Origin of the sequence: Pseudomonas sp. 31-12, assembly GCF_003151075.1 — a bacterium.
GTDB lineage: Bacteria > Pseudomonadota > Gammaproteobacteria > Pseudomonadales > Pseudomonadaceae > Aquipseudomonas.
The window spans coordinates 4,972,151-5,029,821 of record NZ_CP029482.1; the positions used below are offsets into that span (position 1 = coordinate 4,972,151).

Annotated in this window: 48 protein-coding genes (2 of these 48 running past the window's edge); 13 read left to right on the forward strand and 35 right to left on the reverse strand. The window is 57.9% G+C overall.

Features of this window, described 5'->3' with window-relative positions; all coding sequences use genetic code 11:
* From rffA to mtnA, 16 genes are all read right to left on the reverse strand, one after another.
* Positions 1 to 428: the 5' portion of a dTDP-4-amino-4,6-dideoxygalactose transaminase gene (gene rffA, locus DJ564_RS23460; protein WP_109633717.1), read on the reverse strand. 718 nt of this gene lie to the left of the window's left edge; only the first 428 of its 1,146 coding nucleotides appear in the window; its start codon is at positions 426 to 428; its stop codon lies beyond the left edge, outside the window.
* Positions 425 to 985 (reverse strand): acyltransferase, encoded by a 561-nt coding sequence (locus tag DJ564_RS23465; protein WP_109633719.1) that lies wholly within the window; start codon positions 983 to 985, stop codon positions 425 to 427. Before DJ564_RS23465 ends, rffA begins: the two co-directional genes overlap by 4 nt.
* Before the next feature lie 38 nt (positions 986 to 1,023).
* A complete protein-coding gene (gene rfbA, locus DJ564_RS23470; RefSeq protein WP_109633720.1) occupies positions 1,024 to 1,902 on the reverse strand; it encodes a glucose-1-phosphate thymidylyltransferase RfbA in 879 nt (292 codons plus the stop codon).
* A 261-nt stretch (positions 1,903 to 2,163) separates the two neighbouring features.
* Positions 2,164 to 3,198 carry an LPS O-antigen chain length determinant protein WzzB gene (locus tag DJ564_RS23475; protein ID WP_109633722.1) on the reverse strand — a complete coding sequence of 345 codons (1,035 nt, stop codon included), beginning with the start codon at positions 3,196 to 3,198 and terminating at the stop codon, positions 2,164 to 2,166.
* Between the two features lie 289 nt (positions 3,199 to 3,487).
* Positions 3,488 to 4,564, reverse strand: coding sequence for a dTDP-glucose 4,6-dehydratase (gene rfbB / locus DJ564_RS23480; protein WP_109633723.1), 1,077 nt, complete (start codon positions 4,562 to 4,564; stop codon positions 3,488 to 3,490).
* A gap of 228 nt (positions 4,565 to 4,792) precedes the next feature.
* Entirely contained in the window at positions 4,793 to 5,032 is a 240-nt protein-coding gene (locus DJ564_RS23485; protein WP_109633725.1) for a LapA family protein, read from the reverse strand.
* Positions 5,033 to 5,059: 27 nt separating this feature from the next.
* Positions 5,060 to 5,362 (reverse strand): integration host factor subunit beta, encoded by a 303-nt coding sequence (gene ihfB, locus DJ564_RS23490; RefSeq protein WP_109633726.1) that lies wholly within the window; start codon positions 5,360 to 5,362, stop codon positions 5,060 to 5,062.
* A gap of 143 nt (positions 5,363 to 5,505) precedes the next feature.
* On the reverse strand, positions 5,506 to 5,784 hold the full coding sequence (locus DJ564_RS23495) for a hypothetical protein (protein WP_010461678.1): 279 nt from the start codon (positions 5,782 to 5,784) through the stop codon (positions 5,506 to 5,508).
* 217 nt (positions 5,785 to 6,001) lie between these two features.
* Entirely contained in the window at positions 6,002 to 7,693 is a 1,692-nt protein-coding gene (gene rpsA, locus DJ564_RS23500; protein ID WP_008148721.1) for a 30S ribosomal protein S1, read from the reverse strand.
* Between the two features lie 119 nt (positions 7,694 to 7,812).
* A complete protein-coding gene (gene cmk / locus DJ564_RS23505; RefSeq protein WP_077047283.1) occupies positions 7,813 to 8,502 on the reverse strand; it encodes a (d)CMP kinase in 690 nt (229 codons plus the stop codon).
* Positions 8,499 to 10,706 (reverse strand): bifunctional prephenate dehydrogenase/3-phosphoshikimate 1-carboxyvinyltransferase, encoded by a 2,208-nt coding sequence (locus DJ564_RS23510; protein WP_256597529.1) that lies wholly within the window; start codon positions 10,704 to 10,706, stop codon positions 8,499 to 8,501. Before DJ564_RS23510 ends, cmk begins: the two co-directional genes overlap by 4 nt.
* A 28-nt stretch (positions 10,707 to 10,734) precedes the next feature.
* Positions 10,735 to 11,847, reverse strand: a complete 1,113-nt coding sequence (hisC, locus tag DJ564_RS23515; RefSeq protein WP_109633729.1) for a histidinol-phosphate transaminase — start codon at positions 11,845 to 11,847, stop codon at positions 10,735 to 10,737.
* 10 nt (positions 11,848 to 11,857) lie between these two features.
* A complete protein-coding gene (gene pheA, locus DJ564_RS23520) occupies positions 11,858 to 12,952 on the reverse strand; it encodes a prephenate dehydratase (protein WP_016770924.1) in 1,095 nt (364 codons plus the stop codon).
* Positions 12,952 to 14,037: a 3-phosphoserine/phosphohydroxythreonine transaminase gene (gene serC / locus DJ564_RS23525; RefSeq protein ID WP_109633731.1), complete on the reverse strand. Its 1,086-nt coding sequence runs from the start codon at positions 14,035 to 14,037 to the stop codon at positions 12,952 to 12,954. The genes pheA and serC overlap by 1 nt, the downstream gene beginning before the upstream one ends.
* Before the next feature lie 229 nt (positions 14,038 to 14,266).
* Positions 14,267 to 16,921 (reverse strand): DNA gyrase subunit A, encoded by a 2,655-nt coding sequence (gene gyrA, locus DJ564_RS23530; protein WP_109633732.1) that lies wholly within the window; start codon positions 16,919 to 16,921, stop codon positions 14,267 to 14,269.
* 426 nt (positions 16,922 to 17,347) lie between these two features.
* The gene (gene mtnA / locus DJ564_RS23535) at positions 17,348 to 18,424 is read right to left on the reverse strand and encodes an S-methyl-5-thioribose-1-phosphate isomerase (RefSeq protein WP_109633734.1); all 1,077 of its coding nucleotides are present in this window, start codon (positions 18,422 to 18,424) and stop codon (positions 17,348 to 17,350) included.
* Positions 18,425 to 18,532: 108 nt separating this feature from the next.
* On the opposite strand from mtnA, the gene DJ564_RS23540 reads away from it, so the two are divergent.
* The 5 genes from DJ564_RS23540 to DJ564_RS23560 all read left to right on the forward strand — a co-directional run bounded on the left by DJ564_RS23540 (position 18,533) and on the right by DJ564_RS23560 (position 23,531).
* Positions 18,533 to 19,867 carry a TRZ/ATZ family hydrolase gene (locus DJ564_RS23540; RefSeq protein WP_109633736.1) on the forward strand — a complete coding sequence of 445 codons (1,335 nt, stop codon included), beginning with the start codon at positions 18,533 to 18,535 and terminating at the stop codon, positions 19,865 to 19,867.
* 58 nt (positions 19,868 to 19,925) lie between these two features.
* Complete coding sequence (ubiG, locus tag DJ564_RS23545) at positions 19,926 to 20,624, forward strand: bifunctional 2-polyprenyl-6-hydroxyphenol methylase/3-demethylubiquinol 3-O-methyltransferase UbiG (RefSeq protein WP_109633737.1); 699 nt, start codon at positions 19,926 to 19,928, stop codon at positions 20,622 to 20,624.
* Positions 20,625 to 20,628: 4 nt separating this feature from the next.
* Positions 20,629 to 21,300, forward strand: a complete 672-nt coding sequence (gene mupP, locus DJ564_RS23550) for an N-acetylmuramic acid 6-phosphate phosphatase MupP (RefSeq protein WP_109633739.1) — start codon at positions 20,629 to 20,631, stop codon at positions 21,298 to 21,300.
* Positions 21,301 to 21,489: 189 nt separating this feature from the next.
* Entirely contained in the window at positions 21,490 to 22,230 is a 741-nt protein-coding gene (locus DJ564_RS23555) for a YciK family oxidoreductase (RefSeq protein WP_109633741.1), read from the forward strand.
* Between the two features lie 374 nt (positions 22,231 to 22,604).
* Positions 22,605 to 23,531, forward strand: a complete 927-nt coding sequence (locus DJ564_RS23560; RefSeq protein WP_109633743.1) for a GGDEF domain-containing protein — start codon at positions 22,605 to 22,607, stop codon at positions 23,529 to 23,531.
* Between the two features lie 142 nt (positions 23,532 to 23,673).
* On the opposite strand, the gene DJ564_RS23565 is transcribed toward DJ564_RS23560, so the two are convergent.
* The 7 genes from DJ564_RS23565 to DJ564_RS23595 all read right to left on the reverse strand — a co-directional run bounded on the left by DJ564_RS23565 (position 23,674) and on the right by DJ564_RS23595 (position 31,624).
* Positions 23,674 to 24,435 (reverse strand): TenA family transcriptional regulator, encoded by a 762-nt coding sequence (locus DJ564_RS23565; protein ID WP_371921988.1) that lies wholly within the window; start codon positions 24,433 to 24,435, stop codon positions 23,674 to 23,676.
* Between the two features lie 78 nt (positions 24,436 to 24,513).
* Positions 24,514 to 26,973 (reverse strand): EAL domain-containing protein, encoded by a 2,460-nt coding sequence (locus tag DJ564_RS23570; RefSeq protein ID WP_109633746.1) that lies wholly within the window; start codon positions 26,971 to 26,973, stop codon positions 24,514 to 24,516.
* Positions 26,974 to 27,108: 135 nt separating this feature from the next.
* Positions 27,109 to 28,926 (reverse strand): ABC transporter ATP-binding protein, encoded by a 1,818-nt coding sequence (locus DJ564_RS23575; protein WP_109633747.1) that lies wholly within the window; start codon positions 28,924 to 28,926, stop codon positions 27,109 to 27,111.
* The gene (locus DJ564_RS23580) at positions 28,919 to 29,521 is read right to left on the reverse strand and encodes a DsbA family protein (protein WP_178082354.1); all 603 of its coding nucleotides are present in this window, start codon (positions 29,519 to 29,521) and stop codon (positions 28,919 to 28,921) included. The genes DJ564_RS23575 and DJ564_RS23580 overlap by 8 nt, the downstream gene beginning before the upstream one ends.
* A gap of 39 nt (positions 29,522 to 29,560) precedes the next feature.
* Positions 29,561 to 30,502 carry a rhodanese-related sulfurtransferase gene (locus DJ564_RS23585; RefSeq protein WP_109633750.1) on the reverse strand — a complete coding sequence of 314 codons (942 nt, stop codon included), beginning with the start codon at positions 30,500 to 30,502 and terminating at the stop codon, positions 29,561 to 29,563.
* A 285-nt stretch (positions 30,503 to 30,787) separates the two neighbouring features.
* Positions 30,788 to 31,087 carry a BolA family transcriptional regulator gene (locus tag DJ564_RS23590; RefSeq protein ID WP_017340055.1) on the reverse strand — a complete coding sequence of 100 codons (300 nt, stop codon included), beginning with the start codon at positions 31,085 to 31,087 and terminating at the stop codon, positions 30,788 to 30,790.
* A 12-nt stretch (positions 31,088 to 31,099) separates the two neighbouring features.
* Positions 31,100 to 31,624, reverse strand: coding sequence for a DUF2059 domain-containing protein (locus DJ564_RS23595; protein WP_109633752.1), 525 nt, complete (start codon positions 31,622 to 31,624; stop codon positions 31,100 to 31,102).
* 191 nt (positions 31,625 to 31,815) lie between these two features.
* On the opposite strand from DJ564_RS23595, the gene DJ564_RS23600 reads away from it, so the two are divergent.
* Positions 31,816 to 33,210, forward strand: a complete 1,395-nt coding sequence (locus tag DJ564_RS23600) for a class II fumarate hydratase (RefSeq protein WP_109633754.1) — start codon at positions 31,816 to 31,818, stop codon at positions 33,208 to 33,210.
* Positions 33,211 to 33,339: 129 nt separating this feature from the next.
* Here DJ564_RS23600 and DJ564_RS23605 read toward each other — a convergent pair whose 3' ends face one another.
* The gene (locus DJ564_RS23605; protein WP_109633756.1) at positions 33,340 to 34,299 is read right to left on the reverse strand and encodes a DMT family transporter; all 960 of its coding nucleotides are present in this window, start codon (positions 34,297 to 34,299) and stop codon (positions 33,340 to 33,342) included.
* A gap of 210 nt (positions 34,300 to 34,509) precedes the next feature.
* Here DJ564_RS23605 and DJ564_RS23610 point away from each other — a divergent pair, with 210 nt between their 5' ends.
* Positions 34,510 to 34,704: a DUF6316 family protein gene (locus DJ564_RS23610; protein WP_109636176.1), complete on the forward strand. Its 195-nt coding sequence runs from the start codon at positions 34,510 to 34,512 to the stop codon at positions 34,702 to 34,704.
* 138 nt (positions 34,705 to 34,842) lie between these two features.
* Here the strand turns inward: DJ564_RS23610 and DJ564_RS23615 are convergent, their stop codons facing one another.
* Positions 34,843 to 36,027: a thiolase family protein gene (locus DJ564_RS23615; protein WP_109633758.1), complete on the reverse strand. Its 1,185-nt coding sequence runs from the start codon at positions 36,025 to 36,027 to the stop codon at positions 34,843 to 34,845.
* A 102-nt stretch (positions 36,028 to 36,129) separates the two neighbouring features.
* Positions 36,130 to 37,653 carry a polyphosphate:AMP phosphotransferase gene (gene pap / locus DJ564_RS23620; protein WP_109633760.1) on the reverse strand — a complete coding sequence of 508 codons (1,524 nt, stop codon included), beginning with the start codon at positions 37,651 to 37,653 and terminating at the stop codon, positions 36,130 to 36,132.
* Positions 37,654 to 37,828: 175 nt separating this feature from the next.
* Between pap and mnmC the strand changes: the two genes are divergently transcribed.
* Positions 37,829 to 39,811 (forward strand): bifunctional tRNA (5-methylaminomethyl-2-thiouridine)(34)-methyltransferase MnmD/FAD-dependent 5-carboxymethylaminomethyl-2-thiouridine(34) oxidoreductase MnmC, encoded by a 1,983-nt coding sequence (gene mnmC, locus DJ564_RS23625; protein ID WP_109633762.1) that lies wholly within the window; start codon positions 37,829 to 37,831, stop codon positions 39,809 to 39,811.
* 5 nt (positions 39,812 to 39,816) lie between these two features.
* Here the strand turns inward: mnmC and DJ564_RS23630 are convergent, their stop codons facing one another.
* A complete protein-coding gene (locus tag DJ564_RS23630) occupies positions 39,817 to 44,646 on the reverse strand; it encodes an NEL-type E3 ubiquitin ligase domain-containing protein (RefSeq protein WP_109633764.1) in 4,830 nt (1,609 codons plus the stop codon).
* A gap of 295 nt (positions 44,647 to 44,941) precedes the next feature.
* Between DJ564_RS23630 and DJ564_RS23635 the strand changes: the two genes are divergently transcribed.
* The 4 genes from DJ564_RS23635 to DJ564_RS23650 all read left to right on the forward strand — a co-directional run bounded on the left by DJ564_RS23635 (position 44,942) and on the right by DJ564_RS23650 (position 50,252).
* Complete coding sequence (locus DJ564_RS23635) at positions 44,942 to 46,714, forward strand: N-acetylglutaminylglutamine amidotransferase (RefSeq protein WP_109633766.1); 1,773 nt, start codon at positions 44,942 to 44,944, stop codon at positions 46,712 to 46,714.
* A 3-nt stretch (positions 46,715 to 46,717) separates the two neighbouring features.
* A complete protein-coding gene (ngg, locus tag DJ564_RS23640; RefSeq protein ID WP_109633767.1) occupies positions 46,718 to 48,466 on the forward strand; it encodes an N-acetylglutaminylglutamine synthetase in 1,749 nt (582 codons plus the stop codon).
* A gap of 160 nt (positions 48,467 to 48,626) precedes the next feature.
* Entirely contained in the window at positions 48,627 to 49,817 is a 1,191-nt protein-coding gene (locus tag DJ564_RS23645; RefSeq protein WP_109633769.1) for an osmoprotectant NAGGN system M42 family peptidase, read from the forward strand.
* Positions 49,818 to 50,024: 207 nt separating this feature from the next.
* On the forward strand, positions 50,025 to 50,252 hold the full coding sequence (locus DJ564_RS23650; protein WP_010461751.1) for a YheU family protein: 228 nt from the start codon (positions 50,025 to 50,027) through the stop codon (positions 50,250 to 50,252).
* Positions 50,253 to 50,257: 5 nt separating this feature from the next.
* On the opposite strand, the gene csrA is transcribed toward DJ564_RS23650, so the two are convergent.
* The 3 genes from csrA to DJ564_RS23665 all read right to left on the reverse strand — a co-directional run bounded on the left by csrA (position 50,258) and on the right by DJ564_RS23665 (position 51,800).
* A complete protein-coding gene (csrA, locus tag DJ564_RS23655) occupies positions 50,258 to 50,443 on the reverse strand; it encodes a carbon storage regulator CsrA (RefSeq protein WP_109633771.1) in 186 nt (61 codons plus the stop codon).
* A gap of 144 nt (positions 50,444 to 50,587) precedes the next feature.
* Entirely contained in the window at positions 50,588 to 50,920 is a 333-nt protein-coding gene (locus DJ564_RS23660; protein WP_109633773.1) for a YnfA family protein, read from the reverse strand.
* A 64-nt stretch (positions 50,921 to 50,984) separates the two neighbouring features.
* Complete coding sequence (locus tag DJ564_RS23665; RefSeq protein ID WP_109633774.1) at positions 50,985 to 51,800, reverse strand: SDR family oxidoreductase; 816 nt, start codon at positions 51,798 to 51,800, stop codon at positions 50,985 to 50,987.
* 281 nt (positions 51,801 to 52,081) lie between these two features.
* Between DJ564_RS23665 and DJ564_RS23670 the strand changes: the two genes are divergently transcribed.
* Complete coding sequence (locus DJ564_RS23670; protein WP_169858239.1) at positions 52,082 to 52,240, forward strand: DUF3309 family protein; 159 nt, start codon at positions 52,082 to 52,084, stop codon at positions 52,238 to 52,240.
* Between the two features lie 57 nt (positions 52,241 to 52,297).
* Here DJ564_RS23670 and DJ564_RS23675 read toward each other — a convergent pair whose 3' ends face one another.
* From DJ564_RS23675 to DJ564_RS23695, 5 genes are all read right to left on the reverse strand, one after another.
* On the reverse strand, positions 52,298 to 54,391 hold the full coding sequence (locus DJ564_RS23675; RefSeq protein WP_109633776.1) for an LTA synthase family protein: 2,094 nt from the start codon (positions 54,389 to 54,391) through the stop codon (positions 52,298 to 52,300).
* A 269-nt stretch (positions 54,392 to 54,660) separates the two neighbouring features.
* Positions 54,661 to 55,266, reverse strand: a complete 606-nt coding sequence (locus DJ564_RS23680; protein WP_109633777.1) for an START domain-containing protein — start codon at positions 55,264 to 55,266, stop codon at positions 54,661 to 54,663.
* Positions 55,267 to 55,307: 41 nt separating this feature from the next.
* Positions 55,308 to 55,562, reverse strand: a complete 255-nt coding sequence (locus tag DJ564_RS23685; RefSeq protein ID WP_109633779.1) for a YkgJ family cysteine cluster protein — start codon at positions 55,560 to 55,562, stop codon at positions 55,308 to 55,310.
* A 166-nt stretch (positions 55,563 to 55,728) separates the two neighbouring features.
* Complete coding sequence (locus tag DJ564_RS23690) at positions 55,729 to 56,217, reverse strand: translation initiation factor 2 (protein WP_109633780.1); 489 nt, start codon at positions 56,215 to 56,217, stop codon at positions 55,729 to 55,731.
* Between the two features lie 89 nt (positions 56,218 to 56,306).
* Positions 56,307 to 57,671, reverse strand: the 3' portion of a protein-coding gene (locus DJ564_RS23695) for a PLP-dependent aminotransferase family protein (protein WP_109633782.1). Its footprint extends 75 nt past the window's final position; only the last 1,365 of its 1,440 coding nucleotides appear in the window; its start codon lies off the right edge, out of view — the gene reads right to left on this strand; the stop codon is at positions 56,307 to 56,309.

Below are 57,671 nucleotides of genomic sequence, written 5' to 3' on the forward strand. Positions count from 1 at the left end.
GCAATGGACATAATTGTATCCATTTCGCATGCAACACCAGCATAATGAACAGGAACAATGGCCTTCGTCTTATCAGTTACTGCGGCTTCGATAAGCGATTCATCAATGTTCATCGTGTCAGCACGGACATCGACAAATACTATCTTCGCGCCACGCAATACAAAGGCGTTAGCGGTGCTGACGAATGTATAGCTGGGCATTATGACTTCATCGCCAGGCTGTATATCAATCAGCAATGCAGCCATCTCCAGCGCCTGAGTACAGGACGGTGTCAGCAGTGCTTTCTTGCAGTTCAGCTTTTCCTCGAACCAACTCTGGCAACGTAGCGTGAACTCCCCATCACCCGACATCTTCCCGCTTCGCATAGCAGAGATGACGTGCTGGTCTTCATTGCCGGTGTAAGGTGGTTTATTGAATGGAATTGTCATTTTAACTCACCCAAAAATTTTTTTTCTAAATCCAGAAGATCCTGTTTGCGCTCTTTCACACGAACAGCGGGTACACCCACGTAGATCCCCCACGGATCTGTACTTTTAGTCACGAGCGCCATAGCACCGATTGAACAGCCTTCTTTAATTGTGGTTCCTGGCATTATCGTAGCGCCGGCCCCGACTATTACATGACGTTCAAGCTGAACCTTCGCGAATTTCTCATCTTTATATTTCTTAGGAATCAACGAATTAGTCAGCGTCGCACCGCTGTAGTCATCCGACTGAGCGAATATTTTTACACCGTAGGCCAATGTACAAAAGTCCGCAAACTCAATCCCAGGTTCACCTCCTGCCACGAGGCACATTGGCGTAATATGATTATATTTGCCAAATATCACCCGCCCCGACACCACACAGAAATCGTCGATCCTTGTGTAATCACCAAGCTCTATCAACTCAGGGTTATAAATACTTGCTTTATCACTAATTCTGACTTCTTTTCCAAGTTTCCGAAAACCTAGTTTTTCCAGCTGTGCCGTGCTCAAGTACGCCATAGATCACCCGAAAGGAATCAACTTAAACTTTCAAAAAATCACTGCCCATTATGCTCTTCTACCAAGCTAAGCAGGTATTGGCCATAGCTATTCTTTTTCAACTCGTTAGCCGTTACAGCTAGCTGAGCAGCGCTTAACCACTTATTCTTGAACGCAATTTCTTCCAGGCAAGCGATTTTGAAACCTTGTCGTTTTTCTATCGTTTCAACGAAATGAGAAGCTTCGAGCAAACTTTCATGGGTACCTGTATCCAACCATGCAAATCCTCGCCCGAGAAGTTCAACATGCAAATCACCGCGCTCCAGATACGCTTGGTTGATCGATGTGATCTCCAACTCACCGCGCGCGGAAGGTTTAACTTGTTTAGCTAACTCGACAACATCGTTATCATAAAAATACAAGCCAGTTACCGCAAAATTCGACTTAGGCTTCAGTGGCTTCTCTTCAATCGAGATCGCTTTTTTATACTCATCAAACTGAACCACACCGAATCGTTCCGGATCTTTCACTTGGTAACCGAATACTGTGGCTCCACTTTTCCGTTTCGAGACGGCCTGTAGCATCGTCGTAAAACCTTGCCCATAAAAAATATTATCACCAAGCACCAAACACACAGGCTCCTTGCCAATAAACTCTTCACCAATAAGAAACGCCTGCGCCAGACCATCAGGCTGCGGTTGTACCGCATAGCTCAGGCTGACACCAAACTGAGCACCATCGGCAAGCAGACGCTTGAAGCCAGCCAGATCTTCTGGCGTGGTGATGATGAGAATGTCTCGAATACCCGCCAGCATGAGTACAGAAAGCGGGTAAAAAATCATGGGTTTGTCGTAAATGGGCAACAGCTGCTTGGATACCCCTTTTGTCAGTGGGTACAAACGAGTTCCCGAGCCGCCCGCCAGAATGATGCCTTTCATTTTTACCCTCTCGCCTGATCCTAGGCGCCTCACAGCCATGGTTAAAATATCGATTTACCGGGCGTGATTATACATTTTTTAGACCTTTTTTGTCAGGAAACCGATGTTAAACAGCCTCCCTGACGAACTCTTCACCCACAAAAAACGTCAAAACCAACGAAACTACAGGGCCAATTCGCTGCATATAGAAACCCCGCATCACGATTAACAAATAGAGAAGAGCAGACTATATTCCACCCCCTCCATTTATTTATAACGCTCTTATTTGTTATCTTGATCCCGCAAAAGGGAATGTCGAATCAGCGCGATTACCACTCCCGACATCAACCCCAAGATCAGCCCGACCAAGATAATAAGAGGGATTTTTGGCTTCACAGGCGAACCGGAAACCTCTACAGAGCCGTCCATCCTGAATGTTTTGGCAGTCTGAAACCGTCCCGACAATTGCATATAAAAATTATAGTCAGTTTCCAGAGCACGCAACTTCTCAATGAAAGGGTCTTCGGACTTCCTGGATTTTAAATTCTCAATTTCAGCTTCAAGCGCTTTCGTACCGCGCATATAGGTAAGTTCATCATCCATTTTCCCCGCAATATTCAGCGAGGATTTTGAGCCACCACTAACAATAGGGGGCTTTTCCAAACCAATAGCTTTTGCGACAACCAAAGCCTCATTCAGTTTGACAAGGGAATCTTCACTTTCCTTGCGCCCTACTTCCCGACGAGAAACAATTTCTTGATTAAGGTTTCGGGCTTCCACACTAAATTCACTGGAGATATTTTTATTTATCTCCTGCAGCGCTAATTCTTGTGCCCTCTCGGTATATTGCCCCACCCACTTTGCAGCTTGACTGGAATCAGCGTCGAGAATGGCAATCGAATATCGGTCCGCCGCATCCTTGCCCACAACTGAAATCAACAAATTCTTAGACAATTTTTCATACAGCAATCCTTTGGGATCGCTATCTTTTCCTAATGCAGGAAGGTAGGTATCTTTGAAAAACTCCCGACGAAGAGACTCAGCTTGCAGATTTTTAAGAAAGACAAGATAAACATCTTTAACAGCTAAGGGCGGTTTTTTACGACCGTAATTAAGATCCTCTATATCATTCTGCGTAGGCGGCATAATGAAGGCTTTTGCTTCATAGATGGGCTCGGAAAGAAATGCATAAGTTGCAGCAATAATTGTTCCCAGCAAAGCCATACATAGAATTATAATCTTTTGTCGCCAAAACGTAGAAACGAGGGCATGCACATCGAGCCCTTCAGCAACAGAATCCTTGGAATCAATCTGCATATCCTGGAACCCTTGAAATAGAATAAATTACAATCTTTCGAAAAACAAACCAGCCAGGGCTTGTGATGCAGCCGACCGACACCTTACCGATGACAGGTAAAGCGCGGCTATGTTAGCACTTCAACGGAAGTCGACAGATTCCTCAGCAACAGACCTAAAACGCTATCCTTGAATTTTATCCCGGTCATTTGTTCAATAATCCTCTGAGCATAGGTCTATTCCGCGTTCCCAACTGGCCAATACTGAGAGAGATTTTACGTCGAACGCTGCGCATTCGCTGCGACATGCTTTATGCCTTGTTAGAACGGTCTGTGTAATTCTGATCAATCCATTGCTGGTAGCTGCCGCTTTTGACGTGTGCCACCCATTCAGTATTAGCCAAATACCATTCGACGGTTTTGCGCATACCGGTTTCGAAGTTTTCTTCCGGCGTCCAACCCAATTCACGCTGTATTTTACTCGCATCAATTGCGTACCGCTGGTCGTGGCCTGGGCGATCCTGGACATTGATGATCAAGCTTGAATGCGGGAGATATGTCGAGTCAGGACGTAACTCATCAAGCAATGCACAGAGAGCATGCACTACTTCAATGTTTTGCTTTTCGTTGTGGCCACCGATGTTGTAAGTCTCGCCGATAACGCCCTCGGTCACGACTTGGTACAACGCGCGAGCATGATCTTCGACGTAGAGCCAATCACGAACTTGATCACCTTTGCCGTAAATCGGCAGTGGCTTGCCTTCCAACGCATTCAGAATGATTAGCGGAATCAACTTCTCAGGGAAATGATAGGGACCATAGTTGTTGGAACAGTTGGTAACCAAGATCGGCAGGCCGTAAGTGCGACTCCAAGCGCGAACCAGGTGATCGGAGCTGGCCTTGCTCGCAGAATACGGCGAGCTTGGCTGATACGGAGTGGTTTCGGTGAAGAGCTCTTCCGGACCTTCGAGGTCGCCGTAGACTTCGTCAGTCGAAATATGGTGAAAACGGAAATTGGCCTTGCCCTCCTCACCCAGAGCATCCCAGTAGTGGCGCACAGCTTCCAAGAGGGTGTAAGTGCCAATGATATTGGTCTGGATAAACTCAGAAGGACCAGAGATCGAGCGATCAACATGAGACTCTGCGGCCAGGTGCATGACGGCATCAGGTTGGTGTTCACGTAGCACGCGGTCAATCTGATCACGATCACAGATGTCGACACGCTCAAACATATAACGCGAGCTCTGGCTAACTTCGGCCAAAGACTCAAGATTGCCGGCGTAAGTCAGCTTGTCGACGTTAACGACAGAGTCGGTGGTGTTGTAGATGATATGACGGATGACTGCCGAGCCGATAAATCCGGCGCCGCCGGTAACTAGAATTTTCAAACGAAACCATACCTTAGAATTGCTGACAGGGCTGCCAACCGAGCACCGTCAAATCCATAAATGCAAAAGCCATCAAGCTCGCCGAAGCTTCTGATAGAGCCAGCCTGAACCGATTCGGAAACATCCCCTGTCGGTCAAACGCAGCATTCTACAGCTTAATGAACGTTTTACTAACGGATATGGACAAGCTGCTACGCAATTCCAACGCGCGTCATACGTCAGAATCATTCAGACAAGACGCTTACGCGAGGATCTGAACGACCGCCCTAGTAACCAGCTCAGAACCGGCCCGATCGTCATACCGATCAATAGCGCAATAACAACAACCAAGGACACACGAAGCTGCGGCCCCTCCCAACCAAGAAACAGAAGGGAAACTGATTGCTGATTCTCTAGAACAAACGCCAGAATCGCCAAAACGAGCAACAACACAAACAAGACGAGCAGTACGCGCTTCATATTACGCATAAGCAACTCCTTGAATTACGGCAACCGTCAAAGCGCATCCTCCTCGTCCTCGTCCTCGTTCACACGATCGCGCAGTTCTTTACCTGGCTTGAAATGCGGCACAAACTTGCCATCCAGGCTAACCGACTGACCGGTCTTAGGATTACGCCCCACCCGCGGCGCACGGTAGTGCAAAGAGAAACTGCCAAAACCACGGATCTCGATACGATCGCCGGTGGCCAGGCATTGAGACATCTGCTCGAGCATGGTCTTGATGGCCAGCTCCACATCCTTGGATGAGAGCAGCCCTTGATGGGTGACAATTCGTTCGATCAACTCCGACTTCGTCATATTTTTCCCTTCTTTTTCAAGCAGCTAGGAAAAGCGCTTCAAAGGTTTTAGCATGCCCGAAGGAATTTGAACAGCCCAGGGTTTCACATATCTTTACCAACAATCCCCTTCCTCATTTCAGCAAACCTCAACACCAATCAGCCTCATCGACAGATAACCAGCATGGTGCGCGTCAGGTATCCCGCAGGATTAAAGCCAAAAGGGAATTCATCCTCATCCTTGGCGTCATCAGACCTTGCGATAACCTTATATCCCGCCGCCTTACACTCTTTATCCGCTCGCTTACGACACTTCTCCCATCCAGAACCCAATCCTGAACAATCTATCTCTACGCCACTGACTCCGCGCACAGCATGGGTCTTGGCATTCGTGCCACAACCCGTCAGTGCCAATACTGCCATTGCGACAATGAGCTTGTTCATTCACTTCCTTATGGCAGGCGCCCTGCCCGGCTTTCGTTCGCTTGAGCTAAAGACTAGCTGCAAATAAGCGATTGATCCGATTAAAGAAAGAGACAGTTCAGAAGGGTCATTGGTTTCAACTGCTGACAACCCGGCATGATCCCATCGACAGGCTCACCAAATCCCAGGCACAAAAAAGGGCGACCGAAGTCGCCCTTTTTCTATGGTCTGACAGAACTTAGTTCTGTTTTTCCATTTGTGCACGCAACAGGTCGCCCAGAGTGGTAGGACCAGCAGCGATGCTATCCGAAGGCTTGTCTTTCAAGCTTTGGATGGCTTCTTTCTCTTCAGCATCGTCTTTCGACTTGATGGAGAGCTGGATTACACGGCTCTTGCGGTCAACGCTGATGATCTTGGCTTCTACTTCCTGGCCTTCTTTCAGAACGTTGCGCGCGTCTTCAACGCGGTCACGGCTGATTTCGGAGGCTTTCAGAGTCGCTTCGATATCGTCGGCCAGAGTGATGATGGCGCCTTTAGCGTCAACTTCTTTCACGATGCCTTTAACGATTGCGCCTTTGTCGTTCTCTTGAACGTACTCGGAGAACGGATCGCTTTCCAGTTGCTTGATACCCAGGGAGATGCGCTCGCGCTCTGGGTCAACCGACAGGATAACGGTGTCCAGCTCGTCGCCCTTCTTGAAGCGGCGAACGGCTTCTTCGCCCACTTCGTTCCAGGAGATGTCGGACAGGTGAACCAGACCGTCGATGCCGCCGTCCAGACCAATGAAGATACCGAAATCGGTGATCGACTTGATGGTGCCGGAGATTTTATCGCCCTTGTTGAACTGGCCAGAGAAATCTTCCCATGGGTTAGATTTGCACTGCTTGATGCCGAGGGAGATACGACGACGCTCTTCGTCGATGTCCAGAACCATAACTTCCACTTCGTCGCCGACTTGTACGACTTTCGAAGGGTGGATGTTCTTGTTGGTCCAGTCCATTTCGGAAACGTGTACCAGGCCTTCAACGCCTTCTTCCAGCTCAGCGAAGCAGCCGTAGTCGGTCAGGTTGGTTACACGAGCGGTAACGCGGGTGCTTTCTGGGTAACGGGCTTTGATAGCAACCCATGGATCTTCGCCCAGCTGCTTCAGGCCCAGGGAAACACGATTGCGTTCGCGATCGTACTTCAGAACCTTGACATCGATCTCGTCGCCAACGTTGACGATTTCGGAAGGATGCTTGATACGCTTCCAAGCCATGTCGGTAATGTGCAGCAGGCCATCGACGCCACCCAGATCGACGAATGCGCCGTAATCGGTGAGGTTCTTGACGATACCTTTGACTTGTTGGCCTTCCTGCAGGGATTCCAGCAGAGCTTCACGCTCGGCGGAGTTCTCGGCTTCGAGGACGCTACGACGGGAAACGACAACGTTGTTGCGTTTCTGGTCAAGCTTGATGACCTTGAATTCCAGCTCTTTGCCTTCCAGGTGCGTGGTGTCGCGCACTGGACGGACGTCAACCAGAGAACCTGGCAGGAACGCACGGATGCCGTTAACGTCGACAGTGAAGCCGCCTTTAACCTTACCGTTGATAACGCCCTTGACCACTTCTTCGGCTGCGAAGGCTGCTTCCAGAACAATCCAGCATTCAGCGCGCTTGGCTTTTTCACGGGACAGCTTGGTTTCGCCAAAGCCGTCTTCAACCGAGTCCAGAGCAACGTGAACTTCGTCACCGACGTTGATAGTCAGTTCGCCAGCATCGTTGTAGAACTGCTCAAGCGGGATGAGTGCTTCAGACTTCAGGCCAGCGTGAACGGTTACCCAGCGAGCTTGGTAATCGATATCAACGATAACACCGGTGATGATGGAGCCTGCCTGAAGGTTCAGGGTTTTTAGGCTTTCTTCAAAGAGTTCCGCAAAGCTTTCGCTCATTTTAATTCCTGTGAATGAGGGCGAAGGATACGCCCATCTCCACACCCCAGACGGTGTGGGTTAGTTTCATTTAGAAGAAGCGCCACAGGACTATGACTGGTCCCCTGCGGCCTTCTTGGTCACCCGGCGATATCGCGAATGGCGATCTCGCTCATGATGCGTTCCAGCACCTGATCGATGGATAATTCCGTGGAATCCAGCTGTATGGCGTCAGCCGCCGGCTTGAGCGGGGCTACCGCTCGCTGGGTGTCACGCTCATCGCGTGCACGGATCTCATCTAGCAGACTCGACAGACTAACACCATCGACTTTGCCCTTCAACTGCAAGTATCGACGGCGCGCACGCTCCTCGGCACTGGCAGTGAGGAATATCTTCAGCGGCGCGTCCGGAAAAACCACCGTGCCCATGTCCCGGCCATCGGCCACCAGACCCGGTGCTTCCTGAAAGGCACGCTGGCGCTGCAGCAGCGCCTCACGCACGGCGGGCAATGCAGCGACCTGGGAAGCACCCGAACCGACACTCTCGGTACGGATGACATCGCTGACTTCGTCACCCTCCAGAATAATGCGTTGCAGCTGACCGTCGGTCGCCGCGATGAACTGCACATCCAGATGAGCGGCAAGTTTTTTCAGCAGCTCTTCATTGGTCAAGTCAACGCCGTGGTTATGCGCAGCGAACGCCAACAGACGGTAGAGCGCACCGGAGTCCAGCAGATTCCAGCCCAGACGCTTGGCCAGTATCCCGGCGACCGTGCCTTTGCCAGAGCCGCTTGGCCCATCGATGGTGATGACCGGCGCGATGTTTTTCACGACTGAGCCTCTTGTGCAACACGGATGCCGACCTGCGCACACAGCGCGAGGAAGTTCGGAAATGAGGTTGCGACGTTGGCACAGTCATGGATGCGAATCGGTGCCGTAGCGCGCAGCGAAGCCACGCTGAAGGCCATGGCAATGCGGTGATCGCCGTGCCCGTGCACTTCGCCGCCGCCGATCAGGCCGCCGTCGATGATGATGCCGTCCGGGGTCGGCTCGCATTTGACGCCAAGTGCCAGCAAGCCATCGGCCATGACCTGGATACGATCCGACTCTTTAACCCGCAGCTCTTCGGCGCCACGCAGAATGGTGCGCCCTTCTGCACAGGCTGCGGCCACGAACAGCACCGGGAATTCGTCAATGGCCAGCGGAACCAGCGCTTCAGGAATCTCGATACCTTTGAGTTTAGCTGCACGCACGCGCAGGTCAGCTACCGGTTCGCCGCCGACTTCACGCTGGTTCTCCAGAGTGATATCAGCGCCCATCAGGCGCAGGATGTCGATCACGCCGGTACGGGTCGGGTTGATGCCGACGTGCTCAAGCACCAGCTCCGAACCTTCGGCGATCGACGCAGCGACCAGGAAGAATGCGGACGAGGAGATATCGCCCGGCACTTCAATATGGGTAGCGGTCAACTTGTGGCCTGATTCGACCGAAGCGGTAGCACCGTTGACACTGACCGGGTAGCCGAAGCCACGCAGCATACGCTCGGTGTGATCGCGGGTCGGAGCCGGCTCGGTGACCGTGGTCTTGCCTTCGGCGTACAGGCCGGCCAGCAGCAGGCAGGATTTAACCTGGGCACTGGCCATTGGCATGGTGTAAGTCAGGCCTTTGAGCTTGTTGCCACCACGAATGGTCATCGGTGGACGACCTTCGGCGGCGGTCTCGATCACCGCACCCATTTCACGCAGCGGATTGGCCACGCGATTCATCGGGCGCTTGGACAGCGAAGCATCGCCTGTCAGCGTGCTGTCGAAGTCCTGCGCAGCCAGCAGGCCCGACAGCAGACGCATCGAGGTGCCGGAGTTGCCCAGATAGATCGGGCCTGGCGCAGGCTTCAAGCCATGCAGGCCGACGCCGTGAATGGTCACGCGACCGTGGTGCGGACCTTCAATCACGACGCCCATGTCGCGGAAGGCTTGCAAGGTCGCCAGGGCGTCTTCGCCCTCAAGGAAACCTTCCACTTCGGTGACGCCGTCGGCCAGGGAGCCGAGCATGATCGAACGGTGGGAAATCGATTTATCGCCCGGTACACGAATCCGCCCAGTCAGGCGGCCACCAGGTTGTGCCAGGAAAATCAGGTCGTTGGAGTTCATAGCGTCCACATAAGCCCGGCGGGCCAGGATTTTACTGAAATGTTCGCGGGCAACCCGGGCGCGTGTGAACACGCCCAGCAATTGATGCCCATCCCCTGCATCGACCGCGTCGCGCAAGGCGTCGAGGTCGCTGCGAAATGTATCGAGTGTGCGCAAGACAGCTTCGCGGTTGGCGAGGAAGATGTCGTGCCACATGACCGGGTCACTTCCCGCGATTCTTGTGAAATCGCGGAAACCGCCGGCAGCGTAACGGAAGATCTCTAGGTTTTCATTGCGTTTGGCCAGTGAATCGACCAGACCGAACGCCAACAAGTGCGGCAAATGGCTGGTCGCCGCCAACACTTCGTCGTGACGCTCGACCTGCATGTGCTCGACATCGGCGCCCAATTCGCGCCACAAACGGTCGACCACGGCCAGCGCGGCCGGATCGGTTTGATCCAGCGGCGTCAAAATCACTTTATGGCGACGGAACAGTTCGGCATTGGAGGCTTCCACCCCACTCTGCTCGGAACCGGCAATCGGATGCCCCGGCACGAAACGCGCCGGCATGCCGTCAAACGCTTCGGTCGCGGCACGCACGACATTGCCTTTGGCGCTGCCGACGTCGGTCAGAATCGCCTGCCCAAGGTCCATGCCCGCCAAACGGCCGAGCATTTTTTCCATGGCGAGGATCGGTACGGCGAGCTGAATCACATCCGCACCCTGGCAAGCAACGGCCAGGTCTTCTTCGCAACGATCCACCACGCCCAATTCAACCGCGAGTTTGCGCGACTGCGGGTCGAGATCGACTCCGACCACTTCGCGACACAGGCCACTTTCGCGCAAACCCTTGGCAAACGAACCGCCGATCAACCCCAGACCGACCACCACCAGGCGACCGATCATAGGGGCAGCAGATTGCAGTGCAGTGACATCAACCACGAGCCAGAACCTTGGTCAGCGCCTCGAGGAAGCGGCTGTTTTCAGTTGGCAAACCGATGGTGATGCGCAGGTGGTTCGGCATGCCGTAGTTGGCGACCGGACGCACGATCACGCCTTCGCGCAGCAACCCCTGGAAGATCGGCGCAGCCACTTGCCCCATATCGACGCAGATGAAGTTGCCTTTGGACGGAATCCAGCTCAGCCCCAACTCACGGAAACCCGCTTCCAGTTGCTGCATGCCAGACTCGTTGAGGCGACGGCTTTCAGCCAGGTAATCGGCGTCTTGCAGCGCAGCGCACGCAGCGGCCAGGGCCAGGCTGTTGACGTTGAACGGCTGACGCACGCGGTTCAGCACATCGGCAACCACGGCGGTGGACAAGCCGTAACCGACCCGCAACGCCGCCAGGCCATAAGCCTTGGAGAACGTGCGCGAAACCAGCAGATTCGGGTACGCCGCCAGGAAGTCCAGGCCATCCGGCAAGTCGCTGCCTTCGGCGTATTCGATGTAGGCCTCGTCCAGCACCACCAGTACGTGTTCCGGAACGTCCTGCAGGAATTCGTCCAGCGCCTCGACATCGAACCAGGTCCCGGTCGGGTTGTTCGGGTTGGCGATGAACACCACGCGGGTGTCGGCATCGATCGCAGCCAGCATGGCGGGCAGATCATGGCCCCAGTCTTTGGCCGGGATCACTTTGGCCGTAGCGCCAACGGCTTGTGTGACGATCGGATAGACCGCAAACGCATGCTCACTGAACACCGCGTTCAGGCCTGGCGCCAGATAGGCACGCGCGACCAGCTCCAGAATGTCGTTGGAACCGTTGCCCAGCGTCACCTGATTCAGATCGACACGGCACTGTTCAGCCAGCAGGGTCTTGAGCGCAAAACCGTTGCCGTCCGGATAGCGGGTCAGCTCGGCCAGTTCGTTGCGAATGGCCGCCAGCGCCTTTGGACTGGCGCCCAACGGGTTTTCATTGCTGGCCAGCTTGATGATCTTCGCTGGATCGATATTCAGCTCGCGCGCCAGTTCGTCCACGGGTTTGCCCGGAACGTAAGGCGAAAGTTGTTGCACGCCCGGCTGTGCCAGAGCGAGGAAGTCACCACTCATTTGCTACCCCTTAGAGAACTGCTTTCGGGTAGGAACCCAGCACTTTGAGTGCTACTGCTTCCTGACTGATCTTTTCCAATACGCCCTTGATCAACGGATCACGGTGGTGGCCGACGAAGTCGATGAAGAACACGTAGGTCCATTTACCGCTGCGCGAAGGACGCGTCTCGATCCGCGTCAGGTCGATGCCGTTGTCGTGGAACGGCACCAGCAACTCATGAAGCGCACCCGGCTTGTTGCTCATGGAGACGATGATCGAGGTCTTGTCGTCGCCAGTCGGCGGTACTTCCTGGTTGCCGATCATCAGGAATCGCGTGGAGTTGTCCGGGCGATCCTCGATTTTCTCGGCCAGACGGGTCAAGCCGTACAAGCCTGCCGCCATGTCGCCGGCAATCGCCGCCGAGTTCCACTCGCCCTTGACCCGCTTGGCCGCTTCGGCGTTGCTGGAAACCGCCACGCGCTCTACGTTCGGGTAGTGTGCGTCCAGCCACTTGCGGCACTGGGCCAGCGACTGGGCGTGGGAGTAGATGCGGCTGATGCTGTCAGTCTTGGTATTTTCACCGACCAGCAAGTGATGGTGAATCCGCAACTCGACTTCGCCACAGATGACCATGTCGTGTTCGAGGAAGCTGTCGAGGGTGTGGTTGACCGCACCTTCGGTGGAGTTTTCCACCGGGACCACGCCAAAATTCACCGCACCGGCCGCCACTTCACGGAACACTTCATCGATCGCTGCCATCGGCTTGCTGATCACGGCGTGACCGAAGTGCTTCATGGCGGCGGCCTGGGTGAAGGTGCCTTCAGGGCCGAGGTAAGCCACTTTCAGCGGCTGCTCGAGGGCCAGACACGAGGACATGATCTCGCGAAACAATCGCGCCATCTCTTCGTTGCCCAGCGGCCCCTGATTGCGCTCCATCACGCGCTTGAGCACCTGAGCCTCACGCTCAGGACGATAGAACACCGGCACTTCGCCTTCGGCCAGCGAGGCCATCTTTACTCGCGCAACTTCCTGGGCGCAGCGTGCACGCTCGCTGATCAGCTCCAGGACTTTGGTGTCCAGGGCATCAATGCGAACGCGCAGTGCCTTGAGTTCTTGCTCAGACATTAACCGTGTTCCTTCTCGAACTCTGCCATGTACGAAACCAGTGCGTTGACCGCAACGATATCGACGGCGTTATAGATGGAGGCACGCATGCCGCCCACGGAGCGGTGACCCTTGAGGTTCAACAGGCCACGCTCGTCGGCACCGGCCAGGAATGGCTTGTCGAGACGGTCGTCAGCCAGGCGGAACGGCACGTTCATCCACGAGCGGTCGGACCTGTTGATCGGGTTGCTGTACAAGCCGCTGGCATCAATGAAGTCGTACAGCGTGCGCTGCTTCACTTCGTTGAGCTTGCCGATGGCTTCAACACCACCCTGCTCTTTCAGCCACTCGAATACCAGACCCGACAAGTACCAGGCCAGGGTTGGCGGAGTGTTGTACATCGAGCCGTTGTCGGCCGCGACCTTGTAGTTGAGCATGGTCGGGCACAGGGAACGGGCATGACCCAACAGGTCTTCGCGAATGATGTTCACGACGATGCCGCTCGGGCCAATGTTTTTCTGGGCACCGGCGTAGATCATGCCGAACCGTGAAACATCGATTGGACGCGAGAGGATGTCCGAAGACATGTCGGCCACCAGCGGAACGTCGCCGGTTTCCGGGACCCAGTTGAATTCCAGGCCGCCAATGGTTTCGTTCGGTGCGTAGTGAACATAGGCCGCGTCTTTCGACAGGCTCCACTCGTTCTGACCAGGAATTGCGAAATAGTCGTAAGGCTTGGCAGTAGCGGCAACGTTGACGCGGCCGTAGCGCGAGGCTTCTTCGATGGCTTTCTGCGACCAGATACCGGTGTCGATATAGTCAGCCGTGCCGTTTTCCGGCAACAGGTTCAGCGGAATCTGGGCAAATTGCTGGCTGGCGCCACCTTGCAGAAACAGCACTTTATAGTTCGAAGGGATATTCAGCAGATCACGCAGATCCTGCTCGGCCTTGGTGGCGATGGACACGAACTCATCACTGCGATGGCTCATTTCCATGACCGAGAGGCCCTTGCCGTGCCAATCAAGGAGTTCACCCTGGGCGCGCTGCAGGACAGCTTCGGGAAGTGCCGCAGGACCGGCACAGAAGTTATAGGCTCTCTTGCTCACATCCAATCTCGCTCTGATTTGGTGGGTCACGCAAACGTATCAGTCGACACCAGACCCAATGTGGGAGCAGGCTTGCTCGCGAAAGCGGTGTAACAGGCGACATCTGTGCTGAATGTCAGTCCGTCTTCGCGAGCAAGCCCGCTCCCACAAGGGATCTCCATGGGCGTCGATATTTCATCAGGGACAAATAACAAGGGGGCGAATTTTCATCCGCCCCCTGTTTGTCCACTTACTCTTGTGGCTCTTCGTCAGCAGCGGCGTCGAGTTGCTGATCTTCAACCACGTCGTCGATCACGACTTCGCCGTCGAACACCGCACCCTCTTCACCTTCAAGCTCTTCGCCTTCGACTTCCGATGGCTCCTGAACCCGCTCCAGACCTACCAGCGTTTCATCGCTGGCCAGTTTGATCAGGGTCACGCCCTGGGTGTTACGACCCAGGCTGGAGACTTCGTCGACTCGGGTACGAACCAGGGTGCCCTGGTCGGAGATCAGCATGATCTCCTCGCCGTCGAGCACCTGGACCGCGCCGACCAGACGGCCGTTACGGTCGTTGCTGACCATGGCGATAACGCCCTGACCGCCACGCTTGTACTCAGGGAACTCGGTGATCGCCGTGCGCTTGCCGAAACCACGGGCCGAAGCGGTGAGGATCTGGCTGCCTTCTTCAGGGATCAGCATGGAAATCAGCTTCTGGCCTTCCGGCAGACGCATCCCGCGCACACCACGAGCGGTACGGCCCATCGCGCGAACGTCGGTTTCCTTGAAGCGAGTGACCTTGCCGCCGTCAGAGAACAGCATGACTTCGCGGCTGCCATCTGTAATGGAAGCTGAAATCAGTACGTCACCTTCGTCCAGCTCCAGCGCGATCAGGCCGACGCTGCGTTGACGGCTGAAGGATTCCAGCGGGGTCTTCTTCACGGTGCCTTTGGCGGTAGCCATGAAGATGAAGTGACCTTCGGTGTACTCTTCGACCGGCAACATGGTGGTGATGTATTCATCACTGTCCAGCGGCAGCAGGTTGACCAGCGGACGGCCACGGGCCGCACGGGACGCTTCCGGAATTTCGTAGGTTTTCAGCCAGTACACTTTGCCTTTGCTGGAGAACAGCAGCAGCGTGGTGTGGCTGTTGGCGACCAGCAGGTGAGCGATGTAGTCCTCATCCTTCACGCCAGTCGCCGATTTGCCTTTACCGCCACGACGCTGAGCCTGGTACGCAGCCAAAGGCTGGGTCTTGGCGTAGCCACCGTGGGAGATGGTCACGACGCGCTCTTCTTCCGGGATCATGTCACCCAGGGTCAGGTCGAGACGGGCATCGAGAATCTCGGTGCGGCGCACGTCGCCGTACTCGGCGCGGATCACTTCCAGCTCTTCGCGGATCACTTCCATCAGGCGCGTGGCGCTGCTGAGGATGCGGATCAGCTCGCCGATCTGGTTGAGGATCTCTTGATACTCGGCCAGCAGCTTTTCATGTTCCAGACCGGTCAGACGGTGCAGACGCAGTTCCAGAATGGCTTGTGCCTGTTCCGGCGACAGGAAGTACTTGCCTTCGCGCAGACCGTATTGCGGGTCCAGGGTCTCTGGACGGCACGAATCAGCACCGGCACGTTCAACCATCGCGACCACGGCGGAGGATTCCCACGCGGTCTTGATCAGCGCTTCCTTGGCTTCCGACGGCGTCGGCGAAGCCTTGATCAGGGCGATGACCGGGTCGATGTTCGACAGGGCAACCGCTTGACCTTCCAGGATGTGACCACGTTCGCGGGCTTTACGCAGTTCGAACACGGTACGACGGGTAACCACTTCGCGACGGTGACGAACGAAGGCTTCCAGCAGGTCCTTGAGGTTCAGGATCCGTGGACGGCCGTCGATCAGCGCAACGATGTTGATACCGAACACGGCTTGCAGCTGGGTCTGGGCGTAGAGGTTGTTGAGGATCACCTCAGGCACTTCGCCGCGACGCAGTTCGATCACGACGCGCATACCGTCCTTGTCGGACTCGTCGCGCAGTTCGGTGATGCCTTCGAGCTTCTTCTCTTTTACCAGCTCGGCGATCTTCTCGATCAGACGGGCCTTGTTCAGCTGGTAAGGGAGTTCGGTGATGACGATCTGCTGACGGCCACCGACCTTGTCGATGTCTTCGATCATCGAGCGGGCGCGCATGTAAATGCGCCCGCGACCAGTGCGATAGGCTTCGATGATGCCGGCGCGACCGTTGATGATCGCGGCGGTCGGGAAGTCCGGACCGGGGATGTATTGCATCAGCTCATCGATGGTCAACTCTGGGTTGTCGATGAGCGCCAGGCAACCGTCGATGACTTCGCCGAGGTTGTGCGGCGGAATGTTGGTCGCCATGCCCACGGCGATACCGCTGGAGCCGTTGACCAACAGGTTGGGAATTCGGGTCGGCATGACCGCCGGGATCATTTCGGTGCCGTCGTAGTTCGGCACCCAGTCCACGGTTTCTTTGTGCAGGTCAGCCAGCAGTTCGTGCGCCAGCTTGGTCATGCGCACTTCGGTGTATCGCATGGCGGCGGCGTTGTCGCCGTCCACGGAACCGAAGTTGCCCTGACCGTCTACCAGCAGGTAGCGCAGCGAAAATGGCTGCGCCATCCGAACGATGGTGTCGTACACCGCGGTATCACCGTGCGGGTGATACTTACCGATTACGTCACCGACAACACGGGCAGATTTCTTGTACGGCTTGTTGAAGTCGTTGCCCAGCTCGCTCATCGCGAACAGCACACGCCGGTGCACGGGCTTCAAGCCATCGCGCGCATCCGGCAGGGCGCGCCCGACGATTACGCTCATCGCGTAGTCGAGGTAGGACTGCTTCAGCTCGTCTTCGATATTGACCGGGAGGATTTCTTTGGCCAGTTCGCCCATGAGAAGCTCGATTCCTTTTTCTGGTGAAACTTCGTCACATCCATATGGGACGAACGAAGCTCGCCGCTGCAGGCTGAGTGCCATGCACCGACTTACGACAAATCAACAAGTTGAACCATGGATTTGCGCAGTAAAGACAACCCCGTGGGACTGCCTCGGAAAACGCCGGATGTTATCACAAGAGCCGCCACGCACCTATCCCCCAGACGCGCATGGAGTGTAGTTAGTTGACTGGTGGCAGGCTGAAAGGGGACGAGAGAGGCTTAGAGCCGCTCCGAATGCAGAATCGACAGCTGAATTGCGGATGTTTATTGACTTTTAGGGTCCTCATCGCCAGCAGGCTGGCTCCCACAGGATCGGTGTCGATCATAAATCCTGTGGGAGCCAGCCTGCTGGCGATGTCGATTTACAAGGCGCCGGACGCTCTCAATGCAGACGCTTGCGGCACATCAACTGCGCCATTTTCGCGGTGTCGGGGCGTTCGACGATGCCTTTTTCGGTAACGATCGCATCGATCAGGTCCGCCGGGGTCACGTCGAATACCGGGTTGAACGCATCAACCTCCGCCCCCACCCGCTTGCCGCCGACTTCCAGCAATTCGCGACCCTCACGCTCTTCGATAGGAATCTCGTCGCCGCTGGCCAGGTTCATGTCGATGGTCGAACTCGGTGCCACCACCATGAAGCGCACGCCGTGGTGCATGGCGTTGACCGCCAGCTGATACGTGCCGATCTTGTTGGCCACGTCACCATTGGCGGTGATCCGGTCGGCGCCGACGATCACCCAGGTCACGCCCTTGGTTTTCATGATGTGCGCGGCGGCCGAGTCGGCGTTGACGGTCACGGGAATGCCTTCATTGGCCAATTCCCACGCGGTCAATCGCGAACCTTGCAGCCACGGGCGGGTTTCATCGGCGTAGACGCGTTCGACCATACCTTCGATAAAGGCCCCGCGAATCACCCCCAACGCCGTGCCGAAGCCGCCAGTGGCCAGTGCGCCAGTATTGCAGTGGGTCAGGATTGCCTGGGCATTGCCCTGGTGTTTGCGGATCAGGTCCACACCGAGTTGCGCCATGGTCAGGTTCGCTTCGCGATCGCTTTCATGAATGGCGATGGCTTCCGCTTCAAGCACCGACAACGGATCGGCGTGATGCTTCAAGCGCTCTAGCCGATCACGCATGCGACCCAAGGCCCAGAACAGATTGACTGCGGTCGGACGGGAGTCGGCGAGCAGCGCGAAATCTTCTTCCAGCGCCGCCTGCCAGTCGCCCCCCTCCGCAAACCTTGTACGGGCTGCCAACACCACGCCATACGCGGCGCTGATGCCGATGGCCGGCGCACCACGCACCACCATCGAGCGAATGGCCTCGGCCACGCCCGCGGCGCCGGTGTAGGCGATCCACGTTTCCTCGAACGGCAAAATACGCTGATCCAGCAGGTACAGGGCGCCATCACGCCAATCGATGGCCTTCACCTTCTCCGCAGCCAACAGTCGATCGCGCATCCCACACCCCGCACTCATGAACAAAAGCCGCCGATTATAGCGATCCCCCCGCGAAGACGCTCGGGTATACTTCGCCATCCTTTACAAAAGCACTGGAACCGACCCTCGATGCCGAACACTGCCGCTGCGCTCGACCTGTTATTGCTGCCGACCTGGCTGGTACCCGTCGAACCCGCTGGTGTTGTCCTCAAAGAGCACGGCCTGGGCATCCGCGACGGTCGTATCGTGTTTATCGGCCCAAGGTCGGCTGCGCTGAAGCTTAACGCAACCGAAGTGCGCGAGTTACCGGACATGTTGCTCAGCCCCGGCTTGATCAATGCCCATGGGCATGCGGCGATGACACTGTTCCGGGGCCTGGCCGACGACCTGCCACTGATGACCTGGCTGGAAAACCACATCTGGCCCGCCGAGGCCAAGTGGGTCGACGAAGACTTTGTACGCGATGGCACTGACCTGGCCATCGCCGAGCAGATAAAAGGTGGCATCACCTGCTTCTCTGACATGTATTTCTTCCCGAAGGTTGCCAGCGAACGCGTGCATAACAGTGGCATTCGTGCACAAATCGCCATTCCGATCCTCGACTTCCCGATTCCAGGGGCCAGCTCGGCGGACGAGGCCATTCGTCAGGGCGTCGAACTGTTCGGCGATCTCAAGCACCACGAGCGCATTAAAGTCACCTTCGGCCCTCATGCGCCTTACACCGTGGGCGACGAAAATCTGGAGAAAATCCGGGTGATCGCCGAAGAGCTGGACGCCTCGATTCACATGCACGTCCATGAAACCGCATTCGAAGTACAGCAAGCGGTCGAGCAGCGTGGTGAACGCCCGCTGGCTCGACTCGGGCGCCTGGGCTTGCTCGGCCCGCGTTTCCAGGCCGTGCACATGACCCAGATCAGCGATGAAGACTTGGTGCTGCTGGTAGAAAGCAACACCAATGTGATTCATTGCCCGGAGTCCAACCTCAAGCTGGCGAGCGGTTTCTGCCCGGTCGAGCGCCTGTGGCAGGCCGGCGTCAATGTCGCGATCGGAACCGATGGCGCGGCCAGCAACAATGACCTCGATTTGCTTGGCGAAACCCGCACTGCCGCGTTGCTGGCCAAGGCTGTCGCCGGCTCCGCTACCGCGCTGGACGCCCATCGTGCGCTGCGCATGGCCACACTCAACGGCGCCCGTGCGCTGGGGATCGAGACTGAAGTCGGCTCGCTGGAAGTCGGCAAAGCCGCGGACATCGTCGCGTTCGACCTTTCAGGCCTGGCTCAGCAACCGGTCTACGATCCGGTTTCGCAGCTTATATACGCCACCGGCCGGGACTGCGTGAAACACCTGTGGGTCGCCGGCAAGCAACTGCTCGACGACCGTCGCCTGACCCGCCTGGACGAAGAGCAGCTCTGCGCCACCGCCAAGGCCTGGGGCCAGCGCATCAGTGGCCACACCGAATTGTAAGCACCCCGGCCTGAACATCGGGGCAACAGGATTTTTCAAGTTTTAGAGGACTTAAACCATGAGTAACGTCGACTACGCCGAAATCGCCAAATTCGAAGCCCTGGCCCATCGTTGGTGGGACCGCGAAAGCGAGTTCAAACCGCTGCACGACATCAACCCGCTGCGGGTCAACTGGATTGACGAACGGGTCAATCTGGCCGGCAAGAAAGTCCTCGATGTGGGCTGCGGTGGCGGCATCCTCAGCGAAGCCATGGCCCAGCGCGGCGCTACCGTCATGGGTATCGACATGGGCGAAGCGCCGCTGGCGGTCGCGCAATTGCATCAGCTGGAATCCGGCGTGAGCGTCGAATACCGGCAGATCACCGCCGAAGCGCTGGCCGAAGAAATGCCCGAGCAGTTCGACGTGGTCACCTGCCTGGAAATGCTGGAGCACGTGCCGGATCCATCCTCGGTGATCCGCGCCTGCTTCAAAATGGTCAAACCGGGCGGCCAGGTGTTCTTCTCCACCATCAACCGCAATCCGAAGGCGTACTTGTTCGCCATCGTCGGCGCCGAATACATCATGAAGCTACTGCCGCGCGGCACCCACGACTTCAAGAAATTCATCCGCCCTTCCGAGCTGGGCGCCTGGAGCCGCATGGCTGGCCTGACCGTCAAGGACATCATCGGGTTGACGTACAACCCGCTGACCAAGCACTACAAACTGGCGGCCGATGTCGACGTCAATTACATGATCCAGACCCTGCGCGAGGAGTAAGCCGATGCGTATCAGAGCAGTCCTTTTCGACATGGACGGCACCCTGCTCGACACAGCGCCGGACTTCATTGCCATCTGTCAGGCGATGCGCGCTGATCGCGGCTTGCCGCCGGTTAATGACAAACACATCCGCGACGAGATTTCCGGCGGCGCCAAGGCGATGGTCGCCGTGACCTTCTCCATGGACCCGGAATCCCCGGGCTTTGAAGAGCTGCGCCTGGAGTTCCTTGAGCGTTATCTCAAGGATTGCGCGGTCCACAGCAAACTGTTCGACGGCATGGGCGAATTGCTGGCCGACATCGAGAAGGCCAACCTCATCTGGGGTGTGGTGACCAACAAACCTGTGCGCTTCGCCGAGCCGATCATGCAACGGCTGGGGTTGGCTGAGCGCTCGGCGCTGCTGATCTGCCCGGATCATGTAAAGAACAGCAAGCCGGACCCGGAGCCGTTGATACTGGCGTGCAAGATGCTCGAGCTGGACCCGGCCAGCGTGCTGTTTGTGGGCGATGATCTGCGCGATATCGAGTCTGGCCGCGATGCCGGCACCAAAACGGCTGCCGTGACCTACGGGTACATTCACCCGGACGACAACCCTCGGCACTGGGGGGCGGATGTGGTGGTTGATCATCCGCTGGAGTTGCGCAAGGTGTTGGATAGCGCCCTCTGTAGCTGCTGAGTACCGCAGATTTAGTGGCGAGGGAGCTTGCTCCCGCTGGGGTGCGAAGCGCCCCCTCCACCTACAACCGCATTCTGTCAGGCACACCGTATCTGCTGAAATTACGACTGCTTCGCAGTCGAGCGGGAGCAAGCTCCCTCGCCACAGGTTCGGTCTCCGCCTTATTGTTGAATTGTTGTGAGGTTTCTTATGTTTGATTATTCCGCCCGCCCTGAATTGCTCAAGGACCGGGTCATCCTGGTCACCGGCGCAGGGCGCGGCATTGGCGCTGCGGCGGCGAAAACCTACGCCGCCTATGGTGCAACCGTACTGCTGCTGGGCAAGACCGAAGCCAACCTGACTCAGGTCTATGACGAAATCGAAGCCGCCGGGCACCCGCAACCCGCCGTGATCCCGTTCAACCTGGAAACCGCGCTGCCTCACCAGTACGACGAGTTGGCCGCGATGATCGAAACCGAGTTCGGCCACCTCGACGGTTTGCTGCACAACGCATCGATCATTGGACCGCGTACACCGATCGAGCAACTGTCCGGCGAAAACTTCATGCGCGTCATGCAAGTCAACGTCAACGCCATGTTCATGCTCACCAGCACCCTGCTCCCGCTGCTGAAGCTGTCCCAGGACGCTTCGGTGGTGTTCACCTCCAGCAGCGTCGGTCGCAAGGGCCGCGCGTACTGGGGCGCTTATGGGGTGTCCAAGTTCGCCACCGAAGGCCTGATGCAAACCCTGGCCGACGAAGTCGACACCGTCGCGCCGGTGCGGTCCAACAGCATCAACCCGGGCGCCACCCGCACCAGCATGCGTGCCCAGGCTTACCCAGGCGAAAATCCGCTGAACAATCCGACGCCCGAGGAGATCATGCCGGTCTACCTCTATTTGATGGGTCCGGACAGCACCGGCATCAACGGCCAGGCTTTCAACGCCCAATAACAACCGCATGTCGCTTTTCGTGTCGTGCCGAATTCCCGGCGCGGCACTTAAAGCGCCTCGCAAATACAGCGACCTTAGTCAAATCACCGTCGCTTGCCAATTCAAAAAACTCGTTTAGATCTCCCAAGATATTGATTTTGAACGTTTATTATTTAAAGGAACTCATTGGCATGACTTTCGCTCTAAATTTGCTCAGACACGCCGTGTGAAAGCAATCGGGCAGACACCTCAGTCGATAGGTTACTAATATTCGGCAAAGCGGACTAAACTTGCGCCAAATGTCCTACGGGACTGATGGACCAGTATGGCGCGCAGCCCAAAGCCGCTCTCACCCAGCCTGTAAGACAGCCTTACTGCTTAGGGGCTCACGCCATATGAAATCACCATCCCAGACCAACGCAATTGACTTCGACAGCGCCAAATTGCAACGCCTGGGCTTTGGTCAGCAACCTCCCATTCTGGAGCGGCCATTCAGCCTTGCACAATTGCGCCAGCAACTTGGCCAACAGCTGCAAACCAGTCTTGAACCACAACGCATTCTCGGACTTTTCTTCCGAGAAATTCAGCGCCTGGTGCCGCTGGATGCGCTGACTTATCAGCACCCGGCCAGCGATTTGCGTCTGGAGCTCGGCCAGCGCGGCCATCATTCCGTCAGCTATAGCCTCAGTCATGAAGGCGAGAACCTCGGCGAACTGGTGTTCCGCCGTAATCAGCGATTCAGCGAGTACGAACAGGGCAACCTGGAATCGTTGCTGTCCACTCTGCTGTTCCCGATGCGTAACGCCCTGCTCTACCGGGCCGCGACGCAAAGTGCATTGCGCGACCCCTTGACCGACACCGGCAATCGCATCGCCATGGATCAGACCTTGCAGCGTGAAATCGAGATGTCGCGACGTCACTTGATGCCGTTGTCGCTGCTGATGCTGGACATCGATCACTTCAAGAACGTTAACGATAACTACGGTCACAGTGCGGGCGATGACGTACTCAAGGCTGTCGCCGCCGCGATCAAGAACCAGCTGCGCAATGTGGACATGGTGTTCCGGTTTGGCGGCGAGGAGTTTCTGATCCTGCTGTCCAACACCAGCCGGGAAGCCGCTGCCATGGTCGGTGAACGACTGCGGTTTGCGGCGCAGGCGCAGAATTACAAGGCCGACGGCAATATGGTCGAGCTGACGGTCAGCCTGGGTTGTTCGACCCTGCTGCCCGGTGAGTCTGCCGAGAGCTTGTTGCGCAGGGCCGATAGCGCGCTGTATGTCGCCAAGCGCGAAGGGCGTAACCGGCTGGCCATGGCGGGTTAAAACTTTTAGCTGCGCCACATAACCAATGTGGGAGCGGGCTTGCTCGCGAATACTGACTGACATTCAACGATGATGTTGACTGACAATCCGCATTCGCGAGCAAGCCCGCTCCCACATTTTTTTGGCTGGAATTGCCTATGGATCAGCTTTCGGCCAATGCCATGCGCTCACGCGCGACCGGAGCCTTTTCCGAGTGCTCCAACTGCATACAACGCTCCAGAAACAGGTGCATGTAGTCGTAGCTCTTGCACACAGCCTCGCGCAATTCCACTTGCAGGGATTTGCTCGGGTTCATGCCCGCCAGCGTGCAGATGATTTCCAGCGCTTCCCAGGGATGGGCATCGTCGTACTGGGCATGCATCTTCAACCATTTCATGGCCCGCTTGCGCTCTTCCTCCGGGAACGCTGCCGCGTAGACACCATTGGAACAGACCAGCGCCGACCACTCCCCGGTCGCGCCTTCAATGGCGTAGTTGGTTGCGGCGATAGCGACGATCAACGAATCCGCCGAACTGGTGTGCCAGCACCAGTGGCTCAACGCGTGCAATTCGGGAGCAACGTGTTGCGCTTGCAGATCTTCCAGGCTGACACCATGGGCTCGACTCCAGTTTACCCAGTAATCGGCATGGTTCAGTTCGACACGAATATTGCGCATCAACCAACGACGCGCCATGTCTTCACCTGGGTGGCGAGCAAAACGAGTCTTGGTCAGGTTTTGTGCCATGTATAACGCGAACTGTTCAACGACCGGCCAGCCACCAATAAGGTACTGACGCATGGTTTTTGCGCTGAGTTTATTGTCTCGCATGCGCTGATACAGTTCGTGTTCGACAACCCGGCGCTTACTCTCGCTGCAATCCTTGATGAGCTGTTGTGCCCATACCGGGTAACTTGCGGCTTCCATGAGTGGTCCGGTTCGGTTGAATGTGTCGATCACTGTCGGGCTCCTTTTGATTGTGATTGTTAGGATCAGCAAGAGATTTCAACGGAACGTGCCAGGCGCCTTGAATAACAAAGGTTGAGGCCTGGCAGGACGACTTTGCAAACTATCGCAGGTAAACAGATGCGGGCGTTCAATGACATACCCTTGAGCGAAATCGACCCCGATCTCCAGCAATGCCTGCTCGATCTGGGGTGTTTCTACAAACTCGGCAATCGTGCGCTTACCCATGACATGGCCGATGTGATTGATCACTTCTACCATGGCGCGGTTAATCGGGTCGTCCAGCATATCCTTTACGAAACTTCCATCGATCTTCAAGAAGTCTACAGGTAAATGTTTCAAGTAGGCGAACGAGGACATCCCGGCGCAGAAGTCATCCAATGAAAAGTGGCAACCTAAACCTTTGAGTTCATTGATAAATCTAATTGCACTTCCCAAATTTGAAATTGCGCTGGTTTCTGTAATTTCAAAACAAATCATTTCAGGTGGAATGGACCAAGTAACAAACTGTTCCCTCAGGAAGTCCAGAAACGCGTCATCTCCTATAGTAGTGCCTGACAGATTAATCGCACACATGGCCAAAGGACCTTCGCGCTCTTCGGCTATACATTGAGCAATGATCTTGAAGACGTTCTGCACTACCCAACGATCAAGTGCGGTCATCAGGCCATAACGTTCGGCAGCCGGAATAAAACTGTCGGGCAATATCATGCGCCCGGCTTCATCATGTAGACGCAACAGGATTTCTATATGTCCGCCGCCGCGTTCAGTATGGCCAAGGGGAGCAATTTCCTGGGAGTAGAGGCAAAAGCGGTCTTCCTCCAGCGCCATGTGCAGGCGCTGTACCCACGCCATCTCACCGAAACGCAGGGACAGTTCCGAATCATCGGCGTTGTACACCTGAACCCGGTTACGGCCCTTTTCCTTGGCCATGTAACAGGCCATATCGGCAGCACGCAGCGAAGCTTCGAGGGTGGTCGGGGTTTGCGCGATATGCACCATCCCGATGCTCACCGTGGTGACGAAAGGCCGGCCTTTCCAGACAAAGTGCAGGTTTTGCACGGTATGGCGCAGGCTCTCGGCAATTTTCTCGGCGACGTCCGGCGGACAGTTTTCCAGCAGAATCCCGAACTCGTCACCGCCCAGCCGGGCCAGGGTGTCGCCTTCGCGCAGGCCCGATTGCAACAGCGCGCAGATATGCCGCAGCAGTTCGTCACCCGCCGCATGGCCACAGGTGTCGTTGACCAGTTTGAACTGGTCCAGATCGAGGAACATCAAGGCGTGGCGCCCGGCGTATCGCGTCAGGTTGTGCAGCGCCTGCTCCAGGCGATATTCGAACTCGCGACGATTGGCCAGCCCGGTCAAGGCGTCATGGGTCGCCTGCCAGGACAGGTTGGCGATGTACTGCCGCTCCTGAGTCATGTCATGCAACACCAGCACCGCGCCACTGACCTTGTCGGCGTTGCGGATTGGCGCCCCGACCAGGGTGACCGAGACGGTGCTGCCATCCAGGCGCTGGATCAGCTTGGAATGCTCGCTGCCGCCGCTGAGCTGACCGCTCAAGATGTGCTCGATCAAGGTAAAACCATCGGCCTGAGCGTTGTCATCCAGCAGATTGAACAAGGCCGCCAGCGGCAAGCCGATGGCCTGCTCGCCTTTCCAGTGGGTCAACGCTTCGGCCGCCGGGTTCATATAGGCGATTGCACCGTCGACATCCGTGGTGATCACCCCGTCACCAATCGATTGCAGGGTGATCTGCGCCCGGTCTTTCTCCAGCTGCAAGGCCTCGGCAAAGGCATGGCGCTGCTTGAGAAGCTTGTGTGTGCGCATCAAGGCCAATGCAATCAGGCCCAGGGCCGTGGCCAGGTTCGTCACCAGCAGCAGGCGCAGAATCAAGCGCGAGCCCTCGCCCAAGGCATCGCTGAAGGCTTTGGCGGCAGGCGTCACACCATCGTTGATCGCAAATATCTGCTCCTTCCAGCGCTTGATGTCGGCGTCCGACGCCTGATTTTCGGTAATGCGCTGGTGCATCTCTTGCGCGACGTCATCGAGTTGCACCAGGTACGCGTCACCCACCGTCCAGCGGTCGATGGCTTTTTCCAGGTAACTGAAATGCCTGAAATTGAGGTACAGCCAGATTACGCTGGAGACGTCGTCGGGGTGATTGCCACCCTTGAGAATCGCCACCCGTGCGGCTTCGATATTCGGTGGCTGGTGATCCAGCGCCACGCGCAACTCGTGGCCACCCTGCGGTACGGCAATGGCGTTCTGGTACTTGAGGAAAATGGCCCCATCGCGACTGTCCGCGTAGAGATTGAGGTAATAGATGGCGTCTTTCTGGCCCTTCGACCACAGGCTCTCCCCGGCCACATAGCCGCGGACTGCCGAAAGCACATAGAGACTGACCCCGCCCAACAGCGCTTGAAATAGCACTACGGCAATAAATGGCCAGACGATGCCCAACAACCTGGGGGTTCCGAGAGTCCGCTTTTGCTTCATGAGGTCCCTTGCATTAGCACTGCCAGATCATCATCCAACGTGATCGCTACAGCTAGACTAGGGTGCGTATTCGATCCCGGCAAGCCAGTGGCCATATTTTGCGTACTCTTGCCGTCAACCTGGCGCGAACTGTCACTAATGCTGCTGCAAATGGCCATAAAGCTTGGCGTATAAACCACCTTCGGCAATCAGCTGCTGATGGTCGCCATCCTCGGCAATTTGCCCGCCGTCGAACACCAGCACCCGATCGGCCTGTTTAACCGCCGACAACCGATGCGCAATGATCAGCGTGGTGCGGTTGCTCAGGAACCGCGCCAGCGCCTGGTGCAGGTTGTATTCGGTGGCCGCGTCCAGCGCCGAGGTGGCCTCATCGAGGATCACGACCTTGGGTTCGGCCAGCACCATTCGCGCAATCGCCAGCCGTTGCCGCTGGCCACCGGACAACCGCACGCCAGAGCGTCCGACGATGCTGTCCAGACCATCAGGCAACTCTCGAACAGTTTGGTTCAGCTGGGCAATTTCCAGGGCCTGCCAGCAGGCTTCGTCGCTGCGCACACGGCCCATCGTCAGGTTGGCGCGCACAGTGTCGTTGAACAGCGCGGGGTGTTGCAGGACCACGGCGACGTTTTCGCGCACGGTCTCCAGGCCGATCTCTTGCTGGGTCGAGCCACCGAAGCGGATGGTCCCGGCAAGGGGCGTGTACAACCCCAACAGCAACTGCACCAAGGTGCTTTTACCGCCACCGCTGGCACCGACGATTGCCACTTTTTCACCGGGGGCGATGGACAGATCCATCTGGTTCAACACCAACTCATCGCCGTATCCGAAACTCAGGCCCTGGACTTCGATGCCCACGGTGTCCCGTCCCTGAAACGGATCGACACCGCCGGGGTATTGCGGCTCATCGGCACGGGCCAGCAGCTCGTTGATTCGCGACAGCGCACCACCGGCGGCGTAATAGGCGTACTGCAAATTGAGCAGCTGCTCCACCGGACCGATCATGAACCACAGGTAACTGAACACCGCCAGCATCTGGCCGATGGACAAGTCGGAGAACAACACGGTGAGCATCGCCGCGGCACGAAAAATATCGATGCCGAACTGGAACAGCAAACCACTGGCGCGGTTCGACGCATCGGTCTTCCACTGCGAGTTCACCGCATAATCGCGCACTTCCCGGGCCCGCTGCCCCAGGCGCCCGAGGAAAAAGCCCTGACGGTTGCCGGCGCGCACTTCCTGAATCGAGTCGAGGGTTTCGGTCAGGGCCTGGGTGAACCGCGAGGTGCTGTCGTTCTCGAGCTTCTTCAGGTGCTTGACCCGCTTGCCCAGTTGCACCGTGGCGTAGATCACCAGCGGGTTGAACAACATGATCAGCAATGCCAGCTTCCAGTGCATCCAGATCAGAATGCTCGCGGTACCGACCAGCGTCAGCATCGCCACCAGGAATCGGCTGAGGGTCTCGCCGACAAACTTGTCCAGCGTGTCCAGGTCCGTGACCAGATGCGTGGTCACCGTGCCGCTGCCCAGGCTTTCGTATTCGCCCAGGGAAATGCGCTTGAGCCGTTCGATCAGCCGGATGCGGATGCGATACACGATGTCTTTGGCCAGCGCCGCGAACAACTTCGCCTGCACCACGTTGAACAGCAAGGCGCCACAGCGCAGCAACAAAGTCACCAGCAGCATCAGGCCGATGTAGCCTGCCGCTTTCTGCCAGCCTTGCGGCAACGCGTGGTTCATGATTTTCAGCGCAGAATCGCCGTGCCCCAACAGCACTTCGTCCACCAGCAATGGCAGCAGCAGAGGAATCGGCACGCTGCACAGAGTGGCCAGTACCGCTACGCCATTGGCGATCCACAGGGATTTTTTATGGTGAAGGGCAAGCCGCCGGATTTCAGCCCAACTCAGCCGATCGACACGCTTGGGAGCGGGCGTGTCATCGGGCAGGTCATGCACAGGCCGCGCGCTCCAGCCAACGGCCGAGCAATGGCGACAATTCACTCAAGGGTTGATAGCCATTGGTCAACAGCGCCAGTTGCCCGTTACGTTCAGCCAGCAACGTAGGGAAGCCGGCAATGCCGAGGTCCTGGACCCAGGTGAAATCAGCCGCGGTGGCGGCGTGCTGATCGGCACGGTCGAACGCGGCCGCAAATTCGATGCGCGGCAGGCCGGCCTGCTCGGCCAACTCAACCAGGACACTGGCGTGAGTGACGTCTCGACCTTCGGCGTAGAACGCGTGTTGAATCAACCCGAGCAGTTTCCACGCGCAATCCGGTGCCAGGTTGCGCGCCGTCACCAGCGCCCGGCAGGCAGGCTCGGTGTCGTAGACAAAGCCGTCAGGCAACGCGCCTTCGGTCTTGAACGGTTGGCCGGTGGCTTGGGTGACGGCCTGCCAATGCTCAAGGATGTAGCGCCGGGTGGTCGGCTCCAAGGCGGAGCCGCTGCCGGTGCGCAAGCCGCCCACCACCAGATGCACGTCCACCCCTGCCGCCTGCGCCTGCTCGACCAACGCGTTGGCGACGGGAGCAAAGCCCCAGCACCAGGAACACATCGGGTCCATCACGTAGAGCAGGCGTTGGGCAGACATGGTTCAAGCCTCTGAGGGAGTTTGCTTGTAGTTGTAGCCGATCGGGTGAGGCAGGTTGCGCGCCTTGGCCAGTTCGATCTGCTTCTGCCGATCAATGGCGCTGCGACGGGTCTTCTCGCTCAGCGTATCCCAGCAATGCGGGCAACTGATGCCAGCCACGTAATGCTCGGACGCGCGGTCTTCGACGCTTACCGGCGTACGACAGGCATGACATTGATCGTAGTCGCCTTCGCTGAGGTCATGACGCACGGTCACGCGGTTGTCGAACACGAAGCAGTCGCCCTGCCACTTGGTTTCTTCCTGCGGCACCTCTTCGAGGTACTTCAGAATGCCGCCCTTGAGGTGATAGACCTCGTCAAAACCCTGGCTGAGCATGTAGCTCGAAGCCTTCTCACAACGAATGCCGCCGGTGCAGAACATCGCGACTTTCTTGTGCACGGCCGGGTCGAAGTGGGCTTTGATGTAGTCAGGGAACTCGCGAAAACTAGTGGTTTTCGGGTCGATGGCGCCTTCGAAGGTGCCGATCGAGACCTCGTAGTCGTTGCGGGTGTCGATCAACAGCACTTCAGGATCGCTGATCAGCGCATTCCAGTTCTGTGGATCGACGTAGGTGCCGACCTTTTTGTTCGGGTCCACGCCTTCGACGCCGAGGGTGACGATTTCTTTCTTGAGTTTGACCTTGGTGCGGTAGAACGGCTGGTCGTCGCAGTACGACTCTTTGTGGTCGATGTCGTCCATGCGCGGATCGTTCTTGAGCCAGGCCATCAGCCCGTCAATGCCTTCGCGGCTGCCGGACACAGTGCCGTTGATGCCTTCTTCGGCGATCAGCAGCGTGCCTTTGATGCCGTTGTCGACCATGGCTTGCAGCAATGGCTCACGCAGGGCGACGTAATCTTCCAGAGTGACGAACTTATACAGTGCCGCCACGACAATCTGTTGTGTCATGGGTGATTCTCCAGGTGGCTACCCTCGTAAGGGGTGAACCGGATTCAAAAAAAACGCGCCGGGTGAGCGGCGCGTTGCGGATTCTAGCAAAAAAGGTGTGGGTTCAGGACTGCGAGATGCCTTTGTGGCGAGGGAGCTTGCTCCCGCTCGGCTGCGAAGCAGTCGTAATGCTGGCAACTGCACTCTTTCAGACAGAACGCTGTTGCAGGCTCCGGGACTGCTTCGCAGTCCAGCGGGAGCAAGCTCCCTCGCCACAACAGCCCATCAGTCCTTCAGCCCATCACATCAATGCTTGCTGCCGCCAGCACAGGTCGGTGAGGCCGGGGCCGCGTCGATCTGTGCCCATTCTTCAGGCGTGTAGGTATGCAGCGCCAACGCATGGAACTCGCCCATCAGCTCGCCGAGCGTGCCGTAGACTTTCTGGTGACGCTTGACGCGGTTGAGCCCTTCGAACTGCTGGCTGACCACCACGGCCTTGTAATGGGTTTGCAACCCACGACTGTGCATATGGCTTTCATCCAGCACTTGCAGATGCTCGGGCTGTAACAGGCCCAGCGTCGATTCGATGCGTTGTTGCATGGTCATACCCGACTCCGCTTAAGGCTTTTTCTTGGCTGGAGCGGCGGCGCCCTTAGGCTCCAGCTCGGCAGTCATGTCAGCCAGCAGTTTGTTGACCACAGGCACCGCGCTTTCCAGTTTGGCTTGAGTCATCTGGGCCGATTGCTGAGTCAGCTGCGGCATTTTTTCCAGGACTTTCTTGCCCAGTGGCGACTTGTAGAACGCAACCAGGTCTTTCAGCTCGGATTCGCTGAAGTTGGTGGTGTAGAGCTTGACCATGTCCGGCTTGAGCTTGTTCCAGCCAATGGCTTGGTCCAGCGCGGCATTGGCTTTGGCCTGGTAAGTTTCCAGCAAGGCTTTTTTCGATTCAGGGGCTTTGGTCTGTTCAAAACGCTGAGCGAACATTTGCTGCACTTGCATGTACACCGGAGTGCCCAATTTGTCAGCGTGCGCCAGGGTCAGGAAAGCTTCGGCACTGGCGTTGTGGCTGGCGGTATCGGCAAAAACAGGGCCGCTGGCGCAAACCAGTGCAACCGCGGTACAGATGGCACGAAGACGAGTCATCGAGTTTCCTTTTCTAGCAGGCGAGGTAAAACCCCAAGGGCGTCCATTCTGCGCCTAAAAAAGTGTGTCACTCAACCCCAAGCCTTGTCGGGCCTGAATTAGAGGGGTTGAACGGTCAAAAACCAGACTGATGGAACCACGGCCGGCGATCACGGCCTAAACTGCGCTATCGACCTACAGGAGTGTGCAAGATGAGCCGTATCGAAACCGACAGCCTTGGCCAGGTGGAAGTCCCGGATGAGGCCTACTGGGGCGCTCAGACGCAACGCTCGCTGATCAATTTCGCCATTGGCAACGAACGCATGCCGCTGGCCGTGCTGCACGCACTGGCCCTGATCAAAAAAGCCGCGGCGCGGGTCAATGACCGCAACGGCGACCTGCCCGCCGACATCGCCCGCCTGATCGAACAGGCCGCCGACGAAGTGCTCGACGGCAGCCACGACGACCAGTTCCCGCTGGTGGTCTGGCAGACCGGCAGCGGCACCCAGAGCAACATGAACGTCAACGAAGTGATCGCTGGTCGCGCCAACGAACTGGCCGGTAATCCTCGCGGCGGCAAGACCCCGGTTCACCCCAACGATCACGTCAACCGCTCCCAAAGCTCCAACGACTGCTTCCCGACCGCCATGCACATTGCCGCCGCCCAAGCGGTGCAGCAGCATTTGCTGCCGGCGATCAGTGAACTCTCCGGTGGCTTGGCCGAGTTGTCGGCGCGGCACATGAAACTGGTCAAGACCGGCCGCACCCACATGATGGACGCCACGCCGATCACCTTCGGCCAGGAACTATCGGCATTCATCGCGCAACTGGATTACGCCGAACGGGCGATCCGCAGTGCGCTGCCGGCAGTCTGTGAACTGGCCCAGGGCGGCACCGCCGTCGGCACCGGGCTGAATTCGCCCCACGGTTTTGGTGAAGCGATCGCCGCAGAGCTGGCCGCCCTCTCCGGCCTGCCGTTTGTCACCGCGCCGAACAAGTTCGCCGCACTGGCCGGCCATGAGCCGCTGACCACCCTCTCGGGTGCGCTGAAAACCCTCGCCGTGACCCTGATGAAAATCGCTAACGACCTGCGCCTGCTGGGTTCCGGGCCACGCGCCGGTTTTGCCGAAGTGAAACTGCCGGCCAACGAGCCGGGCAGCTCGATCATGCCGGGCAAGGTCAATCCGACCCAGTGTGAAGCGCTGTCGATGCTGGCATGTCAGGTCTTGGGCAACGACGTTGCCATCGGTTTTGCGGCGAGTCAGGGGCACTTGCAGCTGAACGTGTTCAAACCGGTGATCATCCACAACCTGCTGCAATCGATCCGCCTGCTGGGCGATGGCTGCAGCAACTTCCAGCAGCATTGCATCACCGGGCTTGAACCCGATGCAGCGAAAATGGCTGAGCACCTGGAGCGTGGGTTGATGCTGGTGACGGCGCTGAATCCGCATATCGGCTACGACAAATCGGCGGAGATTGCCAAGAAGGCTTACAGCGAAGGGCTGACCTTGCGTGAGGCAGCGTTGCAGTTGGGGTATCTGACGGATGAAGAGTTTGATGCGTGGGTAAGGCCGGAGAATATGCTTGAGGCCGGTGCCAAGGGCTGAATCCAGTAGTGACTGTTAGTCCGCCATCGCAGGCAAGCCAGCTCCCACAGGTTTTGTGTCGTTCACGGAAATTGTGACCGGTGCAAAACCTGTGGGAGCTGGCCTGCCTGCGATGAACGATGACACGGTTTAACTGGCAGCCATCTTCATCCGCCGCGCCTTGAGCCCGGCAATCAACGACGGCCCAAGGGCCACCAACGCCGACCCCACCACTACCAACACCGCCCCGCCATACCCCAGACTATTGATCGTCTCTGCATGCACATATTCCGGCCATGCCCACGCCGCCACGGCCACCGCGCCAAACGTCACCAACGGCGTAATCGCCAGCGTTGCACTGACCCGCGAAGCTTCCCAATGGGCCAGCGCTTCGGCAAATGCACCGTAGGCAATCAAGGTGTTCATGCAGCACGCCAGCAGCAACCAGCCTTGCAGCGGGCTCAATTGCAATGCCTCCAGCGGATGCACCCACGGCGTCAGCAATAAGGCGCAGAACAGGTAGATCACCATCATCACCTGCAACGAATTCCACACCGTCAGCAATTGCTTCTGCCCCAAGGCATAGAAGGTCCAGACTGTGGACGCCAGTAGCACCAGCAACACGCCGGCGGTGTAATCGGTCAACGAGGTTAACAACTCGGCCAGGCGTTGATTAAAGAACAGCGCGAAACCGATCAGCAGCACCAGCAGGCCAGTCCCCTGCCCCACACTGAACCGTTCCTTGAACACAAACAGACTGGCGATCAGCAACATGATCGGGCCCATCTGCACCACCAGTTGCGCGGTGCCGGGGCTAAGCAGGTTCAAGCCCATCAGGTACAGCACGTAGTTGCCAACCAGGCCGAGCACCGCCATCAACACCAGCCAGCCGCCGCGCGGGCCGAGGACTTTGCGGCTGGGCAGGCGTTTGGTCGCTGCCAGATAAATGAACAGGCAACCACCGGACACCGTCAGGCGAAACCAGGTCACCGTCACCGGGTCCATCACCAGCAGGACTTGTTTGAGTTTGATCGGCAGGATTCCCCACAGAACCGCGGTCAACAAGGCCAGGAACAGACCGTAAACCCAGCGACCGGATGAAATGTGCATGCGAACCCCAAAGCCAGATAGCAAGAAACACCATTCTAGGCGCAGAGCCGGGTGCGACACAGGGACAGTTGGCGACGGGCCGCGAATAAAACTGTGCAGGTCGCACCATTAATCTGGCGAAGTGCCGTCGATCAGTTGGTCAGGCACCGCAAGTGGTTCATGCATAAGCTCATTGGATCCGCCAACCGGAACATCCTTCAGGAGATTGCCATGTACGGCATGCGCGCCCAAGACAACGCCCCCGCCACGCACTTTCGCTGCGACCGGGTGTGTCGGGTGAATGGGGAACTGTATTTCAGCACCCGGGAAAACACGCTGGAGGGACCGTTTGAGAACCCGAAGGTGGTGGCGCGGGAGATTCAGGCCTACATCGAGCGGATGCAGAGGTTGGGCACCAGACGTTAGACCGAGGCGTCTGCATCGCGGGCAAGCCCGCTCCCACAGGTTTTGTGGCGTAAGCAACATTTGCAATCGCCGCCAATCACTGTGGGAGCGGGCTTGCCCGCGATGGCTATTTCACAATCGCTACAAATCCTGAGGCATTTAACGCACAGCCTCAAACAACCCGGTAGCCCCCATCCCGCCACCCACGCACATGGTAACCACGCCATACCGCAAATTACGCCGCTGCAACTCCCGCACAATGTGCCCGACCTGACGCGAACCCGTCATGCCGAACGGGTGGCCGATGGAAATCGAACCGCCATTGACGTTGTACTTGTCGTTATCGATTTCCAGGCGGTTGCGGCTGTACAGGCACTGCGAAGCAAACGCTTCGTTGAGTTCCCACAGATCAATGTCGGCCACCTGCAGACCCTTGGACTTGAGCAATTTCGGCACCGAGAACACCGGACCGATGCCCATCTCGTCCGGCGCGCACCCTGCCACCGCAAAACCACGGAAGAACGCCTTGGGCTTGAGCCCCAGTTCCAGGGCTTTTTCAAGGCTCATGACCAGGGTCATCGAAGCGCCATCGGACAATTGCGAAGAGTTGCCCGCCGTCACCGAACCGTCCTCGGCAAACACCGGTTTCAACCCGGCCAGGCTTTCCAGGGTAGTGTCCGGGCGGTTGCAGTCGTCGCGATCGACGATCCCGTCGAGGATCTGGATCTGACCGGTGGCCTTGTCTTCAACCCGGTACTTCACCGCCATCGGCACGATTTCATCATCGAACAAACCGTCGGTCTGAGCCTTGGCCGTGCGTTGCTGACTTTGCAGCGCGTACAGATCCTGCTCTTCGCGGCTGACTCCGTATCGGCGCGCAACGATTTCGGCGGTCTGGCCCATGGGGAAATAGATGCCCGGTATCTGCTCTTTCAATAGCGGGTTGATCAAGTTGTCGGTGTTGACGCTTTTCATGGTCAGACTGATGGATTCGACGCCACCGGCCACGATGATTTCGCTGCAGCCCGACGCGATCTGATTGGCGGCGATGGCGATGGCCTGCAAGCCCGAGGAGCAGAAACGGTTGAGGGTCATGCCCGCAGTGCCGATGCCCAGCCGCGACAACACCGCGACATTGCGACCGATGTTGTACCCCTGGGCGCCTTCGTTGGAGCCCGCACCGACGATGCAATCCTCAACGCTGGCCGGGTCGATCCCGGTTCGCGCCAACAGGGCATCGACACAATGCGCCGCCATGTCATCCGGACGGGTCTGGTTGAACTTGCCGCGAAAGGATTTGGCCAGGCCGGTCCGCACGCTATCGACGATCACCACTTCACGCATGGCATACCTCATTGTTGTTGTCGGTTGAGAGTGGACCGAGCATAAGTCCACCTCATAACCAACCGCGACAATCATTCACCCCGCGTATGCGTAACCATCGGCTCACGACTTGCGTTTTTTGGCCTTCTTGTCGTGCTTGTCTGATTTATCGAACGCTTCTTCCAGCGCCTGGTTGATGGTGCGCAGGACCTTGACCCGGGCCCAGCGCTTGTCATTGGCCTCGACCAAGGTCCACGGCGAGATTTCGGTGCTGGTGCGGTCCACCATGTCGCCGACGGCCGCGCGGTAGGCATCCCATTTATCCCGGTTGCGCCAGTCGTCTTCGGTGATTTTGAAACGCTTGAAGGGAATGTCTTCCCGCGCCTCGAAACGCTCCAGCTGAGTCTCCTTGTCGATAGCCAGCCAGAACTTGACGACGATGACGCCCGATTCGGAAATCTGCTCTTCGAAATCGTTGATCTCGCTGTAGGCCCGCAGCCAGTCCGCAGGTGGACAGAAGCCTTCAACGCGCTCGACCAATACCCGGCCATACCACGAGCGGTCGAATACGGTGAACTTGCCCTTGGCCGGAATGTGCCGCCAGAAGCGCCACAAATACGGCTGCGCCCGTTCCTCCTCAGTGGGTGCGGCAATCGGCACGATGTCGTATTGGCGTGGATCGAGCGCCGCGGCAACTCGCCGAATCGCACCGCCCTTGCCCGCTGCATCATTGCCTTCAAACACCGCGATCAAGGCGTGTTGACGCATGCGTTTGTCGCGCATCAAACCCGAGAATCGCGCCTGTTCGGTAATCAGTTGTTCTTCGTAATCGTCCTTTTCCAGGCGCTGGCTCAGGTCCAGGCTGTCGAGCAGGTTGAGCTGATCGACATGGATCGGCAGCGGCGCAGCGTTGACCTTGGAGGGATGGATTCTGGATCGCTTCAAGGCACTTTGCAGGCCTTCGAGCAGGATCTTGCCCACCGCCAGACTGCGGTAATGCGCATCCACGCCTTCAATCACATGCCAGGGCGCGTAGTCACGGCTGGTACGGCGCAATACGCGCTCGCCGTACTTCACGAACTTGTCGTAGGTCTGCGATTGTTGCCAGTCCAGCGGACTGATGCGCCAGCTGTGCAAGGGGTCGTCGGCGAGTGCCTTGAGGCGCGCTTTCATTTGTTTCTTGGAGAGGTGAAACCAGAATTTGAAAATCAGCGCGCCTTCGTCGCAGAGCATTTTTTCAAAGCGCTCCGACTGGTTGATCGCCTGATCCAGCACCGCGTCCTTGAACAGACCATGGACCCGGCCCTGGAGCATCTGGCTGTACCAGTTGCCGAAGAAGATCCCCATGCGGCCCTTGGCCGGGAGCATCCGCCAGTACCGCCAGGCCGGGGGTCGCGCCAGCTCTTCATCGGTCTGCTGATCGAAGGTGCGGACCTCGATCAGGCGCGGGTCCATCCACTCGTTGAGCAACTTGACCGTCTCGCCCTTGCCGGCGCCTTCGATGCCGTTGATCAGGATGATCACCGGAAAGCGCTTTTGCTGCTGAAGTTCGAACTGCGCTTCGAGCAACGCTTCACGCAGCGCCGGTTCTTCAGCTTCGTAGGTTTCTTTGTCGATGGCGTGACCGATTTCAGCAGATTCGAACATGAATGGCTCCCTTTCCAGATTGAGCAAGACTAGCGGATTGAGTTGTTTTGCGTGGGAGAATCCATTTCTTCACCGCAACCACTGTTCCCTACAGGATTTTCTGCGAGTCGGCGGTCGTGCAAGCATCGCCACGTCGATCAGCTAGAATGGCCGCCTTGCCGTTGCCGAGCCTGCCATGAAACCTGTATTGCCTCACGCCCAACTCGACTGGGACGACCAGGGTCGCCCGTATTCGCGAGTGTTCGACGACGTCTACTTTTCGGACAAGTCAGGCCTTGAAGAAACCCGCTACGTATTCCTCGAACAAAACGGTTTGCGTGAACGCTTTGCCGAGTTGCCGGATGGCGGTCGGCTGGTCATTGGCGAAACAGGTTTTGGCACCGGACTCAACTTCCTCTGCGCCTGGCAGTTGTTCGAACAGCACGCTGTGGCCGGTGCGCGGCTGCATTTTGTCAGCGTGGAAAAGTACCCGCTGAGCCAGCCAGACTTGCAGCGAGCCTTGGCGTTGTGGCCGGAGCTCAAGCCGTTTGCCGATCAATTGCTGGCGCAGTACGTGGCGATCCATCAAGGCTTCCAGCGACTGATTCTGGACAACGGTCGCGTCACTCTGACCTTGTTGATCGGCGATGCGCTGGAACAACTGCCGCAACTGGACGCACAGATTGACGCTTGGTTTCTCGACGGTTTCGCCCCGGCGAAAAACCCCGACATGTGGACCGCCGAACTGTTTGCCGAACTGGCGCGGCTGGCGGCGCCCGGCTCGACCATCAGCACCTTCACCAGCACAGGTTGGGTACGCCGTCTGCTGAACGCGGCGGGCTTCAAGATGAAGCGCACGCCGGGCATCGGCCATAAATGGGAAATCCTGCGCGGCGTGTTTCTTGGCTGGCCTGAAGAAACACCTGCGCCTGTCGTGGCGAAACCCTGGTTTGCGCGTCCGGCCCCGCTCTCTGGCGAGCGTCGAGCCTTGGTGATCGGCGCCGGTCTGGCCGGTTGCGCCACGGCCGCCAGTCTCGCCATGCGGGGTTGGCAGGTGAGTCTGCTGGAACGACAAGACGGTATCGCGCAGGAAGCTTCGGGCAATCCGCAAGGCGTGTTGTACCTCAAGCTGTCGGCCCATGGCACTGCATTGTCACAGCTGATTGTCAGTGGTTTCGGCCACACCCGACGCCTGCTGGAGCACTTGCAGCGCGGCGTCGACTGGAATGATTGCGGCGTGCTGCAACTGGCCTTCAACGCCAAGGAAGCCGAACGTCAGGCACAACTGGCGGCGGCATTTCCCGAGGACTTGCTGCACACCCTCGATCGGGAACACGCCGAGATTCGCGCCGGTATCGCACTGCAATTCGGTGGCCTGTTTTACCCAGAAGGCGGTTGGGTGCATCCGCCAGCCCTGTGCTCATGGCAAGCAGCGCATCCCAATATCCGCATCCTGACCCATCACGATGTCCTGGAACTGCGTCGCGTGGAGGGTCAATGGCAAGCGTGGGATGGCGACCGGTTGCTGGCCGACGCACCGGTGGTGGTGCTGGCCGGCGCTGCCGAGATCAAGCGTTTCGACTTCAGCAGCGATCTGCCGCTCAAACGTATTCGCGGACAGATCACTCGCCTGCCGCAGACTCCTGCAAGCCAGAGCCTGAGCACCGTGGTGTGTGCCGAAGGGTATGTCGCGCCGGCCCGTCTGGGTGAGCACACCTTGGGCGCAAGTTTCGATTTCAACAACGACGACCTGACGCCCACCGCGGCCGAGCATGCCGGTAACCTGCAGATGCTCGAAGAAATCTCGGTGGACCTGGTCGCTCGACTCGGCGCAGACGCCTTGCGGCCCGAGGCACTTGAAGGTCGCGCGGCGTTTCGCTGCACCAGCCCTGATTACCTGCCGATTGTCGGCCCCTTGGCTGACAGCCGGGCATTCGCCGACGCCTACATCGCCTTGAGCAAGGACGCCCGGCAAACGCCGGACATCCCTTGTCCATGGCTGGACGGTCTGTACGTCAACAGCGGCCACGGTTCGCGAGGACTGATCACCGCGCCGTTGTCAGGCGAGTTGCTGGCAGCCTGGCTCGACAACGAACCGCTGCCATTGCCCAGAGCCGTGGCCGAGGCGTGTCATCCCAACCGTTTCAGGCTGCGTCGTTTGATACGCGGCAAGGCCTGAGGCGTTCAATCCAGTGCAAAGCAAGTCCTTGCTTCGTCAGCCTTCATGGCCGCCTCGGTGAGACGCTTCAACAAATCGGTCTCGGCCTTATTCAGCTCATCGGCGATGCCATCGACCACTGAGCGGTATTGCACGCCAAGCGTTGCCTGGCTTTCAAAGGCCGTCGCCATCCGCACGTGGAAAGGCGCAACCAGGTCGGTGAATTGCTTTTGATGACGTTGTCGCAAAAATTCGACCCAGAACGATCGGCTACTCAGGTCATCGAGCAATTCATGCGAAAGCTCCGCGGCTAAGACCTTGTTGATTGCCGTATTCAGGTTTCCCGGCGTCACGCCTCCAAGCGCTGCATAGCGCATATGCCTGGGCTGGCCGACAAGATTGAGTTTTTCAGCCAGACCGGTGCGGTAGGCCAGTTCGACTTCCACCGGATCAAGCTTGATTTTGGCATTTACAACATGTTCTTCAGCGAGCTTCGCAAGATAATCCTGGCGGAACAGGCGACGCGCCAGACTTAATAACCGGGCGGCCTCATCATGGGAATTCCCCGCCTGCCGAACCAACGTATCAAGCTCGACTGCTACCTCAAGATTTCCGAAAATCGTCGCTGCGGCATCATCGCAATTGCCTTTTACCGCCATCGTCAGCAATCGAGCGCGCAACTCAGAATCCCTCTCAGCCGCCTGAATGACGTCCCAGACCCGCCGGGTCATGTCCTCGCGCACAAAGCGGCTATCCGCCGTGTCTCCGACGGCTGCCAGCAATTCAAAGAACTCTTTCGAATCGGGTTCGTTCTTCAGTGCCAACCATGCACGGTTACGACTGGCATAGTTGCCTTCGAGCGGAGTGGGCATCCACAGGTCTCGAGCCCTTAGCTCAGTGAGCACCGCGGTTTCATCTTCCAGCAGGCCCATGCCAGTGCCCATATTGTCACGGTAAGCCTTCAGCTTGGTCAGACTCGCCTCGGAGACAGGGTTATTCGTTAGATTCATCGTTCGCGCGAATCGTCGAGGGGCCTGGAACAACCAATCTGGCAACTCGCGAATCTGGTTACCTTTCAGGTCCACCAACTCAAGATACGGCGGACGGTAAAGACCGACAGGCAGTTCGGTTGCATGAGTATCGCGCAACAGCAGCGTTTGCAGATCAAGCATTTTGCTGACATCGATTGTGGCCCCCAAACGATTGCCGCTGAGCCCCAGCGTGCGCAGATTGCGCATGTCCGCCAGTTTGCGCAATGTGTGCTCGGTCAGCTGTATCTGATTACCGTCCAACCGCAAGTGCTCGAGCCTGGGCATATGCGACAACACCTCAGGCAATCGTGTGAGTTGATTGCGCTCCAGTTCCAGCGTGACCAGCCCTTTGAACGGTTTGAGGAAATACACCAGCTCGTCTCCGGCCTGCATATCCTTGATTGAAAGGCTGCGCACATGTGCGACATCCTGTTCTGTCAGTGTCGGCAACGGGCCCACCGGGCTGCGCTCCAGTGTGAGCGCTGTAACGGGCTGATCTTGAGGCCAACGCGGATGCGAGATCCGACGCCAGCAGTTTTCGATGGTATTGGCCACCTGACGACGACTCACACGGATATCGTTGAGTTGGCCCGGCACCGTCTTCATTTGCACTTCATCGTCACGCCAGGTGTGCAGCACGCCGCGTAGTTTCTTCAGTTGTTGCTCCAGTTCCCTTATTCGATTCACCCGCTCCATTTGGGTATTTCCGGCATCATCGAGAAACGACGAAACCTGGGCATCCGTGAACAGCGGATAGAGTTTTTTGACTTTACGAATCAGGCCCCTTGCATAAGGGTTCGTAATGGGAGGATCTGCCTGGACACAGGCAGAAAGGTATTTCGGCGTCTCGCTGTGTTCCCCCCGTAGCACCCGCCCGGTCAGCGCCGGATCGCCGATGGCAACCCTCAGCAGCCGTGAGCGCAGTGTGGGGATATCCAATGATTCGTTGTTCGTGAAACCCATGCGGTTGCGTTGGGTGGCAGGCAATACGTCAAGTATCGACTCAAGCAGCGTGTCGCTCGTCACGGTGGAGGACTCATTGCCGTTGTTGTGGGTGACCTGATAGCCAGCGGTCTTCTTGACGATGACCCCGCGCGTCGGCGCGTCAGTTTCGCCCACACTGTCCAGCAAGGTACCGGTCACTGAGCCCTGTCGTACTTCAAGTCGATAGCCGTCGTCCCAGCCTCGCACCCGATTCATCAGCCCGAGCGCCAGTTTGTCGGTGTCGGCACTGGCCAGTAGCGGACGGTGCAACCCCATGAGTGCCCGGTCCTGCCGTATTGCTGACTGTGCCTCGCTGACCTGCCGGGCGAGATCCACGCCGGGGATCTTGCGGTCATGCAGAAAGCTGCGATCTCTGCCAGAGGCGTTTTCAAGCAACTCCTGACACATGCGAGTGGGAAGATCAGTGGCGTGTTCGCGCAGTGTCGCAACGTCACCGGAAGCCGTGCCGTCATAGGATGTATAGAGCCATTCATAGAGCGGCTGCCGATTGCTCCTGAGGCTTGTCGCGATCTCCTCGGCCAACAGCGACGCTTTCGAGCCCGTTGTCGTGCGACCGATGATGCCTTCGACTTCACTTGGGTAAAGCCCATCGATGACGGTATCGAGCAGTTGTCCCGCATCCAGTTGCGCCTGGCTGATGGGCACGCTGTTGACGCCATCATCATCGTGCGGGGCGGTCTCGGGGAAGCGGGACACGACCAGGTTTTCGTCGTCGCTCACTTCAATGAAGCGCTCTGCCGGCCAGCCTTGCAACCTGGGCAAGGTATGCAGTTGCTCCTGGACAAACGCTGTGTTCGCGGTCTCTGCCCGCTCCATCGCTGTGACCATCCTGGTGATGCGCTGGTCTATCTTGAAGCGCTCGACACAGTCATTCAGACGCTGCGGTAACTTGAAATTGCGTTCATGCAAATGGTGCAACTTGTCAGGCGTCATGCCGGTGATTTCGGCAATCGCGTCAAGGTCACTGCCGAGCTCGCTCAACCGTTGATCCGTGCGTACCAATGAATAAGCACCGTCGCGCCACTCGTGCGCGTATTCATAGACATGCCGCCAGCCACCCTCAACGTTTCGTTCGACGGCAGGCTGAAATGCGTCATTGCGTAAGGGATGCTTGATGGTCCAGGCCGCCCCCTCAGCATTGCGGGTGACTTGATAGCGAGCCCCGTCCATGACGATCGAAGTCTGCCCGGCATGCCGGTACAACCCTTGCGAATCTGGCTGCACGTCGCCAGCCAGTGTGGTGGATTGTTTGTAAGGTTCGAGGTCGGTCCTCCATAGTCTTGCTTTGCCATCAGGGCGATTCACCGCCTCGAAACCGTCGAAGAATGCCGCCTGTTCTTTCACGCCTCTGCTGACGGCTTGCGAGATGATTTTGCTGCCCGCCGCAAACGCCGCCATTTGTGCGACGTTTTCGACAACATTCAGCAAGTGCGTCAACGCCTTGGTTCGTTCACCGCGCGTCCAGTCAGCCACACCTTCGTACACCTCGCTGACGATGTCGACCACGGCCGTCACCAGCATCAATTGGCCGATCACGGGTACGAAAAAAGCGGCCGCGTTCAACAGCAGAAGGCCTCCATCCTGCAACATCTGAATGGTTTTTTCCCGTTGCTGCTCATCGACATCTTCGGTCGGGATCGCCAGAATTCGCGCATCTTGCTGGGTCTTGCTGACGAATGAACCGAAGAAAAAATCGGCGAGGCACGTATCGGCGGGAGCGGCAACGAGGGTGCCTAATGTCCTGTTTTTGTCGAATTGGGCAAAAAAACCGGTTTTATCGTGACCGTACAGGTACTGCCCGACGAAAAACTTCCTGTAGCTTGTACTTTGCAATTTGAGCGTGAGATAGACCTTGAAGTCCTCCAGCGAGGCGTATTCATACACGGGTCGCCGGGGTTCATTCGGCATGTAAACCACGCATCGGGCCTTAGACTCGGTATCGATGGATACCCTGGTAAAGACCAGCACCCCGCAGATGCAGGCGTCATGAATCGTCAAACCCTGCCAAAGCACCGGCCCGCCATCAAACGATGCGTCGCTGGTTTGCGCCGCCGGGACATCCTGTTCGACCACACTCAGCAGCATCGTATAAGCCGCGTGGGTGATGTCCTTTTTCAGGTAGGCCATGTGAAGGGCGACTTGCATGTCCAGCACCTTCAACCGCCGGATATCGGCAGTGGAGGCACGATCATCGACAGGCAAACCTTTTTCGGGCCTGGCCGGCAATCCCAACGCGTCGCTGACATGGCGCTGATAGCGGGCACCGAGGTCGAGATCGCGGCACAGTGCAGCGAATTTCGCAGGGGTTATTTCCGGGCTTGGCTTAGAAATCTTGTTGATGTGTATCGATGAGTCCTTGAAAACACCCTGGCTCAGGGTTTCTTCCTGGGTGAAGTTTTCCATGGCCATGTGCAGCAGGTTGCGTGAGGGTGTGTGTGTTTGATTCTGATAGCCGATCGGCAGCAGTCCTGTCGACACGTACCTTATATGGGTGACCTCCAGCGTGTCCCGCTCGACGTCGAAATCGATTGTCCATCTGCGCTTGAGGAGATCGGTCAGTTGCCCTTTGCAAAACTCGTCCAACGGCTTGAGCGCCTCAAGCGCCGCTGTGGCCTTGCCTTGAACGACGAAGGATTGCTCGAACGCGGCTCTCAAAGCTTGCACCACGGTCAGATCTGCAGTAGCCAACCATTCAGGAATAGACGCTTGCAGCACTTGCGCCTTGTCCAGATCTGCGGTGTGCTCCAGCAGCGCCTCAAGACGTTGCGCGGGTGTTATTGGCACGGCCGCCGTAGCGGCTTTTGAGGGTGTGGCTGACATGAGCAATATCCTTATTGCGGTAAGAGATGCTCAGTCTATGAAGTGCAACAGGCAATTGATAATTCGAATACTGGGTCGAATCGCCTTGTTTCCAAGCAGCTACTCGTATGCATCACATCAATAATTACCGCCCTTGCAACGCACACCTGTGCTGCACCCGCCATTTGTCCGGCAACCCCAGCTTATAACTTATCGTTCTAAAACTCCTATTACCGTGCGGAGTCAGTTTCTGAGTACCCGCCGTTTTGGCGCGTACCGATTGACCCTCCCCAACGGAAAAACCGGTAAGGACTTTATGTGCGGATTAGCTGGCGAGTTACGCTTTGATCAACAACCTGCGGACCTTGCAGCCGTTGAACGAATCACCCATCACTTGGCGCCTCGCGGCCCTGACGCGTGGGGCTTTCACAGCCAGGGGCCAATTGCCCTGGGCCACCGTCGCCTGAAAATCATGGACTTGTCGGACGGCTCGGCGCAGCCGATGGTCGACAACCAATTGGGCTTGTCCCTGGCCTTCAACGGCGCGATCTACAACTTCCCGGAGCTGCGCACCGAGCTTGAAAACCTCGGTTATGCCTTCTATTCCGGTGGCGACACCGAAGTGCTGCTCAAGGGCTACCACGCCTGGGGCGAAGCGCTGCTGCCGAAACTCAATGGCATGTTCGCCTTCGCCATTTGGGAGCGCGACGCCAAGCGCCTGTTCATCGCCCGTGACCGTCTCGGCGTGAAGCCGCTGTACCTGTCGCGCACCGGCCAGCGCCTGCGTTTTGCCTCGGCGTTGCCAGCGCTGCTCAAGGGCGGCGACATCAACCCGATCCTCGATCCGGTGGCGCTCAATCACTACCTGAATTTCCATGCGGTGGTTCCCGCTCCGCGCACCCTGCTGGCCGGCATTGAAAAACTGCCGCCCGCGACCTGGATGCGCGTAGAAGCGGATGGCACCACCGAACAGAAAACATGGTGGACCCTGCCCTACGGCCCACACGCCGACGAGATGAATCTGACGCTCGAAGACTGGCGTGACCGTGTACTCGACAGCACCCGCGACGCGGTGGCGATTCGTCAACGTGCAGCCGTGGACGTCGGCGTGCTGCTTTCGGGCGGTGTCGATTCGAGCATGCTCGTGGGCTTGTTGCGTGAAGTCGGCGTGGAAAACCTGTCGACCTTCTCCATCGGTTTCCAGGATGCCGGCGGCGAACGGGGCGACGAGTTCCAGTATTCGGACTTGATCGCCAAGCACTACAACACCCAGCACCATCAATTGCGCATCAATGAGAGTGAGATCATCGAGCAACTGCCCGCAGCGTTCCGCGCCATGAGCGAGCCGATGGTCAGCCATGACTGCATCGCCTTTTATCTGCTGTCCAGGGAAGTGGCCAAACATTGCAAAGTGGTGCAGAGCGGCCAGGGCGCGGATGAGTTGTTTGCCGGTTATCACTGGTATCCGCAAGTCGATGGCGCTGCCGATCCGTACGCGGCCTATCGCGATGCATTTTTCGACCGCAGCTACGAGGATTACGCCGCCACCGTGCAACCGAAATGGCTGACGGCCAATGACGCCGCCGGTGACTTCGTGAAGGAACATTTCGCACAGCCCGGCGCCGATGCGGCGGTGGACAAAGCCCTGCGTCTGGACAGCACGATCATGTTGGTGGACGACCCGGTCAAACGCGTCGACAACATGACCATGGCCTGGGGCCTGGAAGCGCGTACGCCGTTTCTCGACTATCGCCTGGTGGAATTGTCAGCCCGGGTCCCGGGCAAATTCAAACTGCCGGATGGCGGCAAGCAAGTGTTGAAAGAAGCCGCGCGACTGGTGATTCCGAGTGAAGTGATCGACCGTAAGAAAGGTTACTTTCCGGTGCCGGGCCTGAAGCATTTGCAAGGCGATACGCTGAACTGGGTGCGCGAACTGCTGCTCGATCCAAGCCAGGATCGCGGCCTGTTCAACCCGGCCATGCTCGACCGCCTGCTGACCGATCCGCAAGGCCAGTTGACCCCGTTGCGCGGCTCCAAGCTGTGGCAATTGGCGGCCCTGAACCTGTGGCTCAGTGAACAAGGAATCTGATCGATGAAACCTCACGCCACGGCGTATAGCCAACGCTTGTTGCGCGGTCAGGCGCCCTCGTACGAACGCTTGCAGGCGCGGCTGGCCGAAGACGGCAGTGAACTGGGCGCCGCGCCGATTGCCGTGCATTGCGGCTGGGGCCGGTTGCTGATCGGTCATACCTTTCCGGATGCGGCGAGCCTGGCCCAGGAGCTGCTCAACGAGCAGACCGGTGAACGCGACATCGCCTTATACGTCGCTGCGCCCCAGCAAGTGCTGGGGCTGGAACCGGCGCAGCTGTTTCTTGACCCCTCCGACACCTTGCGCCTGTGGTTCAGCGATTACCGTCAGTCGACCCGGGTGTTTCGCGGCTTTCGTATTCGCCGGGCCCAAAGCGAGACGGACTGGCAGGCAATCAATCAGCTGTATCAGGCGCGCGGCATGTTGCCGATCGATGCGAATCTGCTGACGCCGCGACATCAGGGCGGCCCGGTGTATTGGCTGGCGGAAGATGAAGACAGCGGCGCCGTCATCGGCAGCGTCATGGGCCTCAACCATCACAAGGCGTTCAACGACCCGGAGAACGGCAGCAGCCTGTGGTGCCTGGCCGTCGATCCGCACTGCTCCCGACCCGGCGTCGGTGAAGTGCTGGTGCGGCATTTGATCGAGCACTTCATGAGCCGAGGGCTGAGTTACCTCGACCTGTCGGTGTTGCACGACAACCGGCAGGCGAAAAGTCTTTACGCCAAGCTCGGCTTTCGCAACCTGTCGACCTTTGCCATCAAGCGCAAAAACGGCATCAATCAGCCGCTGTTCCTTGGCCCCGGCCCGGAAGCCGATTTCAACCCGTATGCGCGGATCATTGTCGAGGAAGCCCATCGACGCGGGATTGATGTGCACGTCGATGACGCCGACGCCGGGATGTTCACCCTCAGCCATGGTGGACGCCGGGTGCGTTGCCGCGAATCCCTGAGCGACCTGACCAGCGCCATCAGCATGAGCCTGTGCCAAGACAAAAGCCTGACGCACAAAGTGCTCAAAGCCGCTGGTCTGAACCTGCCCTCGCAGCAACTGGCCGGCAACGCTGATGACAATCTGGCGTTTCTCGACGAGCACGAGCGGGTGGTGGTCAAGCCACTGGATGGAGAACAGGGCCAAGGCGTTGCGGTGGATTTGCGGACGATCGAAGAGGTCCAGCAAGCCATCGAAGCCGCTCGCCAGTTCGACAGTCGCGTGCTGCTGGAAAGCTTTCACGAGGGTCTCGATCTGCGGATTGTGGTGATCGGTTTCGAGGTGGTCGCCGCGGCGATCCGTCGCCCCGCCGAAGTGGTGGGCGATGGTCAGCATTCCATCGGCGCACTGATCGAAGCGCAAAGCCGACGTCGGCAGGCCGCCACCAGCGGCGAAAGCAAAATCCCGCTGGACCATGAGACCGAACGCACGCTTCAGGCGGCGGGTTATGACTACAACAGTATTTTGCCGGCCGGTGAGCATCTGTTCGTACGGCGCACGGCGAACCTTCATACCGGTGGCGTTCTGGAGGATGTCACGGCGATCTTGCATCCGACCCTGGTTGATGCCGCCGTACGGGCTGCGCGGGCGCTGGATATTCCCATGGTCGGGCTCGACCTGATGGTGCCTGCCGCGGATCAACCGGAGTATGTGTTTATCGAAGCCAACGAACGCGCCGGGCTGGCCAACCATGAACCTCAGCCGACGGCCGAGCGTTTTGTGGACTTGTTGTTTCCGCATAGTCAGCCGGCTGTTTCCTAGTCATGTGTCGTCTGGGCAGACGCCATCGCTAGCAGGCTAGCTCCCACATTTGACCGCATTCCAACTGTGGGAGCTAGCCTGCTAGCGATGGCGGCCTGACAGGCAACAAAAATTCTTCCTCATCGAAACCATCGATGCGCTCAACTCATCAGGAGTTTCCATGACCAGCAAAATCCCCGAACCAGACCTCAACTACCTGCAAAAAGTCCTGCTGGAAATGCTCGCCATTCCCAGCCCGACCGGGTTTACCGACACCATCGTGCGTTACGTCGCCGAACGCTTGGAAGAGCTGGGTATTCCCTTCGAAATGACCCGGCGCGGCACGATCCGCGCCACGCTCAAGGGCAAGAAAAACAGCCCGGACCGTGCCGTTTCCGCTCACCTCGACACCATCGGCGCCGCCGTTCGCGCCGTGAAAGACAACGGCCGCCTGACCCTCGCCCCCGTCGGTTGCTGGTCCAGCCGTTTTGCCGAGGGCAGCCGCGTCAGCCTGTTCACCGACAACGGGGTGATTCGCGGCAGCGTGCTGCCTCTGATGGCGTCCGGGCACGCGTTCAACACCGCCGTGGATGAAATGCCGATCAGCTGGGATCACGTCGAATTGCGTCTGGACGCTTACTGCGCCACCCGCGCCGACTGCGATTCCCTGGGGATCAGCGTGGGCGATTTCGTCGCCTTCGACCCGTTGCCGGAGTTCACTGAAAGCGGCCATATCAGCGCTCGTCACCTCGATGACAAGGCCGGCGTTGCGGCGCTGTTGGCGGCGATGAAAGCGATCATCGACAGCGGTGAGGAGTTGATGATCGACTGTCACCCACTGTTCACCATCACCGAGGAAACCGGCAGCGGCGCGGCGGCGGCCTTGCCCTGGGACGTCAGCGAATTCGTCGGCATCGACATCGCGCCGGTCGCGCCCGGCCAGCATTCCAGCGAACACGCGGTAAGCGTAGCGATGCAGGATTCCGGCGGGCCTTACGACTATCACCTGTCGCGGCACTTGCTCAGATTGGCCAGTGAGAACGAGTTGCCAGTGCGCCGCGACCTGTTTCGCTATTACTTCAGCGATGCGCATTCGGCGGTCACCGCCGGGCACGACATCCGCACCGCCCTGCTCGCGTTCGGTTGCGACGCGACTCACGGTTATGAACGTACGCACATCGACAGCCTGGCTGCGCTGAGTCGCCTGCTCGGTGCCTACATTCTGAGCCCGCCGGTATTTGCCAGTGATGCTCAGCCGGCGAAGGGTTCGCTGGACCGGTTCAGTCATCAGATCGAGCATGACACGCAGATGGAAAGCGATACGCGGGTGCCGTCGGTGGATAGTCTGGTGGGGCAGCGAACAGACAGCTGATCCGGCATTTTCGTCGCCTGATCAACCGCCATTGCGAGCAAGCTCGCTCCCACAGGTTTTGCGTCAATCTGGACATAGTGATCAATACAAAAACTGTGGGAGCGTGGCTTGCCCGCGATGGCGGTTGATCAGGCAACACATGAGCTCCGGGCTAGCCGCAACCGATCATTCGCCGTAGCATCGCGCCATTGTTTAGCCGAGGTGCCTATGCTGATTCCCTACGACCAACTTGAAGTCGACACCCTCACCCGCCTGATCGAGGATTTCGTGACCCGCGACGGTACGGACAACGGTGACGACACGCCGTTGGAAACCCGTGTTCTGCGCGTTCGCCAGGCTTTGACCAAGGGTCAGGCGCTGATTGTTTTCGATCCAGACAGCGAGCAATGCCAGTTGATGCTCAAGCACGATGTGCCCAAGCACCTGTTCGACTGAGGCGCTCAGCGTCCTTTGGTTTTGGCCAGTTTGATCTGGATGCGCTCGTAGACCTCGGCCCGATGCACATTGACGTTCTGTGGCGCTTCGACACCGAAGCGCACACTGCCTCCGTTGACAGCGATGATGCGCACTGAAATGTTGTCACCGATGGAAATCATCTCGCCCACAACGCGACTGAGTACAAGCATGGCATTCATCCTTCAGGGTTACCGGCCCTTGAAGATGCCCGTCGCACCGCCGCTCTTCAATGCAACGACGGCAATTCAGTCTTGCCCTACAGCACAGGACCATCCCCCCTTACGGAAGCGTCTTACAAATCCTTTGATGTCGCTTCAAGAAGCGGAGAAACGCGGGCCGAATAGAATGACGCTGGCCCCGATCACGCACAGTGCCACGCCCAACCAGTCCGACCCCAGGGGACGAATCCGCTCGACCACCGCCAGCCAGCCGATCGAGGCGACGATATAAATGCCGCCATAGGCGGCATAGGCGCGACCGGCGTAAGTCGCCTCGACACGGGTCAGTAGCAGCGCGAATAACGTCAGGCTGAGCAGTGCCGGCATCACCCACCAAATGCTTTTACCTTGGCGCAGCCACATCCAGAACGCGAAGCAGCCGCCGATTTCGAACAGCGCCGCGAGGAAAAACCACAAGTAATTGAGCATGCAGACGTCTCGTGAGAATGGCCGGTTGCGGCCACCCTAACGACGGTGTTGCGCATGGGCAAGTTCAGCCTGCGTTTTGTTTGGCCTTGGCGCGCATTTTGTCGGCCATGGTGGTCATTTCGTTGTAGAGCAATTGCGGGTTTTTCTGCTTTAGAGCCCAGGCCATACGGCCCTGTTCGTGTGGCAGGATCATGAATTCACCGGCGGCGACGTGCTCGTAGATGTAATCGGCAATGTCGGTCGCGGTGATCGGCGAACTTTCCAGCAATTTGCCGACCTGGGCTTTCATGGCCGGGGTCGGGCCACGGAAGGAGTCCAGCAAGTTGGTCTGGAAGAACGACGGGCAAACCACGTGCACGCCCACTTCCTGTTGCGCCAGTTCGACCAGCAGGCTTTCGGACAATGCCACCACGCCGGCCTTGGCCACGTTGTAATTGCTCATGGCCGGGCCTTTCATCAGGGCCGCCATCGAAGCGATGTTGATGATCTTGCCTTTGCTTTTTTCCAGCAGCGGCAGGAAGGCCTTGCAGCCCTTGACCACGCCCATCAGGTTGATCGCGATCTGCCAGTCCCAGTCTTCCAGGGACAGTTCACTGAAGAACCCGCCCGACGCCACGCCGGCGTTGTTGACGATGACATCGATGCCACCCAGTTTCTCTTCACAGGCCTGGGCGAAGGCCGTCAGCTGGCTGTAATCACGCACATCGCAACGCTGGATAAAACCGTCGCCGCCCACTTCACGAACCTGTTTCAGGGTTTCTTGCAAACCGGGCTCGCTGACATCCGACAAGGCCAGCTGCCAGCCTTCACGCGCCCAGCGCAGCGCGATTTCGCGACCCAGGCCTGAGCCCGCGCCAGTGATCATCATGCGATTTTGCATAGCAAACAGCCTTGTTGTTCCGGGGAAGATGCCCTGAGTGTAGCGAAGGACATTGCGCGACCCACGCTCCATCAGATTGCTGAATGGTCCGAGCAAACCGCTGGAGGGTGTGAATCAACTAACGCCGCCAAAAACGAAATAAGGCTTTCTTCGAAAAACATTAAAAAAACTTGGAATTTTCCGACACCCGCAACAGTCGGATTTTGTAAGCAGCTCGGGTTTATTGCAGTCCAGCTGACAGTTAAAAGCTAAAGTCATTCCAGAACACTTCCAACAAGGAAATAGACATGGGCACAATTCTTATCGTAATTCTGATTCTCCTGCTGGTAGGTGGTTTGCCGGTCTTTCCACACTCAAGAAGTTGGGGTTATGGCCCGTCGGGTATCATCGGCGTGGTGTTGGTGGTGCTGTTGATTCTGCTGTTACTTGGCAAGATATAAAGTTTTAACAGGCAAAAAAAGAGGCCCTCGAAGGGCCTCTTTTTATTGCGCCGAAAACTAGTCCGGCTTGCCGTCAACGACACCGGCGGTGTTGTCGATCAGGCTCTTGGTGGCTGTCTGGATGAACGACTCGAGTTTCTGCTTGAGGGCCGCTTCGTCAGCCGACGCCGGAATCACTTCGCCTTTCGAATTGGCGCCCAATTCGTACTGATACAGCTTGGGCGGCATTTCTTTCGGCAGCACCAGCACGCGATCCGCCGTCAGCAACGCGACGGTCTGATCGCTGCCCGAAGGCTTGATCACGCCAAAGCCCTTGTCGCCTTCCGGCAAATTCAGCAAGTCACGACCCCAGCACTGGTGAATCACGTCGCCGCCGATGCGACCCATGATGGTCGGCACGATATCGATCTGTGTGCCCACGGTGTGGTCAACCTGGCCGAACTTGTCCTGCACGCCCGGCCCGATCAGCAGCATCGGTACGTTGAAGCGGCCCAGGTCCATTTCGGTGATCTGCTGCTCGTTGCCAAAACCGTGGTCGCCGACCACTACGAACAGGGTTTCCTTGAAGTACGGCTCTTTACGCGCCTGCTCGAAGAATTGACCCAGCGCCCAGTCGGAGTAGCGCATGGCGGTCAAATGTTCGTTGAGGCTGCCACGGTCAGTCACGCGCTCGACCGGCAAAGGCGTCGGCAAGGCGTACGGCGTGTGGTTGGACAGGGTTTGCAGCAAGGCATAGAACGGTTTTTTGTCTTTGCCATCGCGAGCTTTCAACTCTTCCAGACCACGGTTGAACATGTCCTGGTCGGACACACCCCAGGTTGGGTCGGAGAACACCGGGTTAACGAAGTCGTTACGTCCGATGAAGTTGGTCATGCCCTGGTTGCTGAAAAAGCCCGACTGATTGTCCCAAGCGAAATCGCCGTTGTAGACGTACACATCGTCATAGTCACGGGCGCTGAGCAACTGCGGCAGGCCAGACAGTTTGTGGCTGCCTTCCGGGGTCTGCATCAGGTATTCGAAACCCGGCAGGTTCGGGAAGCAGGCCATGGTGGCGAACATGCCCTGGTGGGTGTGAGTGCCGTTGGAGAAGAAGCGGTCGAACAGCAGGCCTTCTTTCGCCAGCTTGTCGAAGTACGGCGTGACGTTACCCGGACGACCCAAGGCGCCCACCGAATGACCGGCGAAGCTTTCCATCAGGATCACAACCACGTTCTTGATCGGCAGGGTTTTGTCAGCCGCCGGGGAGTAGTTACGACGCACGGCCGCGGTTTCGCCATCCACCAGTTTGTCGCTCGGTGTCAGCAACATATCGCGGACGGTCTGCTGAGCCACTGGCTGATCCAGTGTGGCTTTCCAGATGTTGTCGCGGTCTTCGGACATCCGGCTCTTGGCCGCCGCGATCAGCGACAGCGTGCCGTTGAGGCCCAACTGGTTGGCGAAGTTCGAGTCGGTGGTGTAGACGTCACCCCAACGCAATGGCGGGCCTTGACGCAGGGTGCCACGAGCCGCGACCACGCAGACCAGCAGGCAAACCACGAATACGACGCCTCGTGCATACCACGGGGCAACCTGACGCGTGCCGATGCTGCCGCCGCTGAACGGACCACGAGGACGGGTCGCCCGGTCGGCGCCCTTGAACGCCAGGGTCAGGATCAACGTGCCGAAAGCCCAGGCCAGCAGGTAGCGAACCACAGGAAAACCGTACCAGAGCATGCTCATCACGGTTTTCGGGTCTTCCTTCACGTACTGGAAGACCAGGCCGTTAAGGCGCTGGTGGAACTCGCGATAGAAATCCATCTCCATCAGGCCGAGGAACAGCGCGATGCTCGAGGCTATGGTCAGCCAGAAACGGAAGAACCCGCGAGCGGCCATGGCCCGGGAGCTGAACAGCGCCAGAATCAGCGGAATGCTGAGGTAGACCACCAGGCGCAGGTCGAAACGCAGGCCATTGGCGAAGGCCTCGAAAAAGGTCGAGGCCGGTGTATCGAGGATCATTTCGCGGTTATAGACCAGCAGCGCGACGCGCAGCAGGCTGAACATGACCATCATGACCAAGGCACACAGCAGCGTGTAGGCCAGATGCGATTTGACGGTCGGTTGCAGCAGGCGACTAGAAGCTCGCTGCTGACTCAGGGCGTCCGGGTTTGCCATGTCGTTTTAGGACCCATTGGAAGTTGAAGTTTCAAAAGTGAAGCGGCGCCCTGCCCTCTGTTGGCCAGTTCTCGACCCCGGGGCTTGCGCGGTGCGCAAATGTTGCACGATCACCCGCAGCATTGCCATGAATTAGTGCCCGCAATGCTGACGCGGGCGAATTGTCTTGGAGGCCTTGTGAAAATTTCGTGCAACGTATATCCGGAAACAAAATAACCGCAAAAACAAACGCCCCGAAAGGTCGGGGCGTTTGATGAAACAACGCGTGCTTATTTCTCGGCGCGTTCCTTCAGGGCCTTCAGCGTGTTGAACGGTGCATCAACCACGAACTTGTTGGCGACCATCGACGGGATGCTGCCGCCTGGCTCGGTGTGCACCTGATAGGTCACTTCAATCTGGTCACCCTTGGGGACGAACTTCCAGAAACCGTCAATTTTGGTGACACGGACGAAGCCCTTTTCCTCAGGAATGTACTTCGGCACGCCTTCGAGTTTGCGGGTCAGGCTGCCGTCGGCGCCTTCGGTGGTGGTGATATGCAGCACCGAATCACGCGGGGTCACCGGCCATGGGGTATTGAATTGGCTGTAGGTCCAGCTCTGATCGCCTTCGTGCTTGAGCAGCTTCTGGGCCTTGCACTCGTGAATCCAGGCGCAGGCGCCAGAGACGTCTTCCTGCAGCGCGCGCAATTTGGCCATGGTGGTCTTCATCAGGGTCACGCCCTGGTAGGCCTTGTAGTCGGAACCGGCCACTTCACTCAGGGACACCTTGATGCCGTCTTGATTCTTGGCGACTTTCCAGTCCTCGGCCTGGGCGGCCGTGGTGGTCAGCAACACTGTCAAACCACACAGCACAGCCATACGATGCAGCGAACCCATAGTCTTACTCCTTATTGTTGAAGTTCCGTTCGTAGAACACATCATGCAGCCGTCATTTGCTCCCACCATCCGAGCAGCTTGATCGCTTCGTCGCTGCTGCTTCCGCAGACTTCGACGTCGGCTTCAAACGCCGAACACACGGCAGGACGTTTCGGATCGCCGAAAATGCTGCACAGGTTATCGACAGACAGTTGTACGCAACGTTCGCCAGCGGCTTTGCCATTAGGCATTCCGGGAATCGGTGAACTGATGGAAGGGGCAATGCAACAGGCGCCACAGCCTTCACGGCATTTCATGACGACAAGCTCCTCGCGACGGGTGATGTGTTAATGGACGGCGCACAGAGTAACCGCTAAAACAGTTGTTTAAAATTACCTGGACCGGGGTTTTTGCGCTCAAACGAATGTGACTGACCAGTCTCCGACAAAGCGTCTGGGTCGCGGGTCACGAATCAGAGCAGATTTACTGCTTGAACTCGAAATCCAGCGCTGCGCCTTCGACGTCCCGACGTTCCTCATTGCGCAGTTGCAACTGCATTTCGTTGCTGAGCAGCCGGCCGTTGAGCTGAAACTGACTGTTCTTGTCACCGAACATTTGCGGCAACACGGCGTCGCGTCGCGGCAATGGGACCGTCCCGACCGGTTTCAGCTCTTCGACCATGTCTTTAGGCAGGCTCAAGTCCAGATCGGCGGACGGGAGTTGGGTCTTCGCCACTTCACGGGCCGATTTGGACTTGGAGGCAATCGGCGGTCGTTTTTTCAGCGCTGCCGGTTTCTTTTTGACCGGGGCGGCGTTCTTTTTCACCGCAGCAGCTTTCTTGACGGTCGCCGGTTTTTTCGAGGTTGCGCTGGCTGCCGGTTTTTCCTGGGTCGAAGCCGCCATGACGCCTTGGGCATGAACGGTCATGAAGAGACAGATCGATAGGCAGACGGCAGGAAAAATCGGTTTCATGGAACCAACGACGCTAACGACAGAGGGCCATATGCTCGCCTGTTGTACGCAACATGACAAGCACGTGTACGAAACGACCGGCGTTCTTGTCAGAAACCGCTGGCCGTCTCCTGGCAAAGCTGCGTGGCCAACATCCCCAACGTCATCAATGCCCGCTCGGCTTCACGATTCCAGGGCGTGCCACAGTTCAGGCGAATGCAGTGATTGAACTGCTCGGTGTTACTGAAAATCAGCCCCGGTGCGATGCTGATGCCCTGCTGCAACGCACGCACATGCAGCTCCTGAGTGTTGACCCGTCCTGGCAGGCTGACCCACAGAATGAAGCCGCCCGTGGGTCGGGTCATTTGCGTGCCTTCCGGAAAGTACTGCTGCACCGCCAGCTGGAAGGCGCTGAGGTTCTTGCGGTATTCCTGACGGATGTAGCGCAAGTGACGGTCGTAACCGCCATTCTCAAGGTACGCGGCGATGCCCATTTGCGTGACGCTGCACGCCGAATGCGTGCTGAACGTCTGCAAACGCTGAATCTCTTGCTGATATTTGCCGGCGATCATCCAGCCAATCCGCACGCCCGGTGACAGGGTCTTGGAGAAGCTCGAGCAATAGATCACTCGATCCAGCCGGTCGTAGGCCTTGAGCGATTTGGTCCGACCTTGCTCGAACATCAACTCGCCGTAGATATCGTCTTCAACGATCTGGATATCGAAATCCGAGGCCAGGCGCAGCAGTTGCTTCTGCCGCTCTTCGGGCATGGTGCCGCCCAGTGGATTACTCAGACGCGTGGTCAGCACCAGCGCCTTGATCGACCACTGGTTGGCCGCCAGTTGCAGGGCTTCGAGGCTCATGCCGGTCGCCGGGTCGCTCGGGATCTCGATGACTTTGAGGCCCAGCAGGTCGGCCAGTTGCAACAAACCATAATAAGTCGGTGACTCGGCGGCGATCAGGTCGCCCGGCCGGGTCAGTACGCGCAGTGACATCTGCAACGCATCGACGCAGCCGTGGGTGATCACCACTTCGGAAGGATCAACCACCACGCCGGCATCACGCATGCGGATCGCCACCTGCCGGCGCAACGGTTCAAAACCGGGGCTGAACATGTAACTGAAGGCACGCGGGCTATGGAAACGGGTGACTTTGGCCAATTGCTGGTGCAAAGCGCGGACCGGCAAATAATCGACGCTCGGCACTGCCGCGCCCAAGGGAAAAACCCCCTCGCGACGGGATTCGACCAGCACTTGCTGAATGATGCTGCTGCGAGTGACCAGACCGGGCCGCTCGACCCGGGCGATGTCCGGCGTTGGCGCTGTCAGGGCTGGTGTCTGGTGCACGTAATAGCCCGACTGCGGCCGGGCGCGGATCAGCCCCTGATCCTCGAGATTGGCGTAAGCCTGCAAAACGGTCGCATGGCTGACGTTGAGCTGCGAGCTCATCTTGCGCACCGAAGGCACGCGTTCCCC

Excerpts from the sequence above, each read along its gene's own strand:
- DJ564_RS23465 (WP_109633719.1), bottom strand. The coding sequence starts at position 985 with ATGGCGTACTTGAGCACGGCACAGCTGGAAAAACTAGGTTTTCGGAAA.
- rfbA (WP_109633720.1), bottom strand. The coding sequence starts at position 1,902 with ATGAAAGGCATCATTCTGGCGGGCGGCTCGGGAACTCGTTTGTACCCA.
- DJ564_RS23475 (WP_109633722.1), bottom strand. The coding sequence starts at position 3,198 with ATGCAGATTGATTCCAAGGATTCTGTTGCTGAAGGGCTCGATGTGCAT.
- DJ564_RS23485 (WP_109633725.1), bottom strand. The coding sequence starts at position 5,032 with ATGCGTAATATGAAGCGCGTACTGCTCGTCTTGTTTGTGTTGTTGCTC.
- ihfB (WP_109633726.1), bottom strand. The coding sequence starts at position 5,362 with ATGACGAAGTCGGAGTTGATCGAACGAATTGTCACCCATCAAGGGCTG.
- DJ564_RS23495 (WP_010461678.1), bottom strand. The coding sequence starts at position 5,784 with ATGAACAAGCTCATTGTCGCAATGGCAGTATTGGCACTGACGGGTTGT.
- rpsA (WP_008148721.1), bottom strand. The coding sequence starts at position 7,693 with ATGAGCGAAAGCTTTGCGGAACTCTTTGAAGAAAGCCTAAAAACCCTG.
- DJ564_RS23510 (WP_256597529.1), bottom strand. The coding sequence starts at position 10,706 with ATGATCGGTCGCCTGGTGGTGGTCGGTCTGGGGTTGATCGGCGGTTCG.
- hisC (WP_109633729.1), bottom strand. The coding sequence starts at position 11,847 with ATGAGTGGTGACTTCCTCGCTCTGGCACAGCCGGGCGTGCAACAACTT.
- pheA (WP_016770924.1), bottom strand. The coding sequence starts at position 12,952 with ATGTCTGAGCAAGAACTCAAGGCACTGCGCGTTCGCATTGATGCCCTG.
- gyrA (WP_109633732.1), bottom strand. The coding sequence starts at position 16,921 with ATGGGCGAACTGGCCAAAGAAATCCTCCCGGTCAATATCGAAGACGAG.
- mtnA (WP_109633734.1), bottom strand. The coding sequence starts at position 18,424 with ATGCGCGATCGACTGTTGGCTGCGGAGAAGGTGAAGGCCATCGATTGG.
- DJ564_RS23540 (WP_109633736.1), top strand. The coding sequence starts at position 18,533 with ATGCCGAACACTGCCGCTGCGCTCGACCTGTTATTGCTGCCGACCTGG.
- ubiG (WP_109633737.1), top strand. The coding sequence starts at position 19,926 with ATGAGTAACGTCGACTACGCCGAAATCGCCAAATTCGAAGCCCTGGCC.
- mupP (WP_109633739.1), top strand. The coding sequence starts at position 20,629 with ATGCGTATCAGAGCAGTCCTTTTCGACATGGACGGCACCCTGCTCGAC.
- DJ564_RS23555 (WP_109633741.1), top strand. The coding sequence starts at position 21,490 with ATGTTTGATTATTCCGCCCGCCCTGAATTGCTCAAGGACCGGGTCATC.
- DJ564_RS23560 (WP_109633743.1), top strand. The coding sequence starts at position 22,605 with ATGAAATCACCATCCCAGACCAACGCAATTGACTTCGACAGCGCCAAA.
- DJ564_RS23565 (WP_371921988.1), bottom strand. The coding sequence starts at position 24,435 with ATGGAAGCCGCAAGTTACCCGGTATGGGCACAACAGCTCATCAAGGAT.
- DJ564_RS23570 (WP_109633746.1), bottom strand. The coding sequence starts at position 26,973 with ATGAAGCAAAAGCGGACTCTCGGAACCCCCAGGTTGTTGGGCATCGTC.
- DJ564_RS23580 (WP_178082354.1), bottom strand. The coding sequence starts at position 29,521 with ATGTGTTCCTGGTGCTGGGGCTTTGCTCCCGTCGCCAACGCGTTGGTC.
- DJ564_RS23585 (WP_109633750.1), bottom strand. The coding sequence starts at position 30,502 with ATGACACAACAGATTGTCGTGGCGGCACTGTATAAGTTCGTCACTCTG.
- DJ564_RS23590 (WP_017340055.1), bottom strand. The coding sequence starts at position 31,087 with ATGACCATGCAACAACGCATCGAATCGACGCTGGGCCTGTTACAGCCC.
- DJ564_RS23595 (WP_109633752.1), bottom strand. The coding sequence starts at position 31,624 with ATGACTCGTCTTCGTGCCATCTGTACCGCGGTTGCACTGGTTTGCGCC.
- DJ564_RS23600 (WP_109633754.1), top strand. The coding sequence starts at position 31,816 with ATGAGCCGTATCGAAACCGACAGCCTTGGCCAGGTGGAAGTCCCGGAT.
- DJ564_RS23605 (WP_109633756.1), bottom strand. The coding sequence starts at position 34,299 with ATGCACATTTCATCCGGTCGCTGGGTTTACGGTCTGTTCCTGGCCTTG.
- DJ564_RS23610 (WP_109636176.1), top strand. The coding sequence starts at position 34,510 with ATGTACGGCATGCGCGCCCAAGACAACGCCCCCGCCACGCACTTTCGC.
- DJ564_RS23615 (WP_109633758.1), bottom strand. The coding sequence starts at position 36,027 with ATGCGTGAAGTGGTGATCGTCGATAGCGTGCGGACCGGCCTGGCCAAA.
- pap (WP_109633760.1), bottom strand. The coding sequence starts at position 37,653 with ATGTTCGAATCTGCTGAAATCGGTCACGCCATCGACAAAGAAACCTAC.
- mnmC (WP_109633762.1), top strand. The coding sequence starts at position 37,829 with ATGAAACCTGTATTGCCTCACGCCCAACTCGACTGGGACGACCAGGGT.
- DJ564_RS23630 (WP_109633764.1), bottom strand. The coding sequence starts at position 44,646 with ATGTCAGCCACACCCTCAAAAGCCGCTACGGCGGCCGTGCCAATAACA.
- DJ564_RS23635 (WP_109633766.1), top strand. The coding sequence starts at position 44,942 with ATGTGCGGATTAGCTGGCGAGTTACGCTTTGATCAACAACCTGCGGAC.
- ngg (WP_109633767.1), top strand. The coding sequence starts at position 46,718 with ATGAAACCTCACGCCACGGCGTATAGCCAACGCTTGTTGCGCGGTCAG.
- DJ564_RS23645 (WP_109633769.1), top strand. The coding sequence starts at position 48,627 with ATGACCAGCAAAATCCCCGAACCAGACCTCAACTACCTGCAAAAAGTC.
- DJ564_RS23650 (WP_010461751.1), top strand. The coding sequence starts at position 50,025 with ATGCTGATTCCCTACGACCAACTTGAAGTCGACACCCTCACCCGCCTG.
- csrA (WP_109633771.1), bottom strand. The coding sequence starts at position 50,443 with ATGCTTGTACTCAGTCGCGTTGTGGGCGAGATGATTTCCATCGGTGAC.
- DJ564_RS23660 (WP_109633773.1), bottom strand. The coding sequence starts at position 50,920 with ATGCTCAATTACTTGTGGTTTTTCCTCGCGGCGCTGTTCGAAATCGGC.
- DJ564_RS23665 (WP_109633774.1), bottom strand. The coding sequence starts at position 51,800 with ATGCAAAATCGCATGATGATCACTGGCGCGGGCTCAGGCCTGGGTCGC.
- DJ564_RS23675 (WP_109633776.1), bottom strand. The coding sequence starts at position 54,391 with ATGGCAAACCCGGACGCCCTGAGTCAGCAGCGAGCTTCTAGTCGCCTG.
- DJ564_RS23680 (WP_109633777.1), bottom strand. The coding sequence starts at position 55,266 with ATGGGTTCGCTGCATCGTATGGCTGTGCTGTGTGGTTTGACAGTGTTG.
- DJ564_RS23685 (WP_109633779.1), bottom strand. The coding sequence starts at position 55,562 with ATGAAATGCCGTGAAGGCTGTGGCGCCTGTTGCATTGCCCCTTCCATC.
- DJ564_RS23690 (WP_109633780.1), bottom strand. The coding sequence starts at position 56,217 with ATGAAACCGATTTTTCCTGCCGTCTGCCTATCGATCTGTCTCTTCATG.